Below are 46,466 nucleotides of genomic sequence, written 5' to 3'. Positions count from 1 at the left end.
AGGATTTCATCCACAGAAACTACTCGGTGCTGCCGAGCCCTTGCCAGTGCTTCAGACCGATAAAGATGAAGCGCAGTTGCTGGGTGATTTTCGCCTGGGGCGTCAGATGCTCAGGCAGCGCTTCGGCCGGTGGATCAATGATGTCCGGCAGGGTGGCGAACACGCTTTTGACGATCAGGTCGGCCATGACGTTCAGGCCGGCGATGTCCAGGTGTTGCAGTTTCGGCATCAGCGACAAATCGGCGGCGAGGTCCGAACTGATGTCTTCGCGCAAACGGCCAATCGCCTTGCGCACCGGCAACGAGCCGCCGTACTGCTCACGGGCGAGAAACAGGAACTGCGAACGGTTGGCGCTGACCACGTCGAGAAAGATCCGCACCGAAGCGTCGATGATGCCGCCCATCACGAACTCGTTGTGACGCACCAGGCGAATGGTTTCGCGAAAGGTCTGGCCGACTTCGCTGACCAATACCAGGCCCAGCTCATCCATGTCGGCGAAATGCCGGTAGAAACCGGTGGGTACGATGCCGGCGGTTTTCGCCACTTCGCGCAGGCTCAGGCTGCCGAATCCTCGGCCGCCGTCCATCAAGCGCCGGGCAGCGTCCATCAGGGCGTTACGGGTCTGTTGTTTCTGTTCGGCGCGGGGCAGCATCGCAAGGTGTTTTCTGGACAGGGACAGCGGCGCACTCTAGCAAATCGGCTTTGTCGGCGTCGAACGACTATCGAGGGGATCAAGCGGGGAAGTGCTGCGTCTGTTATCTGGATCGCTATAAAGTCAAAAGCCCAATCCGTTGATTGGGCTTTTTTTCTGAGCGGCCATGGGGCTTAGCTCAGAGCGCTGTTGCGTTCGATCACACGATCACCACCGCCTTCAGCGAGTGTTTGACCTTGTGGAGTGCGGTCCGAGCCATCAGCTGCAAGGGTCTGGCCTTGTGGGGTGCGATCCGAGCCGTCCTGAGTGATCAGGCCTTTTTCTTTCAGGCGATCGTTACCGCCTTCTGCCAGGGTTTGGCCTTGTGGGGTACGGTCCGAACCATCAGCGGCAACGGTTTGGCTGAATACCGAGTGGCTGGCTTTTACTTGCGGGGTCGCCTGGTCAGCGGCCGGAAGAGCGAAAGCGGTGCTGGCCAGCATCGAGAGGGTAAGGCTTAACAGTAATTGGCGTTTCATGATTGTTTTGCTCCAGGGGAGTGCGAGAAAGTGGGTACGAGGGCAATGCTACTCTCGATAAATCGATATAAAAGTTCATAAACGCAATGGTAATAATCAACGGAATTGATTGTTCGCTGGAGGGGCTCTAGACCGGGCGTTTCCGGGGAGCGCTTTTGCACCGGCTTGGGTATTTTCACCCCGCGCTCGCGGTACAAAGGGGCAGGGTCGATAACGCGAATTGACTGATTGGTCATGACTGGACTGGCGGATTTCGGCAAAATCGGTCTTTCGACTAAACCTGCCCGGGTTTTTTCAGTCGTAGATTCCATGGGGGCCGCTTACGGCTCACCGTTTCACCAGGCGTCGCGGTCCGGGCGCTCGGTCGTATCAGGAGCTCTGTGCAATGACGCGCACTCGTAAAATTCTCGCCTGGACCTTCGCCAGCCTCGTTGTCTTGCTGGCGGTGTTGGTGCTGGTCATCGTGTTTTTTGACTGGAACCGGATCAAACCGCCCCTCAATGCCAAAGTCTCGGAAGAGCTGCACCGGGCGTTTGCCATCAACGGCAATCTGTCGGTGGTCTGGCAGCGTGAGCCCGATGAAGGGGGCTGGCGTGCGTGGGTGCCGTGGCCGCATGTGGTGGCGGAGGACTTGAGCCTGGGCAACCCGGACTGGTCCAAGGCGCCGCAGATGGTCACCCTCAAGCGCGTCGAATTGCGCATTTCGCCGTTGGCGCTGTTGGCGCAGCGAGTGGTGATTCCGCGCATCGACCTCACCGAACCGAACGCCAGCCTGCAACGCCTGGCTGACGGGCGCGCCAACTGGACCTTCAAGTTCGATCCCAAGGACCCGAGCGCCGAACCGTCGAATTGGGTGGTCGACATCGGCGCGATCGGTTTCGACAAGGGCCATGTCACCCTCGACGATCAAAACCTCAAGACCCGGCTCGATGTGCTTATCGATCCGCTGGGTAAACCGATTCCCTTCAGCGACATCGTCGGTGTCAAAGCGACGAAGACCGCGCAGGCGCAAGGCGCGGTCCCGCAGGACTATGCGTTCGCCCTCAAGGTCAACGGCCAGTATCACGGCGAGAAACTCGCGGGGCAGGGCAAGATCGGCGGATTGTTGGCCTTGCAGGATTCCACCCGACCGTTTCCGCTTCAGGCGCAGGTGAAGGTGGCGGACTCGAGCATTGAGTTGGCCGGCACCCTGACCGATCCGATGAACCTTGGCGCCCTGGATCTGCGCTTGAAACTCGCCGGTACCAGCCTGGGCAATCTCTATCCGTTGACCGGCATCACCCTGCCGGACACGCCGCCCTACGCCACCGACGGTCACCTGATTGGCAAGCTGCATGAACCCGGCGGCGCGGTGTATCGCTATGAAGACTTCAACGGCAAGATCGGCGACAGCGATATTCACGGCAATCTGACCTACGTTGCCAGCAAACCCCGACCGAAGCTCAGCGGCGCGCTGCTGTCCAATCAAGTGTTGTTTACCGACCTCGCCCCGCTGATCGGTGCCGATTCCAATGCCGAGCAAAAGGCCCGGGGTGGCGACAGCAAGCAACCGACCGATAAAGTGCTGCCGGTCGAAGAATTCAAAACCGATCGCTGGCGCGACATGGACGCCGATGTGGAATTCACCGGCAAGCGCATCGTCCACAGCGAAAAACTGCCGTTCAACGATCTCTACACACACCTGGTACTGACCGACGGCGTGCTCAGCCTTGAGCCGCTGCGCTTTGGTGTCGCTGGCGGGAATCTCGATGCGCAGATTCGCCTGAACGGTCGTACCGACCCGCTGGAAGGCCGGGCAAAACTCACCGCGCGCGGGTTCAAGCTCAAGCAACTGTTCCCGACCTTTGAACCGATGAAAACCAGCTTCGGCGAGCTCAATGGCGATGCCGATATCACCGGGCGTGGCAACTCGGTGGCCAAACTGCTGGGCAGCGCCAATGGCAACCTGAAGATGCTGATCAACGATGGCGCCATCAGTCGCGAACTGATGGAGCTGGCGGGTCTGAACGTCGGCAATTACGTGGTCGGCAAGATCTTTGGTGACAAGGAAGTGAAGATCAACTGCGCGGCGGCCGATTTCGGCATCGAGTCCGGCTTGGCGACTGTCCGTCTGTTCGTCTTCGATACCGAGAACGCCATTGTCTACATCGATGGCACGGCGAACATGGCAACCGAGCAACTGGACCTGACCGTCACCCCGGAATCCAAGGGTTGGCGTTTGATTTCCTTGCGCTCGCCGCTGTATGTGCGAGGCAAGTTCATCAAGCCAGATGCCGGGGTCAAAGCCGTGCCGTTGATGCTGCGCGGCGCGGGGATGGTTGCGCTGGGCGTGATCGCCGCACCGGCGGCGGGTTTGCTCGCACTGGTGGCACCGAGCGGCGGGGAGCCGAGTCAGTGCGCACCGTTGCTGGAGCAGATGAAGGCGGGCAATGTGCCGAAGACGGTTAAACACTGATCCGCGTCCGTTAGCAGTGTTCAAGCGCCGCCGGTTTAAAATCAGGGGCGCTTGAACGGCTTGTGAGGCGGGGTCTTGAAGTCACTGCTGGGGGGGTTGGATGTGCAGTATTTCAGTTTCGATTTTGCGACCCAGTTTCTTCAGGACTTCACTTCGGACATCGTTGTAATGACGAGCATCCAGTGCGCTGCATACCATCCAGACATTGGTCTTGCGGTCGGTGATGGCATTCAGAACAGGCAGGTTGAGGATGTTCGTTGCAAGCGCCTCGGCCGTTTCGAATGTCATTTGTAGGGTAACCACGGTTTTATCGTTGCGAACAATCGTCAGCAGTGCCGCGCTTGAAGCCGTGTTTGCTTTTGCGTTTTTCTGAAGTTTTTCAACGATTTCCTTGTACGCTGTGGAGTCATTGGATAGCGCCGCAATTTGAGAGAAAGCGTTGGCGAGTTCTTTTCGATTGTCTTGTGACAAAGCACTCCCGACGCTTTCATCTATCACATCAAAAAGGCTGCTATTGATAAATTCAATACGCTGCGAGGAACGGCTGTTGAGTATCCAGCCAACTTTTTTAAGTGTGTCTGTGTAAGTTGGCAAGGAAGCGATGCGATCATTGCTCTGTTGTTCGGCTACCAATTCAGCGAGTAGGCTGGACGCTAAAATATCTTTTTTAAAATTGTCGGTATGTGATCCGACAAAAATCGTTATGTTGCCGCTAACAAGATAGCTATCAAATGCGCTAGTTTTCATGATGTGTGCCGTGTGAGGTTGAGTGAGTTGTTTTTAATCGACTGTTTTATTGCCGATTAAAATTAGAAGTCGCCAAAGTCGGGAAGGTCTTCAATGAATTTTTTTCCCGCCTCACTGTACTTGCTGTACAAATTATCCCGCAGACCGGAAAAGACTTTGCTGTCCAGGTAAGTACGCACGGCGCCGGTTTTTATAGTGGTGGACTGACGGGTCGATTTCCAGAACAGGATGCCGCGAGTGCTCTCCCTTGCATCCAGTGAAATACAGTTAAGGATCATGTTCGGATTTCCGCTGTTATCAAGCCAGACCGGGGCGATATCGAATTTTGCCTGAGCACCCAGCTTTGTATTGCGGTCGAAGATTTTAATGGCGCCAGGATTGTTCTGTACCGCATCCACGGCTATTTTCGCGACATTGGCGAGCACCGCGGCAGCGTTAGGGCCAATTAGCCCAGCCGCCACTTCCAGTGCAACCTGATCCATTGTCAGTCCCACCCTTCTGATGGTGACTTCTTGGATGTCTTTACTTTGAATGACCCAGCCCAGTTTGCTCAGACCATTGACGTAATACTTGTACCATTCGAAAAGCTGCGCATCTTCGGGGAATTTTTGGGTGGCCGCGTTTTGCATGATTAATTTGCTGAGATTTACGTCATCGATGATCTGTTGCGGGACGCCGGGCATGAAAGCGTCAATTGTGTCAGGCATGACACTGGCGGTCGGCTTGTTGATGTCGTGTTCGGAGTCGGCCGCGAATACCCGAATTGTAGGCGTCGCGCTCTGCGTCAAGATAGGCAGCGATGGTAGGGAATCAAGAAACTCAAGTCGTTGTTCGAGTAGCATATAAGTAATCCTTTACTTGTTTGTTAAATCGGCCGGTTGGCCGTGTTGGTAGATTAAGTTTATTTAATTTAAAGTCTAGTTTGAGTTTGTAACTGTTGATTTTGTTTTATGTTTTGTCTGCGGTTTTTAATGTAAGTAGTTCAATAAAGTTTAATTCCCGTCAACGCAACGCATGTCCTGACATCATCGCCTCCTCACCCAGCCACGCAAAAAACGCCCGAACCGGCGGATGCCGTTCGCGCCCCGGCACACACAGGGCGCTGTATCCCGCGCCGTCGACCTGCACCTCTCCCCGATAAGCGACCAGCAACCCGCTGGCCACACTTTCCGAAACAAGAATATTGCTCGCCAGCACCAGACCTTGCCCTGCAATCGCTGCTTGCAGGGAGTAATGCTCTTCATCGTATTCGCGCACGGCGGGCTGGCCCGTCAGCCAGGTTTCGCCGGAGCGCGCGCACCAGGCCTCCCAGCCGTGGGCATAGAGTTTCGAATTGTGCCAACGCACGCTGATCAACGTCGGTGTGCGACGGCTCGCCAAGGCGACCTGTTCCGGTGAGCCGTACACGCCGAAGAACTCATCGAACAGGCACAAGCCATACAGGTTCGGATAATCGTCGAGGCTGTAGCGCACAACCAGATCGACGCTGGCGTCCTGATGCAGATCGATGACTTCGCAGTGGGTGTCCAGGCGGATATTGATCGTCGGATGCTGCGCATAAAAGCGGCCCAGCCGTGGCACCAGCCAAAGCGCGGCGAAGGCGGCGGTGGTGGAGATCGTCAGATTCGCGCCATTGCGCTGCGGGCGCAGGGTGTCGATGCTTTGCGCCACGTCGAGAAATGCACCGTGCAGGCTGTGGAACAGTCGTTCGCCGCACTCGGTCAGGCGTACCTGGCGGGGCAAACGTTCGAACAGCGGCACGCCGAGCCAGGTCTCCAGTGAGCGAATCTGGTGGGACACCGCTGTCGGTGTCACTGACAGTTCTTCGGCGGCGGCCTTGAAACTCAGCAGGCGTGAGGCGGACTCGAAGGCGCGCAGGGCCGTCAACGGCAGCGAGGCAAACATTTGAAACTCCATGGGTGAAATGAATTCACCCTGACTGATTTTTGCTCATTTGAAGTGGGGCAGCCGCGAGCTTCAAGCTGCAAGCCACAAGCCGTTCGAGTTTAGACCTGAGGAGATTCAGATGAGTAGAATTCTTGCTGTTCATGCCAGTCCACGAGGTGAACGGTCGCATTCGCGGCGTTTGGCGGAAGTGTTTTTGTCCGCGTGGCAGGCTCGGTACCCAGAGTCGAAACTGACCCGCCGCGAAGTCGGTCGGGTGTTGATACCACCGGTCAATGAAGCGTTTGTGGCCGCCGCGTTCTATCCCGAACCCGAGGCACGACCGTTGACGATGCAGGCGGATCTGGCGCTCAGCGACCAACTCGTCGACGAATTGCTCGGCCACGATTTGCTGGTGATTTCCACGCCGATGCACAACTTCAGCGTGCCCAGTGGCCTCAAGGCCTGGATCGATCAGATTGTTCGCGTAGGGCTGACGTTCAATCACACGCTGGACAATGGCGTGGCGCAGTACGAACCGCTGGTGCAAGGCAAAAAAGCGCTGATCATCACCAGTCGCGGCGGTTTCGGGTTTGGCCCGGGTGGTGAGCTGGAAGCCTTGAATCATGCCGATACGTTGTTGCGCACGGTGCTCGGGTTCATCGGCATCACCGATGTCACCGTGGTGGCTGCCGAGGGCGAGGAGTCCGCCGAGCGCACCTTCGCAATCTCGGCGGCCGAGGCCGAACAGCGCCTGCTGGCGTTGGTCAGGGAGCTCTAGATGGCCTGGCTGTTTTTGCTGGTCGCCGCCGGGTTCGAAGTGACTTTCGCCATGGGCATGAAGTACGCCGAAGGCTTCACCCGGCTCTGGCCGTCGCTGATCACTGTGGCGGCCGCCGTGGGCGGGATTTACTTCCTGACCCTGGCCATGCGCGAGTTACCGGTGAGTATCGCGTACCCGATCTGGACCGCCATCGGTTCGCTGGGCACGGTGTTTCTCGGTTTCGCGCTGCTGGGCGAGAGCTTGACCGCGGTCAAGCTGGTGTCGGTCGGGCTGATCGTGGCAGGCGTGGTGGGGCTGAAGTAGGGCGGATGTCATAGACTGGTCGTCGAGTTGTCATCTTCGCTGGTGATGCTTGGCGGATGTCTTGCATCCTGCCTTGCGTCATCTCACCGATCACAAGGACGTCCGCCCATGTCGCAAGGTTCTGCCCCGCGCTATCCGTTGGTGCTGGTCCCGGGAATGCTCGGGTTTATTCGTCTGGTGTTGTATCCGTACTGGTACGGGATCGTCGAGGCGTTGCGCCGTGGCGGTGCGGTGGTGTTCGCGGTGCAGGTTTCACCGCTCAATTCCAGTGAAGTACGTGGCGAGCAATTGATGGCGCGAATCGAAGAGATTCTGCGGGAAACCGGCGCCGCCAAGGTCAACCTGATCGGCCACAGCCAAGGCTCACTGACCGCTCGCTATGCGGCGGCCAAGCGCCCGGACCTGGTCGCCTCGGTCACTTCGGTGGCGGGGCCGAATCACGGTTCGGAACTTGCCGATTATCTGCACCGACACTATCCCCATGACAGCGTCTGCGGCCGGCTGCTGACCTTTCTATTGCACATGGTCAACGCGTTGATGTGCCTGCTGGAAACCGGCTATCGCGGGCCGAAGCTGCCGGTGGATATCCATGCCTCCCATCATTCCCTCACCACCGAAGGTGTGGCGCTGTTCAATCAACGATATCCACAGGGCCTGCCCGAAACCTGGGGCGGGCACGGGCCGGAGGAGGTGAACGGCGTGCGTTATTACTCCTGGTCCGGCACGTTGCAACCGGGCATTACCGACCGTGGACGCAATCTGCTGGACGGCACCAATCGCAGTTGCCGGTTGTTCGCCAAAACCTTCGTGCGCGAAGCCGGGCATTGCGACGGTATGGTCGGACGCTACAGCTCGCACCTCGGCACGGTGATTGGCGATGAGTATCCGCTGGATCACTTCGACATCGTCAATCAGTCGTTGGGGTTGGTGGGGAAGGGGGCTGAGCCGATTCGGTTGTTTGTCGAGCATGCGGCGCGGCTGAGTGCGGCGGGTCTTTAGACCGCCCTGTGGCGAGGGAGCTTGCTCCCGCTGGGCTGCGCAGCAGCCCCTATTCAATTGATGGCGACCGCTGCGCGGTCGAACGGGAGCAAGCTCCCTCACCACAATTAATCAGCGGCGGCTCAACACCGTCGTCCAGCGCTCGGAAAGAATCACCCCGCCCAACGTCAGCATCCCGCCCACCAAGTGATACATCGCCAACTGCTCATGCAGCACCACCGCCGCAATCAGCGCGGTGATCAACGGCAGCAGATTGAAAAACAGCGTGGTCCGGCTCGGTCCCAAACGCACCACGGCCTGCATCCACGCCCAGGGAGCGACCATCGAAGCCAACAGGCAGGCGTAAAGCACCAGTGGAATGTTATGCAGCGTCGGGCCGACTTTTTCCGAGGCGAGGAACAGCGGGAACAGCACCACTACGGCCACCAGTATCTGCAAGTACAGCAACACCAGCGGCGGCAGTTTCAGCTGCCATTTTTTCAGCAAGGTGCTGTAGATCGCATAAGCGAGTGTGGCAATCAGCATCATTGCGTCGCCCAGGTTCACGCCGTGTTCCAGCAGTGTGCCGAGGCTGCCGGACGACACCACCACCAGTACTCCGGCGAACGACAGTACCGCACCGGCCAAGGCGCCGAGGGTCAGGCGTTGACCGAGGCTGATGATCGCCATGGCCAACGACATCAGCGGCATCAGCGACAGGATGATGCCCATGTTGGTGGCGGAAGTCAGGGCGGCGGCGAAGTACGCCAGGCTTTGGTAGACGGCCATGCCGAGCACACCGAGGACAAAGATCTTGCCCAGGTTCGCGCGGATCTTCGGCCAATGGCTGAGCACTGGTTTAAGCATGAAAGGCGTGAACAGCAACCCGGCCAGCAGCCAGCGGTAGAAACCGATTTCGGCGGGGAAAATCGCCCCGGCCGACATTTTGGTGATCACGGTGTTGCCAGCCCAGATAAAAATGGCCAGCAGGGGATAAGCGTATTGCATCGGGGAAAACCAGAACGTTAATGAGGGGCAATTATCCCTTGTCTGGATACAAGCCTATACTTCAATCCAGACAACCCATCCCTGATTCCGGACAGCATGACCAGTAAACACATCGACTTGCTGGATTTCAGCGAATTGCCGGCCCCGGTGTACTTCCGTTACGCCGACTTCAACACCCACGAATACGCCGCGCCACACCGGCACCCTTGGGGCACGCTCGAGTATTCGGCCAATGGGGTCTTGCACATGCAGATCGGCAGCAGCCGTTTCATGTCGCCCCCGCAATACGCGGTGTGGGTGCCGCCTGAGACCGAGCACAGTTTCTACAGCAACCAGCCGATCAACTACCGCGCCGTCTGTCTCGCGCCGCCGTTGTGCCATGAGTTGCCGCAACAGGCCTGCACGTTGGCCATCAGCGATATTCTCAAGGCCATCCTCAAGGACTTCGCCGCGCGGGACGTGAAAATCCCCGAACAGGCGGCGGATAAACGTCTGGCTCAGGTGCTGGTGGATCAACTACAGCAGGCGCCGGTACATGAGTGCTATTTGCCCTACGCCAGCAGTTCCGGACTGTTCGCCATCCTTGAGGCGCTGCAGGCCGAGCCTGGCGACAACCGGCCCTTGTCGGAGTGGGCGGCGCGCATCCATGTCAGCGAGCGCACACTGGCGCGACAGTTTGTGCGCGAGCTGGGCATGAGTTTTGGCGAGTGGCGCCAGCGCCTGCGGTTTCTCGCGGCCATCGAGACCTTGGACAGCCAGCGCAGTATTCAGGAAATCGCCTTCGACATGGGCTACAGCACCGGTTCGGCATTCATCGCGATGTTCCAGCGGCAGGCCGGATGCACGCCGGAGCAATATCGACGCAGCCACCTGCAGAACAGGAAGGTGTAACAGGTGTTGTCTACACTTCAGTGCAAGGCCGTGTCTGTCGGTGCGGCAACAAGGAGAAATCTCCATGAAGATATTGCGTGCCCCGTTGTTGATCGTCGGTTTGCTGCTGTGCTCCCAGGGCTTCGCCGCCAACACGGCCCAACAGGAGAAGATGACCACCTGCAATGCCGACGCTACGGCCAAAAGCCTCAAGGGCGATGAGCGCAAAGCCTTCATGAGCAACTGTCTGAAAGCGGCCCCGGCGGCCAACGAGGCGGGAACAGCCTTGACGCCTCAGCAAGAGAAAATGAAAAACTGCAACGCGAACGCCACGGCCAAACTCCTCAGGGGCGATGAGCGCAAGGCGTTCATGAGTAATTGCCTGAAGCGGTAAAACGGCTCAAGGACAGTGGCAGCTGTGCTGGCCTCATCGCTAGCCGGCGAGCTCCCACAATGTCCGGTGTTGTAGGAGCAAGCTTGCTCGCGATGAGGCCGGTTGAGGCACTACAAAGCTTTAACCCTCGACCAAGGTCGCCCCACACAATCCCTAGTGCTCACACCGGATCGCTGGCAGACTGCCAATCCTTTTACGCCGTTCGTTTTTGAGGCTGTATGCCAACGTTTTCTCAACGTCAAGTTTTGCTGGTTATCAGCTGGATCATTATTTTTGGTGGTTTGTTGTTGGTGCTGCCGTTGCGCCTGTTACCCAGCCTGCTGGCCGGATTGCTGGTCTTCGAACTGGTCAACATGCTCACCCCGCAACTGCAACGGCTGATCGAAGGCCGACGCGCGCGCTGGCTGGCGGTGGCCTTGCTGGGGACCCTGATTGTCAGCGTGCTGTCGCTGATCTTTGCCGGTGCCTTCAGCTTCCTGCTGCACGAGGCGGAAAACCCCGGCGCCTCCCTCGACAAGTTCATGGGAGTGGTCGACCGCGCGCGCGGGCAACTGCCGCCGTTCATCGACGCCTACCTGCCGGCCAGTGCCGCGGAGTTCCGCGTAGCGATTGGCGAGTGGGTCAGCAAGCACCTCAGCGATTTGCAACTGGTGGGCAAGGACGCGGCGCACATGTTCGTGACCTTGCTGATCGGCATGGTGCTCGGTGCGATCATTGCCTTGCAGCGTGTGCCGGACCTGACCAAGCGCAAACCGCTGGCGGCGGCGCTGTTCGAACGTCTGCACCTGCTGGTCCAGGCGTTTCGCAACATCGTGTTTGCGCAGATCAAGATTTCCCTGCTCAACACCGTATTCACCGGGATTTTCCTGGCGGTGATCCTGCCGATGTTCGGCATCAAGCTGCCACTGACCAAAACCCTGATCGTCCTGACGTTCCTGCTCGGCCTGTTGCCGGTGATCGGCAACCTGATGTCGAACACCCTGATCACCATCGTCGGCCTGTCGCTGTCGATCTGGGTGGCGGTGGCGGCCCTGGGTTACCTGATCGTTATCCACAAGCTCGAATACTTCCTCAACGCGCGCATCGTCGGCGGGCAGATCAGTGCCAAGTCGTGGGAGTTGCTGTTGGCGATGCTGGTGTTCGAGGCCGCGTTCGGCCTGCCGGGGGTGGTGGCGGGGCCGATTTACTACGCGTACCTGAAGAGTGAGTTGAAGCAGGTGGGGATGGTCTGACGGCAGCCACAAGCTTCAAGCTTCAAGCTGCAAGTAAAAGCCAAGAGCAAGCGCCGCCCTGCTTTTACTTGAAGCTTGCAGCTAGAGGCTTGCAGCTGCTCCTCAGCCGTATCGCTTGGCCGCTTCAATCGCCAAGCCACTGCCGATACTGCCAAAAATGTTCCCTTCCACATGCCGCGCCTTCGGCAGCATCGCCGAAACACTGTTGCGCAGCGCCGGAATCCCGCTCGAACCGCCGGTGAAGAACACCGTATCGACCTGATCGACCCGCACGTCGGCGTCCGCCAGCAGTTGGGTGACACTGTTGCGCACGCGCTCGAGCAGGTTGTCGATGGCCGACTCGAACAGTGCACGGCTCAGGTCCACGCTAAGGCCCGCTTCAATGCGGTCCAGTGGCACGTGGCGGCTTTCGGCGTGGGTCAGCTGGATCTTGGTTTCTTCCACTTCCATCGCCAGCCAGTGCCCGGCGCGCTGGTCGATCAGCTTGAACAGGCGATCGATGCCGCCAGTGTCTTCGATGTCGTAGCGCATGCTGCCCAGGGCCAGCTGGGATTTCTGCGAGTACACCGAGTTGATGGTGTGCCAGGTCGCCAGGTTCATGTGATGACTGGTCGGCATGTAGGCGCCGCTCTTCATGCGGCTGCCGTAGCCGAACAGCGGCATCAGGCCTTGCAGGCTGAGCTGTTTGTCGAAGTCGGTTCCGCCGATGTGCACACCACCGGTCGCGAGGATGTCCTCGTGGCGGTTATCCACACCCCGACGCTCCGGCGACAGGCGCACCAGCGAGAAGTCAGAGGTACCCCCGCCGATGTCGACGATCAGCACCAGCTCTTCTTTTTCGATGGTCGACTCATAGTCGAACGCGGCGGCAATCGGTTCGTACTGGAACGAGACTTCCTTGAAGCCGATCTTGCGAGCCACGTCCACCAGAGTGTCTTCGGCTTCTTTGTCGGCCATCGGGTCATCGTCGACAAAGAACACCGGACGGCCCAGCACCACTTCTTCGAACTCCCGACCGGCGGCGGCTTCGGCGCGATTCTTGAGCTGGCCGATGAACAGCCCGAGCAGGTCCTTGAACGGCATCGCCGTGCCGAGGACGCTGGTGTCGTGCTTGATCAGCTTGGAACCCAGCAGGCTCTTGAGCGAGCGCATCAGGCGGCCTTCGTAGCCTTCCAGGTACTCGTGCAGGGCCAGTCGGCCGTATACCGGGCGGCGCTCTTCGATATTGAAGAAGACCACCGACGGCAGGGTGATCTTGTCGTCCTCCAGCGCGATCAGCGTTTCCACGCCGGGGCGCAGCCAGCCGACAGTAGAGTTGGACGTGCCAAAGTCGATACCCAAGGCACGGGCTGGAGATGCGTTGTTCATGTCTTTCAGGTTCCGGTTAAAAAACGGCCGCGCAGTGTATGTCAGTGCGCGACAGATTCGAAGGCCGGTTATCTGCTAAATCTCGCCTGATGATCCTTGAAAGACGACCGTTCACCCCCAAACTACCCTGCATCAACCGGTCAGCCGCTGGGCAGTCGCAAGAAGCCCCGCCTGCTGCCGATAAATTTTTGCTGCGCCGCCCGGTCACTACACTGAGATCGGTCAACCTCAAGGCTGCAAACAAGCGCATGCTGCGACGGTGGCGCGATTTTGATAACGGATGGTGATTCCCGCGATGGACTTCAAAGACTATTACAAGATTCTCGGTGTGGAACCGACCGCAGACGACAAGGCGATCAAGGCCGCCTATCGCAAGCTGGCGCGCAAGTACCACCCCGACGTCAGCAAGGAAAAGGACGCCGAGTCCAAGTTCAAGGACGCATCGGAAGCCTATGAAGCGCTGAAAAGCGCCGACAAGCGCGCCGAATACGACGACCTGCGCCGCTATGGCCAGCATGGCCAACCGTTCCAGGGACCACCGGGCTGGCAGAGCCGTGGCGGTTTCGGTGGCGGTGGCCAGGACACGGGCGATTTCTCGGACTTCTTCAGTTCGATCTTCGGCAACCGTGGGCCTGGTTTTGGTGGCGAACAGCCACGTCGGAGCACCGGACGTCGAGGGCAGGACGTGGAAATGGAACTTGGGGTTTTTCTCGAAGAAACACTGTCGACCGAATCGAAGAAGGTCACGTTCCAGGTGCCGCAATACAATGCGGCCGGCCAGCATGTGAGCAACACCAGCAAAAGCCTGAACGTGAAGATCCCGGCCGGTGTGGCCGATGGCGAGCGTATTCGCCTCAAGGGGCAGGGCGCGCCGGGTGTCGGTGGCGGTGCCAATGGCGACCTGTACCTGACGATCCGTTTTGCGCCGCACCCGAAATTCGACGTCGAAGGCGAGAACCTGATCATCACCTTGCCGCTGGCACCGTGGGAGCTGGCGCTGGGCGCTGAAGTCGCCGTGCCGACCCTGACCGGCAAGATCAACCTCAAGGTCCCGGCCGGCAGCCAGAACGGCCAGCGCATGCGCGCCAAGGGCCATGGCTTGATGAACAAGGCCGGTGAGCGTGGGTTCCTGTTCGTGCAGCTGAAGGCGGTCATGCCGAAGAAATCGGACGATGACATCAAGGCCCTGTGGCAGGAACTGGCGAAAAAAGCCGCGTTCGATCCGCGTGAGAACTTTTGATCCCATAGAACCAAGGAGTCGCTGACAATGAGCAGTCCCCTGATCGTTCAACTGGACCTGGCAGAATTCTGTGAGGCGACCGACCTGACGGACGTCTACGTGATCGAAATCGTCGAACACGGCATCCTCGAACCTCAGGGCGCTCAGCCCAAGGACTGGCGCTTCACCGACTACGAGCTGGCCCTGGCCAAACGCGCCGCCAAGCTGCGGCGCGATCTTGACCTGGAATGGGAAGGCGTCGCCCTGGCGCTGGACCTGCTCGAAGAGGTCCGGCAACTGCGGGCGGAGAACCGGATGTTGAGGCAGCGGTTGGGGCGGTTGTTGGTGTAGGAGCTGCCGAAGGCTGCGATCTTTTGATCTTTGGCCCCCTGGGTGGTCATGAAAAACAAGATCGCAACCTTCGGCAGCTCCTACGTGTGCTGTTGAGTTTGCACTTTGCGTGGCAGCACCACGGTAAACGTCGTCCCATCCGCCTCATTGGAACTGATTTCAATCGTTCCCTGATGCGCATCCACCACTTGCTTGACGATAAACAGCCCCAACCCGAGGCTGGTGGTCGGCTCGCCGAGTTCTTCGCTGGCGCTGCGCACCAACGGGTCGAAGAGGGTCGGGATCGCGTCGACGGGAATCGGCAGGCCGTGGTTGTGCACCGTCAGCCGCACGCTGCGTGCGTCGCCGCTGAGGGTCAGCGTCACTTCGCGTTTGTTCGAACCATGCTGCAGCGCGTTGCCGATCAGGTTTTGCAGCATTTGATCGAGCCGTCGCGGGTCCCACGCACCGTGGGTATCGCCCGTAATCGTCAGGGTCGGATCGCATTCCGGCTGTCCGGCACAGGCGCGGGCAATCGCTTCTTGTGCCACTTCGGCCAGGTCCATGGACGCCGGCTCGATCGGCAGGCTTTTGCCGAGGCGGCTGCGCACCAGTTCCAGTAAATCACTGACCATCATTGCCAGGTGTCCGGTGCCGCGCTTGATGTTGATTGCGCACTTGAGCGCATCCCCTTCCAGCGTTGCTTTGCGCAGCAGGATTTCGGTGGACATGCTCACCGCTTGCAGCGGTGCACGCAGGTCATGGCCGAGGATCGCCAGGAAGATGTCCCGCGAGCGATTGACCTGCTCGGCATAAGTGGCCGTGGATTCCGCCAGGGCTTCGTCGATGGCTTCGTTGAAGCGGATCATGTCTTGGAAGTAAGTCAGGTCCGGGGACTCGAGGCTGTCGACCCACAATCGGATCACACAGGCGCGCAGATGGCGGAATTCGCTGGTCATCTGCACCAAATCAAAACCCACGGTATGCCGAAGTTCGCCATGGCTGGCGCCGGCCTCGTCGAGGCTCGGGGTTTTCTCCGGCCCTTCACCTCTGGCCTTGGCGGCTTGCTCACTGGGCGTCTGCGGTTTGTTCATGTCCCGTGCCGAGGCCAACAGAATCGAACGTGCATGATCGCGCAAGGCAACGCTGTCCATGGTGTCAGCGGCCGGGGTGATGGTTTTGGCGAATTGCTCCCACTCATCGACGATGCGATCAACATTCAAGACGATGAACTCGGAAAGGCGCATGACGGTTACCTGGGCATGAAACAAGGGGACGAGTCGAAATAGTAGACCCTTTGGCGAGAAAAACATGACCGTGCGTTCGACGGCATAAGCAAGGGCCGGGCGGGCGGTACATATGTATTTTCGGCAGCGTGTTTTTCGAACGAAACGAGCCATTTGACGCGGTTGGATCCACGTTTTTTTTGACTTTTATTTGGGCGTACCGTGAATAAGCTGGTGGCTCCCAATTCGTTATAAAAGTGAACCAACAATGGCCGATTTGCATGGAAGCAATTCGATAGAAAACGCCGAGTCCGTTTCGAACGACAACAAGGGAGTTCATTACAACCGCGTACTCGAAGCGATACCGCCGGCAATAAAAACGGCTCCGATTGCGCGTTTGAAAACGCTGGTCGAAACCAAACCGGCGATGCCGGATTGGCATGCAGACGCGTCAGAAGCCGATCGCCGAGAACTCAAAGCGTTGATGGACGAGCGCTGGCGCCTGCAAGGGCAACTGGACAAGACGCTCGGCGACTTGCAGCACGACATCAGCGCGTTTGCCAAGCCTTTGCTGAGCAAGGGGTTGCAGTCGACATTCAATACCTCTTGGAACGTTGATGACCTGACCGTCCAACTTGAAGTGCCGAGCACAATCATCTTCGGCATCGATACCGGCGCCAGTCGTGTGCGCACCTCAACGATTGTGGAAGCCGCGCTGCACAACTTCGAAGCGTCCGAAACCGAACAGAACGCCTATCGAAACAGTTCCGGTGTCTACAGCAAGGATGCGCGCGGCAATCTCGTGCGCGAGGCGGCGATCACGTTGCCAGGTTTCGCGACGTTATGTCGGGAGCTGGATATCGGTGGGCAATATCAGAAACACATCCAATCCATCTTGTTGCCAACTTCTGCCCAGGCCAAACAGAGGTTGCAGCAGGAGTCGGTGGCCAGTGAAAAGTCTGCTTTCCATGTGGCTGCGCGGATTGCGCTATTGAAAGGCGACGTCAGCTCACAGGCGTATGGAAAATTGCTGGAGCTGCATAGCGGCCACACCAATGTCTCGCTGCATGATCGGCCGTTGCTCAGTCATCGCCTGTCGCTGATGGGATTCCGACTGACCGGCATTGTGCTGTTCAGTGCTGTCGCCGAGCCTTTGCAGATCAAGCGGGCGATCGATGCGTTGACCCCAGCGCAATGGAAGTTCTGGACTGACTGGTCTGAACGTATCCCGGGCCTGAGTGGTAACGCCTACGATAAATTCAAGCTTTTGCAAGCGTACTTCGCCAATGGGCCAAAGGGTGTGGTCAATGAGCTCAATCGCAACGATGACCTTCATCAGCAGAGTCGCTTGACCGGTCCGCTGATCGCCTACGTGCCGGATGACCCGGACCATCCGTTGAAGGAATACGCATCGCTGACCGACTTCATGAAGGCGCTCATCAGCCAGTTGCGAGACTCGAACTATCAAGCGTTCTTCAGCCGGTTCATCGCGCACAGGGACAAAGGGCATTTCTTCGCCCGGGTCAACGAACGCCTCAAGACCTTCACATGGGCACAGCGCGAACCCCTCGACATGGGCCCCTGGTGGCGAGAAACGGCGGTCGAGAATCCCGATGCCGAGCCCATCACCAACGTCATTGTCGGGGATTTATGGTTGCGCCTGTTCATCGACCGACGCGACAACGCCATCGCCGATGCGCGCAGCATTGCCGTGCCGACCGGCGATGAAGACGCAACGACGCGGTTCAAACGCCTGACCAGCTATCTCGACATCGGTTGGAACATTTTCAATTTCGGCGCAATGCTCGTCCCCGGTTTAGGCGAGGTCGTGCTGGGCATCATGGTCGCGCAAATGCTGGCAGAGTTGGCCGAGGGGATCGAAGACTGGAGCAAAGGTGATACGGAAGAAGGGGCCGCGTATATCAATGGCGTCTTGATCAACTTCGCTCAACTGGCACTCATGGGTGCCGGGCATGCTGTGCCGGGCGGGGTGGTGAGCCCGGTCAAAGTGTCGCCGTTTGTCGAGGGTCTTAAGCCGGTGGCATTCGGGGAGGGAGAAAAGCTCTGGAACCCTGACTTGAAACCTTACGAGCATCCGGCCGTCGTGCCCGAAAACACGGTGGCCAGTGACGATGGACTGTACCGGCATCAAGGGCAGGATCTGCTGCGGATCGACGATAGGCATTATGCGGTCAAGCAAGAACCGGCGACAGGACAGCAGCGACTTGCGCACCCGACCCGGCCTGATGCTTATCAGCCGTTGCTGGAGCATAACGGGGTCGGCACCTGGAAGACGGAACTCGACAAGCCGCTGGAATGGGACAAGGAGACAGTGCTCCGGCGTTTGGGAGCGTCTGTTGACGGATTCTCCGATGAAACCCTGGAGCAGATTCTGAGCGTCAGTGGCGTGGACGAAAGTGCGTTGCGCCGAATGCATGTCGAACAGGAAACCATACCTGCACTGTTGGGCGACACGATAAAACGCTTCAAGGCATACGCCGACGCCGAGGCGTGTGAAGCATACATTCTGGCCAATCGAGTCAATGCCGACTGGGCGGGATTGCTGCCCCGTTTCATGACTGAGTTATCCGGCTGGCCACAGGGTAAGGCCATTGAAGTGTTCGAAGGGGCCGACTTTTCCGGTGCCTCGACCAAGGAGGGATCTTTCGACGCAGTCCCGGCCGACACATTGAAGATAAGTCGTCAGGAACTCATCGCAGGAAAACTGCCTGAAGGGGTCATCGACTTCCTGAATGAAGAAGGCCAGCGTGAGCTGCTGGGGCAGTGGCTGTCGGGTGATCGGCAGGCGCGCGTCGAAGCGTTGCGCAAGCAACTTTCCGGGCAGGCAGCAAAGCGCAAAAAGTACCTGTTCGACAGCTTGTATGCGCAGCGTGAAGGCTCGACCAATCCGTTGGTCAATCGACTCAAGGGTGACACCTCGGGACTGTCGACCATCCTGTCCGAAGAGCTGCTGCGCAACGCGGACCCTGCCGACGTGCAACACATGAGCGACAAACAGCGGGTGCCTTTGGCGCTGTCTCGAAAGGCTGAACAGGCGCAACAGCAATTGCGTCTGAACCGTGCCTATGAGGGGCTTTACCTCACAGAACTGCATAATCCGGATACAACTCGATTGGCCCTGCACACCCTGGAAACATTGCCGGGTTGGTCAAGGGACCTGCGATTGGAAATTCGTGACTTTTCTGCGCAAGGAGCCTTGTTCGACAGCATTGGGTCAGAAAACGCGCCGACACGAAAAATATTGATCCGGGATGAAGAGGGCCGCTTCGAGGCGCGTGACGAGCGCGATCAGCACCTGCACGGTCAGGACAGTTTTTATGCTGCGGTGCTGCATGCCTTGCCCGACACGCAACGCACGGCGTTGGGTTTTGATACCCATGAAGCGACGAGGCTAGAGGAGGCCGTTCGAGGAAAACCGCTGAGTCACGAACGGCTTGAACCGATCCTGCTGGAGAACCCGATCCGCAAACCGCATTACGATCCCGACATCATGAAGTTGCGGGGCGGCATGCAAGGTTACGCGCGGCAAGCCATCGAGAGGGCAGGGTTTCAGCGGCGCGCCGGTTCGTTGTATCCGGGTTTTGCCCGTGAGCAGGTTGAAACGCTGCTGGCCGGGTTCGGGCAGGATAATGCGGCAGTCGAACTGCGGCACAGGGCATTGGAAACCGAGTTCGATCAGTTGAACCGGACTCTGCAGCAATGGATCAATTCCCAAACGGTGTCGTTTCGGTTCAGCCCGGCGGGTGTGGCCGAGTGGGAGTCCAGAAATCGCCTGTACAAATTGATCAGGCAGTGCTGGCAGCGAGTCGGACCACAAGGGATCGAAGTGCCTGGAGTCATCCGCCCGCAAGCGCTTGTCCTGGATGATCTGCCGATGAGTCGGCATCTTGTGCAACTGCCGGAGTTACCGGGCAATTTTGATCATGTAACGCGATTAAGCCTGCGTAAAACCAACCTGCTGGCCAGTCAGTCTCGATTTCTTGCGTCCTTCGGTCGAGTGCGAAATCTGGACCTTACCGGCAACCTGCTTAATCGCCTGCCCCATGAAGTGGGTGAGATGCGGTTTCTCACGCACCTGTTTCTCAATGACAACCAGATCGAACTGACCCACAGCGCCGTTGCGCGTTTGAAAAACCTGACGAGGCTCCAATGGCTGGAAATGAATGGCAATCCGTTGGGGTTGGTGCCGAATATCAGCCAGATGCCGAATCTGGAGATTCTGGCGTTGGTGGGAACCGAGATTGACCGCTGGCCTGTAGGGTTTTTCTCGAAGCCACGTCCCCGGCGTATCTACCTGGATCTGCGTTTCAATCGACTCCTTCAGATTCCCGAAGTTGCCCCGGGCTCATTTCGTGCTGAACTGCTCACGCGCACCCGGTTGAGTCGCGAACCGGCGTGGATTTCGTCGCAGAGCCTGGACACACTGAGGCTTTATGCCGAATCAGTTGGCCTGGAGCCTGATCGTCCGTATCCGCCGCGTGGGCCGGTAGACAGTGCCTTGTGGGACGAGGGGTTGACCGAAGAGGAATGGAACGCAAGGCAACCCATATGGGACGCGATAGAGGATGAGTACCACTCCGTGAAGTTTTTCGATGGGATCAGGAGGTTGACGCAATCCGCTGACTTCACGGCTGGAGGTGCGTACCAGATCGACCTGACCGGCAAAGTCTGGCGAATGCTCGAAGCGATGGCTGAGAACACTGAGTTGCGTGAAAAACTGTTCAACGAAGCCATTGCCCCCGCCCAGTGTGTAGACGGAGGGACTCAACTGTTCAATGCGATGGGCATCGAAGTGTTGGTCCATGAAGCTTACGCGCTGCTCAGCGAAGACCTGGTCGAAGCCGAACTGTTAAGCCTCGCCCGGGGTAAATCACGACTCGATGAGATTGGTGCCATTGCTCGTCGTCGTGTCGCCGAACGTCTGGCGGCAGGCGAACGCTTCAGGCAGGTGAATGCACACGGTGAAGTCACCGGGACAATCGATGAGGTGGAGGTTCATCTGGCTTACATGACGGATCTGGCGCAGCGACTGGACCTGCCGTGGCAGGCGCGCGGCATGCAGTTTCGCAAGATCGCCGGTGTGACGCCGCAGATGATCGAAGCGGCTGCGCAACGGATTCAGGCGCTGGAGGAAGGGGCGCTGTTACGCGACTCGATAGCGCAACAGCCCTTGTGGAGAACGTATGTGGAAGGATCCAACCGTGAGGCGTTCAGTCGTTTGCGTCGTCGAATCGATGCAACCACCGAATACAAGATAGCGCTGGACGAAAGGGCCGAAGCGGTCACTTTGTCGGTGGAGGAGACCACCCGGCTCAATGCAGACATCAAGGCGTTAGCCGCTGAGTTGGGGAAACCGGAAAGTGACTACGCACCGGGGCGTGTCATGGGTGAAGAGGACTATGTGGCGCAGCTTGCGCTTATTGATGCGGAAACAAACGCACTGGTGCTAAAACTGACGCAGGAAGCAATGGACCGGGCAAAACTGCAAAGGACTGAAATCCCTTTTACCGTCAAGCAAAGCAGCTGATTGCTTGAACCTGGCCCCGATGACAGTGATGTGTCATCGGGGCTTTTTCTGCGCGCAATCCTGCTTAAAACAGGAAATAACGCTGCGCCATCGGCAACGTTTCTGCGGGCTCACACCACAACAACACGCCGTCAGCCTTGACCTGGTAAGTCTGCGGATCAACGTCGATGCTCGGCAGGTAATCGTTGTGAATCAGGTCGGTTTTCTGCACATCGCGACAGCCTTTGACCACGGCGATTTTCTTCTTCAGCCCCAACGCTTCCGGTAATCCCGCCTCCTGTGCCGCCTGGCTGATGAAGGTCATGCTGGTGGCGTGCAGCGAGCCGCCGAAGCTGGCAAACATTGGACGGTAATGCACCGGTTGCGGCGTCGGGATCGAAGCGTTGGCATCGCCCATCAGGCTGGCCGCGATGGCACCACCCTTGAGAATCAGCGTCGGTTTCACGCCAAAAAATGCCGGACGCCAGAGCACCAGATCGGCCCATTTCCCGACTTCGACCGAGCCCACTTCATGGCTGATGCCATGGGTGATCGCCGGGTTGATGGTGTATTTGGCGATGTAGCGCTTGGCGCGGAAGTTGTCATTGCCTTCACCGTCCAGCGGCAGCGGACCGCGCTGTTTTTTCATCTTGTCGGCGGTCTGCCAGGTGCGTGTGATGACCTCGCCGACGCGGCCCATGGCCTGGCTGTCGGAGCTGATCATCGAGAACGCGCCGAGGTCGTGCAGGATGTCTTCGGCGGCAATCGTTTCGCGACGGATACGGCTTTCGGCGAAGGCCACGTCTTCGGCAATGCTCGGGTCCAGGTGATGGCAGACCATGAGCATGTCGAGGTGTTCATCGATGGTGTTGCGGGTGAAGGGTCGGGTCGGGTTGGTCGAACTCGGCAGCACGTTGGCAAAGCCGCAAGCCTTGATGATGTCCGGCGCGTGACCGCCACCGGCACCTTCGGTGTGGTACGTGTGGATGGTGCGGCCCTTGAAGGCGGCAAGGGTGGTTTCGACGAAACCGGACTCGTTAAGGGTGTCGGTGTGGATCGCGACTTGTACGTCGAACTGATCAGCCACCGTCAGGCAGTTGTCGATGCTCGCCGGCGTGGTGCCCCAATCTTCGTGCAGCTTGAGACCGATGGCACCGGCCCTGACCTGCTCGATGAGCGGTTCCGGCAGGCTGGCGTTGCCTTTGCCGGTGAGGCCGATGTTCATCGGGAACGCGTCGGCGGCCTGGAGCATGCGCGCCAGATGCCACGGTCCGGACGTGCAGGTCGTGGCGTTGGTGCCGGTGGCAGGGCCGGTGCCACCGCCGATCATGGTGGTGACGCCGCTCATCAGCGCTTCTTCGATCTGTTGCGGGCAGATGAAGTGAATGTGCGTGTCGATGCCGCCGGCGGTGAGGATCATGCCTTCACCGGCGATCACTTCGGTGCTGGCGCCGATGGCGATGTTGACGTTGGGCTGGATGTCCGGGTTGCCGGCCTTGCCAATCGCAGCGATGCGGCCGTCCTTGAGGCCAACGTCGGCTTTGACGATGCCCCAGTGGTCGATGATCAGTGCGTTGGTAATCACCGTGTCGACGACTTCGGCGGCCAGCAGTTGGCTTTGGCCCTGACCGTCGCGGATCACTTTGCCGCCGCCGAATTTCACTTCTTCGCCGTAGGTGGTGAAGTCCTTTTCGACTTCGATCCACAGCTCGGTGTCGGCCAGGCGCACCTTGTCACCGACGGTGGGACCGAACATGTCGGCGTAGGCTTGTCTTGAGATTTTCATGCGCATGCCTTGGGATTTAATTGAAATTCAAACCGCTCGCGTTGCTCGCTATCGCAGCCTCGCTGCGCTCGGCAGCTCCTACAGGTCATCGCAAAAGCGGTGTTGGAATACGATTCCCTGTAGGAGCCGGCTTGCTGGCGAAGGGGCCGGTACTGGCGCGGCATGGCTTAGAGATCACCCATGATCCTGCCGGCAAAACCGAACACCCGACGATGCCCCGCCAAATCCACCAACTCGACCTCGCGACTCTGCCCCGGCTCAAACCGCACGGCGGTTCCCGCAGGGATGTTCAAGCGCATGCCGCGACTGGCGGCGCGGTCGAACGTCAGCGCATCGTTGGTTTCAAAAAAGTGGTAGTGCGAGCCCACCTGGATCGGCCGGTCGCCGCTGTTGGCCACTTTCAGGCTGAGGGTGCGGCGGCCGACGTTGAGTTCGATCTCGCCGCTCTGGATCTGGTATTCACCGGGAATCATCAATGGGCTCCTTGGAGAATCTTGTAGTAGAGGGCGGTCGGCTTGTAGCAGCCATTCGGGTCGCAGGCGTAGTCGGGAATTGCCCCGGCGCGGGTGTAGCCCAAGGCCTTGTAGAAATCCTCGGCGGGCGAGCCTGCCTCGGTGTCGAGGTAGAGCAAGCCACGTTTGTGTTGCAGGGCCGCTTGTTCCAGAGCTGCCATCAATTGCTGGCCCAGACCGCGACGCCGTGCATGCTCGCGCACCAGCAGTTTCTGCACTTCGGCGCGGTTCAGGCCATTGGCTTTCTGGCACAAACCCAATTGCACGCTGGCCTGCACCTGTTCGTCCTTGACCACCACCCACAGCAGCACATTGCCCTTGTTGAGGTTGTCCTGGACCTCGTCGAAATAGGCGTGGGCCTGCATCGCATCCAGGTCAGCCATAAAGCCGACGCTGGCGCCGTAACCGACGGCATCGAGCAATAAGTCGATCAGGCCCTGACGATAATGCGCAAAGCTTTCAACGTTGACGCGTCGCAGTTGGGCAGCGTTCATCGGGCCTTACTCCTTGTTGATGCTGGGCGGCAGCGCGCCAGGATTGAGGGTCAATTGCATGAAGGTCAGGTCCAGCCAGCGACCGAATTTGGTGCCCACTTGCGGCATTTGTCCGGTGATCACGAAACCGGCACGCTCATGCAAGCGAATGGACGCGGCGTTGCCGCTTTCGATGGCCGCGACCATCACGTGTTTGTCGCAGCCTTTGGCGCGCTCGATCAGCACGTCCATCAGTTTCGGGCCGAGGCCGTTACCGCGCTGGTCGCTGCGCACGTAAACCGAGTGCTCGACGGTGTGACGGAAACCGTCGAACGGGCGCCAGTCGCCGAACGAGGCATAACCGAGCACGTTATTGTCTGCATCGACGACGACCAGAATCGGATAGCCCTGGGTTTGTCGGGCGCTGAACCAGGCCTGACGGTTGTTCAGGTCGACGGCTTGTTCATTCCAGATCGCGGTGGTGTTGAGCACGGCGTCGTTGTAGATGTCGCGGATTGCCGGGAGGTCGGCGTGCTCGGCATCGCGGATGGAGTAAGTCATGGCGCGACCTCAGGCGATGGGTTGGTGGACGGTGACCAGTTTGGTGCCGTCGGGGAAGGTGGCTTCGACCTGAATCTCGGGGATCATTTCCGGGATGCCCTCCATCACTTGTTCGCGGGTCAGCAGGGTGGTGCCGAAATGCATCAGCTCGGCGACGGTACGGCCGTCACGCGCTTCTTCGAGCAGCGCGGCGGAGATGTAGGCCATGGCTTCCGGGTAGTTGAGTTTCACACCGCGCGCCAAACGCCGCTCGGCCACCAGGCCTGCGGTGAAGATCAGCAGCTTGTCTTTTTCGCGTGGGGTCAGGTCCATCGTTGGAGTCCATTTTTGGCAGAATGAATATCGTGCGATCGGTGTTCAGGTGTTCCATATTCTGGGTGGTATGGCTTCGCGACCAAGCAATGCCGGGCGCAGCAACTTCCACAAATCAATCAGCCATCCCCGCGCCAACAACGCTTCACTGGCCAGGCACCGTGCAACCAGTAACCCCGGCAATTGCGTCAGGTCCCCGCGCACGTCGTTGGGCAGTGAACGGCAGGTCTCCAGCAAATCGCCATCGACTTCACCCGTCACCAGCAAGGTCGCGAACACGGGCTGCCCGTCCAGGCCAATCGGCGAATCGAGCAAACCGTCATTCCCGACAATGCGCTGGCGTTCGTGCCAGAGCAACTGGCCGTCACGGCGGATATCGAGTTGCGCCTGGAAGTGCCCAAGGTCGAAGCGCTCGCCACTGGCCGGTCGGCCCAGCGCAACAACGTCCCAGTAGAACAGCCGCGCATCGCCTTCAAGGTCGATGCGGGTGCTCAGTTCTGCCTGGGCGGCGCTGAAGATGATCGTCTCTTGCGGCACCCACTCCAGCGTCGCACCGGCCGCCACCTGCAACGTCAACTGCTGATAAGCGGCACCGGCCGCGCGATACCACTTGGCTGCGCCGGGGCTGGTGATCTGTGCCCAGGCGTCGGTGCCAACGCTGGCCGAGATGTCCAGCCGATCACCTCCGGCAATGCCACCGGGCGGATGGACGATGATGTGCTGGCAGACTTCAGGCCCTTCGGCATACAGATGCTTCTGCACCCGCAGCGGGCCTTGATGACGACGCAGAACCGGGCGGGTGCTGGCACCGAATCGGGCATAACCCAGCTCCAGTTCGGCGTGCCAACTGGGTGTGAACAAAACGCCGGAAGCTGGAAGAGTCATAGTCGGTGCTTACTGTGAGGTAAGCAGGTCTCTGCAAAGGCTGTGCCGGGGGGATTGCAGGCAGGAGGTCGCTAATGATCGTCGTCGCGCACCAACAGGAGGCGTCGCATGGATAAAGACGCAACATATTGGTGCTTCATGCTTCTTTGAACCGGCGAAGATCAGATCGTTACCAGCCCGCGCACACCCTCGGCCTCCATGTTTTCGCCACGGCCTTGTTGCACGATCTCACCCCGGGACATCACCACGTAGTGGTCAGCCAGTTCGGCGGCGAAATCGTAGAATTGCTCCACCAGCAAAATCGCCATGTCGCCCCGGGCCGCGAGTTTTTTGATCACCGCGCCGATTTCCTTTATCACCGACGGCTGAATGCCTTCGGTGGGTTCGTCGAGGATCAGCAGGCGAGGGCGGCTGGCCAAGGCGCGGCCGATAGCCAGTTGCTGTTGTTGGCCGCCGGACAGATCGCCGCCGCGGCGGTCTTTCATTTGCAGCAGAACCGGGAACAGCTCGTAGATGAACGCCGGGACTTCTTTGGCTTCGCTGCCGGGGAAGCGCGACAGGCCCATCAGCAGGTTTTCCTCGACGGTGAGGCGACCGAAGATTTCCCGGCCCTGCGGTACATAGGCGATTCCCGCGTGTACGCGCTGGTGCGGTTTGAACGTGGTGATCGGTTTGCCTTCCCAGTTCACGGAACCTTCCTTGGCCGGTAACAGGCCCATCAGGCATTTGAGCAGGGTGGTCTTGCCCACGCCGTTACGCCCGAGCAGGCAGGTGACTTCGCCGACCTTCACGTCAAACGACAGGCCGCGCAGGATGTGGCTTCCGCCGTAGTACTGGTGCAGTTTTTCGACTTGCAGCATTTCAACGTTCTCCTCAAATCCCCTGTAGGAGCTGGCTTGCCAGCGATGAGGCCATGACATTCAACATCAATGTCGGCAGTTCCATCGCTATCGCTGGCAAGCCAGCTCCTACAGGTTTTGTATTCGAAAACTTCAGCGACCGAGGTAGACCTCGATGACGCGCTCGTTTTCCTGCACCTGCTCCAGCGACCCTTCGGCCAGCACGCTGCCCTGATGCAACACGGTGACGTGATCGGCAATCGAGCCGACGAAGCCCATGTCGTGCTCCACCACCATCAGCGAATGCTTGCCTGCCAGGCGCTTGAACAGCTCGGCGGTGAATTCGGTTTCGGCGTCGGTCATGCCCGCCACCGGCTCGTCGAGCAGCAGCAGTTGCGGGTCTTGCATCAGCAACATGCCAATCTCAAGAAATTGCTTCTGACCGTGGGACAGCAAGCCGGCGGGGCGATTGACCGAGGTGGTCAGGCGAATGGTCTCCAGTACTTCGGCGATGCGGTCTTTTTGTTCGCCATTCAGACGAGCGCGCAAACTGGCCCATACCGATTTGTCGGTTTTCTGCGCCAGCTCAAGATTCTCGAACACGCTCAAGGCTTCGAACACCGTCGGTTTCTGGAACTTGCGACCGATGCCCGCCTGGGCGATCTGCACTTCGCTCATTTGCGTCAGGTCCAGGGTTTCGCCGAACCAGGCCTTACCGTGGCTTGGGCGGGTCTTGCCGGTGATCACGTCCATCAGCGTGGTCTTGCCCGCACCGTTGGGGCCGATGATGCAGCGCAACTCGCCGACGCCGATGTACAGGTTCAGATTGTTCAGCGCACGAAAACCGTCGAAGCTGACGCTGATGTCTTCCAGGGTCAGGATCGTGCCGTGACGGGTGTTCAGTCCGGGACCGACACGTTGACCGAGCCCGAGGGCGTCGCGGCTGGTGCCGGCATCGCGGTTGGGTTCCAGTGGTGGAAAGAACGCCGGTTCGAGCATGAATTCAGCCGTTGCCGTGACTCTCATTGTTCACCTCTTTTCTTCAGCAAACCGATCACGCCTTTGGGCAGGTACAGGGTCACGACGATGAACAGCGCACCGAGAAAGAACAGCCAGTACTCGGGAAATGCCACGGTGAACCAGCTCTTCATGCCGTTGACCACACCGGCGCCGAGCAAAGGGCCGATCAAAGTGCCGCGTCCACCGAGTGCGACCCACACCGCCGCTTCAATCGAGTTGGTCGGCGACATTTCGCTCGGGTTGATGATGCCGACCTGAGGCACGTACAACGCCCCCGCCAGGCCGCACAACACCGCGCTCAACACCCAGACAAACAGCTTGAAACCGCGCGGGTCATAGCCGCAGAACATCAAACGGTTTTCCGCATCGCGCAGCGCGGTCAGGACCCGGCCGAACTTGCTTTGCGCCAGACGCCAACCGATGTACAGGCTCGCCACCAACAGCAGCACCGTGCAAAAAAACAGCACGGCACGAGTGCCCGGTTCAGTGATGCCGAAGCCGAGAATCGTGCGGAAATTGGTGAAGCCGTTGTTGCCGCCGAAACCGGTCTCGTTGCGGAAAAACAACAGCATGCCGGCGAAGGTCAGGGCCTGGGTCATGATCGAGAAATACACGCCCTTGATTCGCGAACGGAAGGCGAAAAAACCGAACACCAGCGCCAGCAATCCCGGCGCCAAGACCACCAGGCACAGGGTCCAGAGAAAGCTGCTGGTGCCGGTCCAGAACCACGGCAATTCAGTCCACGACAGGAACGTCATGAACGCCGGCAAGCCGTCGCCCGAGGCCTGGCGCATCAGGTACATGCCCATCGCATAACCGCCGAGGGCGAAGAACAGACCATGACCGAGGGACAGCAATCCGGCGTAACCCCAGACCAGATCCAGCGCCAGGGCGACGATGGCGTAGCAAAGGATCTTGCCCACCAGGGTCAGGGTGTAAGCCGAGACGTGCAGCGCGTTGTCGGGTGACAGCAACGACAGCAGCGGCAATGCCAACAGCAGAACGAGGATCACCACACCGACGGTAATCGAGACTTTAGGTCCGGCTTTTTGGGTCGCGGTAACGAGCAGGGGCTGGTTCATCAGTCGATCACCCGTCCTTTCAATGCGAAGAGGCCTTGCGGACGTTTCTGGATGAACAGAATGATCAGCGCGAGGATGAGGATCTTGCCGAGCACGGCACCGATCTGCGGTTCGAGAATCTTGTTGGCAATCCCGAGACCGAACGCGGCGAACACGCTACCGGCCAACTGCCCGACACCGCCGAGCACCACCACCAGGAACGAGTCGATGATGTAGCTCTGGCCGAGGTCCGGGCCGACGTTGCCGATCTGGCTCAGCGCCACACCGCCGAGGCCGGCGATGCCCGAGCCGAGGCCGAAGGCGAGCATGTCCACGCGTCCGGTGGGCACGCCGCAGCAGGCCGCCATGTTGCGGTTCTGCGTGACAGCGCGCACGTTCAGGCCCAGGCGTGTCTTGTTCAACAGAAGCCAGGTCAGCACCACCACGGACAAGGCGAAGGCGATGATGACGATGCGGTTGTACGGCAACACCAGGTTCGGCAGCACCTGAATCCCACCCGACAACCACGCCGGGTTGGCCACTTCGACGTTTTGCGCACCGAACACCAGACGCACCAGTTGAATCAGCATCAGGCTGATGCCCCAGGTGGCGAGCAGGGTTTCCAGCGGACGGCCGTAGAGGTGGCGAATCACCGTGCGCTCCAGCGCCATGCCGATGGCGGCGGTGACGAAAAACGCCACCGGCAACGCAATCAATGGATAGAACTCGATGGCCTGCGGTGCGTAGCGCTGGAACATCAACTGCACGACATAGGTAGAGTAGGCGCCGAGCATCAGCATTTCGCCGTGGGCCATGTTGATCACGCCGAGCAGGCCGAAGGTGATCGCCAGTCCCAATGCGGCGAGCAGCAAAATCGAGCCCAGCGACATACCACTGAAGGCCTGACCCAAGAGTTCGCCGATCAGCAGTTTGCGTTTGACTTGAGCGAGGCTGGTTTCGGCGGCGGTATGCACGGTGGCGTCGGTTTCAACGCCGGGTTCGAGCAAGCCTTCGAGGCGGGTGCGGGCCAGCGGGTCGCCGGTTTCACCGAGCAAGCGCACGGCGGCGAGGCGCACGGCGGGATCGCTGTCGACCAATTGCAGATTGGCCAGGGCAAGGCTCAGGGCGCTGTGAACGCCTTCGTCCTGTTCGCCCGCCAGTTGCCGGTCGAGGAATTTCAGTTGCGCCGGTTTGGCGCTTTTCTGCAATTGTTGCGCGGCGCTCAGGCGGATTTTGGCGTCGGCGGCGAGCAACTGGTGACTGGCCAGGGCGGTGTCGATCAGACCGCGCAGGCGGTTGTTCAGGCGCAAGGTTTTTGGCTGGCCGTCGACGGTCAATTCGCCTTGTTGCAGGGCGTTGATCAGTTCGATGCGGGCTGGATCTGGCTGCGCGGCCCAGGCTTCCAGCAGCTTGGCTTGCTGTACGGGATTGGCGGCGATGAAGTCTTCGGCGTCGCCGGCGTGAGTGGCCATTGGCAACAAGAGCGCAATGGCGAGGATCAAGCGATAAAGGGCGGTGGGCATGTCGAACGTCCTGGTCATGCACGGACCCTGTAGGAGCTGGCTTGCCAGCGATGGCATCACCTCGGAGCATCAAATACGACCGAGTCGTCTGCATCGCTGGCAAGCCAGCTCCTACAGGTGTTGTGTCAGACCCGAGCTCAAAGCTCGGGCCCGGCATCCAGTGGCTTTAGTTGCTCTTCATCGCATAGTCCGGCTTCTTGTCGTTGCCCTGAATGAACGGGCTCCACGGCTGGGCGCGGATTGGCCCATCGGTCTGCCACACCACGTTGAACTGACCGTCGGCCTGGATCTCGCCGATCATCACCGGCTTGTGCAGGTGGTGGTTGGTCTTGTCCATGGTCAGGGTGTAGCCGGACGGTGCGGCAAAGGTCTGGCCGGCGAGGGCTTCGCGGACTTTGTCGACGTCGGTGGACTTGGCTTTTTCAGCAGCCTGCGCCCACATATGGATGCCGACATAAGTGGCCTCCATCGGGTCGTTGGTCACCGCTTTGTCAGCACCCGGCAGGTTGTGTTTCTTGGCGTAGGCTTTCCAGTCGGCGACGAATTTCTTGTTCGCCGGGTTCTCCACCGACTCGAAGTAGTTCCACGCTGCGAGGTTGCCCACCAACGGTTTGGTGTCGATGCCGCGCAGTTCTTCTTCACCGACCGAGAACGCCACGACCGGAACGTCGGTGGCTTTCAGGCCCTGGTTGGCCAGTTCTTTGTAGAACGGCACGTTGGAGTCGCCGTTGACCGTCGAGATAACGGCTGTCTTGCCGCCGGCCGAGAATTTCTTGATGTTGGCGACGATGGTTTGATAGTCGCTGTGGCCGAACGGGGTGTAGACCTCTTCGATGTCCTTGTCGGCCACGCCTTTGGAATGCAGGAACGAACGCAGAATCTTGTTGGTGGTGCGCGGGTAGACGTAGTCGGTGCCGAGCAGGAAGTAGCGCTTGGCGCTGCCGCCTTCTTCGCTCATCAGGTATTCAACGGCGGGAATCGCTTGCTGGTTCGGCGCGGCACCGGTGTAGAACACGTTTGGCGACATCTCTTCGCCTTCGTATTGCACCGGGTAGAACAGCAGGCCATTGAGCTCTTCGAACACCGGCAATACCGATTTGCGCGACACGGAGGTCCAGCAGCCGAACACCACGGCGACCTTGTCCTGGGTCAGCAGCTGACGGCCCTTCTCGGCGAACAGTGGCCAGTTCGATGCAGGGTCCACCACCACCGGTTCCAGCATCTTGCCGTTCACGCCGCCCTTGGCGTTGATCTCGTCGATGGTCATCAGCGCCATGTCCTTGAGCGATGTCTCGGAGATCGCCATGGTCCCGGACAGGGAATGCAGAATGCCGACCTTGATGGTCTCTGCGGCCTGGACGGTCCAGGTCATACCCATCGCGGCAATGGATGCCGTGAGTGTGAAAGCCTTGATCAAGCTGCGACGCTTCATTGTGCGATCTCCATGAACTTATGAATTTTCTGGGTGGCAGATGCGGACTACTGAAGGGTCTATAGCAAGGGTTGTGCCCGGTCGGAGAAAGGCATGAAAATGTCGTGCTAGAGGGGTTGCGCGATTTTGCATCGCACCATGAAGGATCGGGTCTGGCGCATTGGTGCGTTGTGCTGCGCCAGATTGGCGCACGGACAAGTTCGCAATGGGTAGGAGCTGTCGAGCGAAGCGAGGCTGTGATCTTTTGACCTTGATCTGCAAAAAGATCGCAGCCTCGCTTCGCTCGACAGCTCCTACAGGGAATGTGGCGGTCGGGTGCCTACAGGCAGCGCACCAGACTTATGAGGATGATGAGGCACTCTCTGACTGCCGGGTGAAGCGCGACAGCAGCACACGATCAAGCACCCAGACGACCACCAGCGAAGCACCCACCAACGGGAAGGCCACCGCCAACGCGAACATGATGACCATCGCGGTTTTCCATTTCGGCAGGTCGTGGCGCAGCGGCGGTACGCCCAATTTGCCTTGCGGGCGACGCTTCCACCAGATCACCACGCCGCTGACGGCGCTGAGCAGGATCATCAGGCAGATGATCAGCACGATGATCTGGTTGACCACCCCGAACATCTTGCCTTCGTGCAGCATCACGCCGATTTCCGTGGCGCGGGCGACAGTGCCGTATTGCTCGAAACGCACATCGGCGAGGACGTCGCCGGTGTACTGGTCGACGTGCAGCGTGGCGTCGTTGCGAGGGTCGTCGGCGAACACGGCGATGGTGAAGACACCCGTGGCGGTGGTCGGGAAGGTGATGCTGTAACCGGGTTCGACCTTGCGCTGCACGGCGATGTTCTGCACATCTTGCAAACTGATGGTCGGCGCGGCCGGACTGGCCTGTGCACCACCGTGGGCCATGTGTTCGGCATGGTCACCGGACATTGGCATCGGCGTGTTTTCCATGGCCCACGGCACGGTCTGGCGGGTGGCGCTGTTGAGGCTGCGCGCTTCGACGTCGGACTTCGGCACGTCATCCCACATCGCTGCGGGGAACACGTTCCACACCGCCGCGTATTGCTTTCCCCAGAACCCGGTCCAGGTCATGCCGCTGAGCAGCATCACCAGCAGCAAGGACGCGCCCCAGAACCCGGTGACCGCGTGCAGATCGCGCCACAAAACGCGGCCTCGACTGTTCAAACGTGGCCACAGAATGCCCGCCGCCTGACCGCGCGGCCACCACAGAAACACCCCGGAAACCACCAGCACCACGCCCCAGCCAGCGGCCAGTTCGATCAGACGGTCGCCGACGGTGCCGATCATCAGCTCACCGTGTATCGCCCGGGCGATGGCTTGCAGGTTCTGCTTGGCATCCTGTTCACCGAGGATGTCGCCGTGGTACGGATCGACGAACACATTCAGCTCGTTGCCGCCATTGAGCACCACAAACTGCGCGCTGCGCTCGGCGCTGACCGGTGGCAGGTATTGCTTGATGGTCGCCTGTGGATAGGCGTCTTTCACGCGCTTGAGCAAGTCGTCGGCCGAGACCGTGTGATGGCCGGCCGGGACGTTGAGCAGGCTGCTGTACATCAACGAATCGAGTTGCGGTTTGAACAGGTAGATCGTGCCGGTCAGGGCCAGCATCACCATGAAGGGCGCAACGAATAATCCGGCATAGAAATGCCAACGCCAGGCCAGGTTGTAGAAATTCACTTTGGGCTGTTTCATCGCGTGTGCTCCGCGTGGCTGGATCTTTTAGTTGTTTGTTTTGCGGTTGCTGCGCAACCGATCGCGAGCAAGCTCGCTCCTACAAAAGAGCGGCTTGCCTGCGCTGTTGTCAGAAGCTCATGTCCACCTTGGTCCAGAGCGTTCGCCCCGGTTCCTTGATGGCTTGCGGGTCGTTGGCGGGGTAGCCGAACCCGGCGTTGCCGGCCAGGTTCAGGTGTTCGGCGTAAGCCTTGCCGAACAGGTTGTCCACGCCGCTGCTGACCTTCCAGTGCTTGTTGATCCGATAGGCGCCGTTGAGGGAGAACACGCCGAAGCCCGGTGTCTTGTCGTAGTCCTTGCCGACCACGTTGCCCTTGTTCTGGTCGATACGGTTTTGCGCGGCGACCACTCGCCACAGTGCGCCGGCGCTCCAGTTGTCTTCGCTGTAGGTCAGACCGAAACGCGCATCCAGCGGCGGCATTTGCGGCAACGCATTGCCATCGCTGCTGTTCTTGCCCCAGGCGTAAGCCAGGGTCGCGTCGGCTTTCCAGTTTTCGGTCAGCTTGTAGGCCGCGCCCAATTCGCCGCCCATGATCCGTGCGTCGATGTTCTCGGCTTGCGAGGTTGTACCCATCATTGTCGGGGTGTAGTTGAACAAAATGTAATCGCGCACCTGGCCGACGTAACCCGAAGCCCAGGCTTCGAGGTCTTCGGTTTTGTATTGCAGGCCGAAGTCGAGCTGAGTGGTTTTTTCAGGCTTGATCGAATCGAACGCGTTCACCGATCCGGCGGGCCCGGATTTTGGCGAAAACAACTCCCAGTAATCCGGGAAACGCTGGGTGTGACCGAGACCGGCATACAAGGTGGTCGGGCTGTCGGCCAAGTCATGCTCGTAGCGAACGAAGCCGCTGGGCAGCGTATCGGCGCGGGTGTCGTCGGCGGTCGGATTCGGGCGGGTCATCATTCCCGAGCCGGTGGTCTGCCGGTAATCCTTGGCCGAAGCACGGTCCAGGCGCGCGCCACTGATCAAGCGATCACGGTCGGCGGCGTACCAGGTCAGTTCGCCGAACACACCGTAGTTATGGAAGTCGGCGTCCTTGGTGTAGGGCACGTCCTTGTAGGTGTCGATGCCCATGGCGCTGCGTTGGCGGTGTTCGTTGGTCTGCGCGTCGATGCCGCTGATCAACTGCACATCGGCCCAGCGCCATGTCGCCTTGACCCGCGCGCCGAGGGTCCGACGGTCGACGTTGGACGCCATGGGGCCGGCCATCATCCCGGTGCCGGACGGCGTGCGCAGGGTGTAGTTGTCCATCACGTGGTCGGCGTAGTTGTAGTAGACCTGCGCTTCGATCTTGTCGAGCACGTCGCCGATGTTGGACTGTTCGAAACGCAGGCCAAGGCTCTCGCGCAAGAACTGCGTACCGTCCATGCCGCGTCCGGCGTATCGGGCCTCGCCATCGCCCTTGCCGGCAGTCAGTTCCAGCAGCGTGTCGGCGTTCGGCGTCCAGCCGACGGCAACGTCGCCGTTCCATTTGTCATAGCGCGACGGCACGGTGTCGTTATTGCCGTCCTGGTAGTCGTCCGCCTGGGCGGTGTTGCCTATGACGCGCACATAACCCAATGGCCCGCCGGCAGCGGCGTCCACGACTTTGTCGAAACGTCCGTTGGAGCCGGCCAGCACACTGGCGTTTACCCGTGTGCCGAGTTCACCAAAGCTTTCCGGCTCACGGTCGAACAGGATCGTGCCGGCCGAAGCCCCCGGGCCCCAGAGCACGGTTTGCGGGCCTTTGATCACGGTCAGTTTGTCGTAGGTTTCCGGTGAGATGTACGAGGTTGGCGCGTCCATGCGACCCGGGCAGGCGCCCAGCAGCATGCTGCCGTTGGTGAGGATGTTCAGCCGCGAACCGAACATGCCACGCAATACCGGATCGCCGTTGGTGCCGCCGTTGCGTACTTGAGCGAAGCCCGGAATGGTTTTCAGATAATCAGAACCGTCGCTGGCCGGCACCGGCTGGCGTGGTTCTTTGGGGTTGGTGACGATGGTCAGCGGTGAACTTGGAGCAATGGCGGTGATGACCGTCGGGCTCAGTTCCTCACTGTGACCGGCGTGTTCATCGGCCAGCGCGCAAGGCGCCAGCAAGGCACCGCACAGAATCGCGGTGGCGTGCCTGAAGCGAATGCTGGATTCGCTCAGGGAGAAGGCGGCTTGAGCAGTGCTCAAGCACGGGACAGCAGAAAACCTGGACATGACAATTTCCATCGAACAGTCGTAAACCACACGACCGACAACCTGCACAATCCCTGTAGGAGCGAGCTTGCGGACCGTGTGAAATCAGAGATGAGTGTTTACGCGACGACAGGCGGGGCGCGGGTGCGGGCGCCGGGGAAGAAGGTTTGCCGGGCATGACCCAGGCGTGGGGAAGGGGTGGTGAAGGTGTTGACGGGTGGGATGTCGAATGTGGCGAATGAACCGCCACCGGTCAGCGCCGGGCAATTGAACAGCAGGCTGCAATAGCCGCACTTTTCCCACAGCGCATGGTGGCCCGCTTCTGGCGGGCAATGTTCGGCAGCAGGTTGCGCGCCGTGCCCGGCGTGCTCCATTGCCGACATGTCCATGCTCATGTCCATCGACATTTCCATGGACATCGGGGTGCGCTGATCCATCGGCATCGACTGAGAAATCAGTGGACCGATAAAGATCATCAGCATGGCGAACAGGCTGATCCAGCTGCCGCGTGTCAGGTTCAATGACCGGCCGTGTGACCTGGATGCCCTGGCGCTAAGCGGGCGCATGGCGAATGCAGCTCAGGTGCTTACTGGGCGTGCACGTGCTGCGGCATGCTGTCTGGCGCTTTTTTCTGCACGGCCACTTCGACGGTTACATCACCGGCTTTCTCGAAGTGCAGGGTCATGGGAAAACGCTTGCCGTCAGTGAGCAGGCTGCGGTCTTTCAGGTTTACCAGCATGACGTGGTAGGCCATGGGGGCGAAGGTGACGTTGCCGCCGGCGGGAATGTCCACGCTCGGTACGGGCTGCATTTTCATCAGGTCGTTTTTCATCACGTGCTCGTGCAATTGCGCTTCGCCCGAAATCGGCGAATCGACGCTGAGCAGTCGATCAGCGGAGTTGCCGCTGTTGTGGATGATGAAATACGCAGCGACGGTCGGCGCATTGGGCGGCAGCTCTTGCGACCAGGGATGTGCGACTTCCAGTGCGCCGACCTTGTATTCGTGGGCATTGGCAAAGCAGGCAGGCAGCAGCAATGCGGCCAGAACGATGAATTTTTTCAGCATGGCAGTTCTCCAGAACGATTCAAAACGCAGGTTGATTGCGAGAAGGAATCACACCAGAGGGGATGCGCGGGGATTGAGGCTTGGCCATTGCTGGCGCGGTGTCGGGGTGTTCAGGGATGGAGGCGGCAGGCTCCGATTGGACTCGAAGTGCGCGAAATACAGTTGCGGCTGAAGGCCTGGCAACGCCACCAACGGCGCGGAGCCGGAGCAACACCAGCAATGCTGCATGTTGGAGTGGTCGTCGTTCTGCGGGGATTTCTGTTCGATATCCCCCAGGGAGATCGCCATCATTTTGGTGCCGCCGGAAGAGCAGAAACTACCCCACAACAATTGTTCGGCAGGCGTTTTCGCCGACTGCGCCATCGCACCGGTCATCGGCATGGCGAGCATGTTGAACAGCACTGCGAAGCAGGCGATCCAGGCAATTGCGAGCCGTTGTCGGGACATGGGACAAATCCGGTGGGTGGGCGATCAGACGCGGCTATTTAGCCTGATCAGGGCCGATAAGTAAAAAAGCGCTGTGCGGTTTGGTGTCGCAGTGCAATCAGACAGCGATTGCATGTAATCGCAGGCCTAAAGCCTTCATCACCTTCATGATAGTCGCGAACTCCGGATTGCCACTACTGCTCAGTGCTTTGTATAGGCTTTCGCGACCAAGTCCTGCATCACGAGCAATTTGCGTCATGCCTTTCGCTCGGGCGATATCGTTGAGTGCTGCGCGTATCAATACGCCGTCACCAGCATCTTCTTCAAAGCACGCATCCAGATAAGCCGCCATTTCTTGCGGTGTTTTAAGAAACTCCGCAGCATCAAAACGGGTAAATTGTTCGGCCATGATTTACTCCTCACTACCGATTTTGTGTGCCATTTGAATTGCTTTGCCGATGGAGTCCTTAAGTGAATTGAGCCATTGAGCAAATACTCGGGATCGTTCGAATTCGACCATATTTATCGTATTCCATGGGATACGAAGGGGCAAGCGACAGGTTTTCTGGGGATTGCCATTTTTTCGAGAATGGCGGCAGCGCTTGATCCATCCTAGGAGGCGGGAACGATAGAGGGTCGGTTGTAGAGTGGACAGCCAGCTTTCTCCGAGTGTGCTGTCAGAAAATTCGCAATCTCTAGCGGATGCCAGGCATTGATAACGCTTCCAGCACATCTGCCACCGACCCAAACTCCCTATCAACCCCCGGCAACACCGGCCGCGTCAACACAATCACCGGTACCCTGCGCTCCCGTGCCACCTCCAGTTTCGGTTCAGTAGCGCTGCTGCCGCTGTTCTTGCTGATCAGCACGTCGATATGGCGCCGTTCGAACAGCGCACGTTCATCGTCGATCAGGAACGGACCACGTGCACCGATCACTTCGCAGCGTTCGTTGCCCGGGTAAACGTCCAGTGCGCGCAGGGTCCAGAATTGCTCCGCAGGGATTTCGTCCAGATGTTGCAACGGCTCGCGGCCGAGGGTGAACAGGGGGCGGCGGAAGGGTTTCAGGGTTTCGATCAGTTCGGCCCAGTCGCTGACTTCCCGCCAGTCATCGCCAGGTTGTGGTTGCCACGCCGGACGTCGCAGCGCCCAACAGGCAATGCCGCTCAAGCGGGCGGCGGTCGCGACGTTCTGGCTGATCTGGGCGGCGTAAGGATGGGTGGCGTCGAGGAGGAGATCGACGCCTTGCTCGCGGATGTATTGCGCCAGGCCTTCCGCGCCGCCAAAACCGCCGACACGAACCTGGCACCGCAGATCTGTCGGCACCCGACCGATACCGGCCAGGCTATAGATGTGTTGTGGCCCCAGTGTGCGGGCGATGGCCAAGGCTTCGGTCACACCGCCGAGCAGCAGGATTCGTTTCATTCAAACGCTCCAGCATGACCGACGATCCCACCCTGACGGTCGATGGCAAACACCTCGACCTGAACCTGTGCCGGCACGACGCTGCGGGCGAAGTTCAGGGCGTGTCGGCACACCTCATCACCGAGGGCGACCCCGGCGGCGCTGGCCATGGCCAAGGCTTGTTGACTGGTATTGGCCTCGCGAATGCTGTGCTGCAAAGCCGTATCGGCACCGATTGCAGCCGCCCATTCGGCCAGTTGCGGCAGATCGATGCTCGAGTGGCGGCTGTGCAAATCCATGTGTCCGGCGGCCAGTTTGCTGATCTTGCCGAAGCCGCCGCAAAGGCTGAGTTTATCCACAGGCACTTTGCGCAGGTGCTTGAGCACGGCGCCGACGAAGTCGCCCATTTCGATCAGGGCGATCTCCGGCAAGTTGTAGACCCTGCGCATGGTGTCTTCGCTGGCGTTGCCGGTGCAGGCGGCGATGTGCAGGTAACCGTTGGTCTTGGCGACATCGATGCCTTGATGGATCGAGGCGATGTAGGCCGCACAGGAGAACGGCCGAACGATGCCACTGGTGCCCAGGATCGACAGACCGCCCAGAATCCCCAGGCGGGGGTTCATGGTTTTCAACGCCAGGACCTCGCCGTCCTCGACGTTGATCGTGACGTCAAAACCGCCGCCATAACTGAATTCGTCAGCCAGCCGCGCCAGATGATCACCGATCATTTTGCGTGGCACCGGGTTGATCGCCGGTTCACCGACACCCAGCACCAGACCCGGCCGGGTAACCGTGCCGACACCGCGACCAGCGATGAAGCGAACGCCCGGCTCGGCGCTCAACCGAACCTCGCAGAAGAGCAGTGCGCCGTGGGTCACGTCCGGATCGTCACCGGCGTCCTTGATGGTTCCCGCCTCCGCGCCGTGTTCGGTCAGGCGGCAGAATTCCAGGCGCATCTGCACCTGTTTGCCCTTGGGCAGAATGATTTCGACCGCGTCGGCAGACAGGCCGCCGAGCAACAGTCGTGCAGCGGCGAGGCTGGTGGCGGTGGCGCAGCTGCCGGTGGTCAGGCCACTGCGCAGGGGCGCCGGTTGTTCGGCGGTTTCATCACGCATCGAAAGGCTTCGTCACGTCCAGCAGGGTAATCGGCAAGGCCTGACGCCAGGTGTCGAAGTCTCCCAGTGGTTGTGCCTGGGCGATATGGATGCGCGTCAGCTCACCGCCATACCGTTCGCGCCAGTTCATCAGGGTCATTTCACTTTGCAGGGTGACGGCGTTGGCGATCAATCGGCCGCCAGGTTTGAGTGCGCTCCAGCACTGTTCGAGCATGCCCTCGCGAGTGACCCCGCCACCGATGAAAATGGCGTCGGGCCGCTCCAGCCCGGTCAGCGCTTGCGGAGCGCTGCCGCGAACCAGCTGCAAACCTGGAACGCCGAGCGCATCGCGGTTGTGCTCGATCAGTGTTTGCCGGCCGTCATCGGCTTCGATCGCAATCGCACGACAACTGGGGTGGGCGCGCATCCATTCGATGCCGATCGAGCCGCAGCCTGCACCGACATCCCACAGCAGTTCACCGGGGACCGGGGCCAGGCGCGCGAGCGTGATCGCACGTACATCGCGCTTGGTCAGTTGGCCGTCGTGCTGGAAGGCCGAGTCCGGCAGCCCAGCCAGTCGCGACAGGCGCGGCGTGTTCGGTTCGGCGATGCAGTCGATGGCGATCAGGTTCAGGTCGGCGATGGCGGGATCGGTCCAGTCGTTGGCGACACCGTCGATGCGTCGTTCGGTTTCACCGCCCAAATGTTCCAACACACTCAGGCGACTCGGCCCGAATCCGCGCTCGCGCAGCAATTCGGCAATCAGAGACGGGGTTTTGCCGTCGTTGCTGAGAACCAGCAGGCGAATGCCGCTGAAGAGCTGCGCATTAAGCGCCGCGATTGGGCGGGCGACCACGGATAGGGTGACCACTTCCTGTAACGGCCAGCCCATTCGTGCGGCGGCCAGAGAGCATGACGAAGGCGCTGGCAGTATCAGCATTTCATCGTTGGGCAGCTGCCGGGCGAGGCTGGCGCCGACACCGAAAAACATCGGATCGCCACTGGCGAGCACGCAGACCGGCTCACCGCGCATGGCCAGCAGCGCATCGAGGGAGAATGGGATCGGCCAGCATTGGCGTTCACCGCGAATGCAGGGCGGTAGCAGGTCCAATTGGCGCTGGCTGCCGAAGACCTTCGACGCGGCCAGCAACGCATGCCGGGCATTTCTGCCCAAACCTTTGAAGCCGTCCTCACCAATGCCTGTCACGGTCAACCAGCGCGTCATGGATATTCTCATTTCATCTGTATAAAGCGGCACATGATACGCGTCGAAGGCAAAGGCGAGTAATGGAATGTTTTAAGTTTGCCACTCCGCACGATGGTTGGGGGTTGTGAAGTTGTATAGGCTGGATGTTCAATCATTAACTTTAAAAGGATTTAAAGATGCATTGTTCGGAAAAGGAACTCCTGGACTTGTTGGCTTATCCCGAAAACTTTGAACGAGATTTCGTGCCTGTCAAAAAACGGTCTGCTCAAGGGTTTTCCTCACTCGATCAGCAAGGGGCTGCCGGGTCGTTGTTGGGCGGCAATTTGATTGCCACGGCGCGAGGCCTGTCACGTCAGGACAAACGCGACGTCAACGCTTCCGTACGCTATGCGCAGTGGTATGCGAGTCAGACCCGTGATCGTGAAACGGATTCCCAAGGCTGGTTTTCAGCTTTTGCAATTACGCTGTGGGGAATGGGCTGGGAATATGAAGATAAAAACGTTGTTGAGGAAAGTTACAGTAGCTTTTCTGGTCGGCTGAGTTCGGCTTATTTGAACATGATTGCGGGTGTTAATAGTCGAATGGCGAAAATCACAAGCGATATGTTTGAGGCTCTTATGGTTAATTCGTCTGCCCTTGTTTCATTGTCTAAAGAAAGTCGCTACGGCAGGGAGTTTGCGATTGCCCCGGCTGAATATGACAGCGGGGGGCGGTTGGTGGTGGGGTTGAATGATTACTCGTTAAGGGCAAAGGTCCAGCGTGAGGAGTTTCTGTTTTGGGATTGGCGCGTGGGCGATGTGACGCTCACGCATCGTGCTGTGCCGTTAACTCTGAACAGAGCCAGGTTTGAAGAGGTCCGTCAGGAGTTGAATCACCGGCTCGACCTGATTGCCGATGCGATTTTCGAGTTTTACGCGGAACGTCGGTGAGAGCGACTGTATGTCGGTTTGAGGGGCGGACCCTTTACGACACGCGGTCTTATGATGACGCGCGCCAATGCAGGCATAATATGGCGCGCTTCCGGTTGGAGGCGCTTTCATTTTTTGATCTGGTAGCCCTTTGAACAACCTTCCTCTTCCCCGCGCATTACGCCCCTCGGCTTGTCCGGGGTTACTGCGAATTGTGCAGGCCAGAGACGGTGGTATCTGCCGCATAAAACTCACCGGAGGTGTGTTGAGCGCGATGCAGGCGAACGCCATTGCCGATGGTGCGCAGCGTTATGCCAGTTCGGTGATCGAGGCCACCAACAGGGCAAATGTGCAGATTCGAGGCATTGGCAAGGACGAAGCTGCATTGATCGAAGGTCTGATCACGGCGGGCCTCGGCCCATCGAAGGCGGCGGGCGACGATGTGCGCAACCTTATGTTGAGTCCGAGTGCGGGCATTGATTCGCAGATGCTGTTCGATACGCGAAACCTGGCTCAGCAAATCCTTGCGACACTCCAGGAACATGAGCGCTTTCACGAGCTCAGCGCTAAATTCGCCGTGCAACTCGACGGCGGCGAAACTTTGGCGATGCTCGAACACGCCCATGATCTGTGGTTGTCGGCTGTCCATTGTGATGGTGAACTGCGGTTGGCATTCGGGCTTGCGGGATGTCCCACCGAATTGCCGGCCGGTACTGTCGGGTTGGATGACGGACACGGCCTGATGGTCGCAGTGCTTGAGCTGTTCCTGGAACTGGCGGGCCCCGACCAAACGCGCATGCGCCACTTGCTGGCCAATGTTTCGACCGCGGTGTTCCTCGGTCGACTGGCCGAGCGCGTGCCCTTCAGCCCTATTGCAGATTGGCAGCGATCATCGAAACCAAACGTCCTGCACATTGGCGCGAATCCGCAGGCGCAATCCGGTTATGTCCATGTTGGCGCTGTGCCGCCGCTGGGGCGGCTCGATGGCACCATGCTGCGTGGCGTAGCTCAATTGGCACAGGATTACGGCGATGCAACATTGCGGTTCACACCCTGGCAAAGCTTGTTGCTGCCGAATATTCGCGATGAGGACGCCGCTGAAGTCATGCGTCGCCTGCGCGCGTTGGGCCTGTTATGTGACGCTGATCAAGCATTGTCACGGTTGATCGCTTGTACCGGTTCGACGGGCTGCGGCAAAGGTCTAGCCGATACCAAGGGTGATGCCTTGCAATTGGCTGCGCTGCTGCAAGGACAGGGGCAGGTACTGAATGTGCACCTGAGCGGTTGCTCGCGATCCTGTGCCGCCGCACACACTGCGCCAGTCACCCTGCTGGCCGTTTCCGCCGGTCATTATGACCTCTATTTTCGCGATGCAGCGCAACCGGGTTTCGGCACGCTGCACGCACACAACCTGACTATTGAAGCGGTCGCAGCCCTGCTCGACGCCCGCTCACGGAGCCCCCTTGATGCTTGATTACATCCGCGACGGTCAGGAGATCTATCGCAACTCCTTCGCGATCATTCGCGCCGAGGCCAACCTCGACCGCATCCCGGCCGATCTGGAGAAACTCGCGGTCCGTGTGATTCACGCGTGCGGCATGGTCGAGGCCATCGACGGTTTGCAGTTTTCCGAAGGCGCGGGTAAGGCCGGGCGTGATGCGCTGGCTGCTGGTGCGCCGATCCTCTGTGATGCGCGGATGGTTTCCGAAGGTGTGACCCGTGCGCGCTTGCCGGCGAACAATCCAGTGATCTGCACCCTGCGCGATGAAAGCGTTCCCGAGCTAGCCCGCGAGCTGGGTAACACTCGCTCCGCCGCCGCGCTGGAACTGTGGCGGCCGCATATGGAAGGCAGTGTGGTGGTGATCGGCAACGCGCCGACCGCGCTGTTCTATCTGTTGGAAATGCTCGATGCCGGCGCACCGAAACCGGCGCTGATCCTCGGCTTCCCGGTAGGTTTCGTCGGTGCCGCCGAATCCAAGGCAGCGCTGGCGGCGGACAGCCGTGGCGTGCCGTTTGTCATCATGCAAGGTCGCCTGGGCGGAAGCGCCATGGCCGCCGCCGCTGTCAATGCCCTCGCCACGGAGATCGAATGATGCAGCAACCTGGACGTTTGATCGGCCTTGGCGTGGGCCCTGGTGATCCGGAACTGATTACCGTCAAGGCCTTGCGCCTGCTGCGCGAATCGCCGGTGGTGGCGTACTTCGTGGCCAAGGGCAAGAAGGGCAACGCTTTCGGCATCATCGAAGCGCATCTGCAAGACGCGCAGAATCTGCTGCCGCTGGTTTATCCGGTGACTACCGAAGTGCTGCCGGCACCGCTGTCCTATGAGCAAGTCATCAGTGATTTCTACGATGAGGCCGCCCAGGCGGTGGCCGCGCATCTGGATGCCGGTCGCGATGTGGCGGTGATCTGCGAAGGTGATCCGTTCTTCTACGGTTCCTACATGTACCTGCACGACCGCCTCGCCGAGCGTTATCAAGCGGAAGTGGTGCCGGGTGTGTGTTCGATGCTGGGTGGCGCATCGGTGCTCGGCGCGCCGCTGGTGTATCGCAATCAGAGTTTGTCGGTGCTTTCCGGTGTGCTGCCGCACGATGAGCTCAAGCGTCGCCTGGCCGATGCCGATGCGGCGGTGATCATGAAGTTGGGACGTAACTTTCCCAAGGTGCGCCAGGTGCTGGAAGAACTCGGCCTTGCCGAACGTGCGTTGTACGTCGAGCGCGCGACCATGGCCAATCAGAAGATCGTGCCGCTGGATCAGGTCGAGCCGATGTCTTCGCCGTACTTCTCGTTGATCATCGTTCCCGGCGAAAGGTGGCAAGGCTGATGACCCGTCCAGTTCCGGCGATTGTCATTCTCGGCAATGGCAGCCTCGCCACCGCGCGCAGGATTCAACAGGTCTACCCCGACGCCCTGATCCACGGATTGGCCGAACGGGTGGACGGTGCTGATCATGTCTATCGTGAATTCGGTTCGACCTTGCGCGAGTTGTATCAACAAGGTACGCCGATCATTGCTCTGTGCGCTGCCGGGATTGTGATCCGCACGCTGGCGCCGCTGTTGCTGGAAAAAGGTGCCGAGCCTCCAGTACTGGCGGTGGCCGAAGATGGCAGCGCCGTAGTTCCGCTGTTGGGCGGTCTCGGCGGGGTGAATGTGATGGCGCGTGAGATTGCCGCCGCACTGGACGTTTCGGCGGCGATCACCACCAGCGGTGAGTTGCGTTTCGGAACGTGTCTGCTCAACCCGCCCAGCGGCTATGTCCTTGGCGATCTGGAATTGGGTAAGCGTTTTGTTTCCGACCTGCTGGCCGGTGAAACGGTGCGCATCGAAGGTTCTGCACCGTGGCTGGCCCAAGCGCAATTGCCTGAGGATGCTCAGGCGCGACTGGCGCTACATGTCGGCCATGCCGAACGGACGCCGCAGGCTAACGAACTGCTGATCTATCCACGTAGCGTCGTGGTGGCGGTCAGTGGTGCGGTTTCAGATCTGTCGAACGCCATTCGCCAGGTTTTGCATCAGGCCGCAATTGCCGTGCAATCGCTGGCTTGCCTGTTGGCCCCCGATACCGAAATGACCCACCCGGCGCTGCGAGAAACTGCGCGTGAACTGGGTGTGCCCTTGCGGTTTGCCAAGGCTGAAACCGATATGGGTGAACTGGCGCGCAACGCTGTCGGCCAGCCTGTTTCCATTCTTGGCGATGACGCGATTGCCATCGCTGTTGCCGATAACCCACTGGATCCGTTGCTGATCGGTCGCCCTCGCGGACGCTTGGCGGTGATTGGTCTGGGGCCGGGCGCCGCCGAACTGATGGTGCCAGCGGTCAAGTCGGAGCTGGCTCGCGCCAATGATGTGCTGGGTTACGAGACTTACGTACGCATGGCCGGGCCGTTTCGCGCGGATCAGGTGCTGCACTGCACTGACAACCGCGAAGAGATGCAGCGCGCCCGTCACGCCTTCGAACTCGCCGCTCAGGGGCGCTCTGTCGTGGTGGTGTCCTCGGGTGACCCGGGCGTTTTCGCCATGGCCGCGGCGGTGCTGGAGGCGTTGCACGAATCCACTGATGTCCATTGGCACAATGTCGATCTCGAGATTCTGCCCGGGGTTTCCGCCTCGCTGGCGACGGCTGCCCAGGCCGGTGCGCCGCTGGGGCATGATTTCTGTGTGCTGTCGCTGTCGGATAACCTCAAACCCTGGGCCATTATCGAGAAGCGCCTGGACCTGGCGGCTCAAGCCGATCTGGCGCTGGCCTTTTACAACCCGATCTCGCGCTCTCGACCATGGCAATTGGGTCGGGCATTGGAAATTGTCGCCGGACATCGCTCCCCTGAAACCCCGATAGTGCTGGGGCGAGATATTGGTCGTCCGGGTCAGACGCTGCGAGTGACAACACTTGGCCAGTTGACTCCAGACCAGGTGGATATGCGCACCATGGTCCTGGTGGGCTCATCCACTACTAGTGCATTTACGCGTGCAGGTGGCGGTAGTTGGGTATACACGCCACGCTGGTACGGAGAAAAACCCGCCTCTTGAAGTCTTGACCT

Annotated in this window: 43 protein-coding genes; 15 read left to right on the top strand and 28 right to left on the bottom strand. The window is 59.6% G+C overall.

Annotated elements, in window-relative coordinates; all coding sequences use genetic code 11:
* Nucleotides 1–19 precede the first annotated feature (19 nt).
* Complete coding sequence (locus QYH43_RS25840) at nt 20–652, bottom strand: TetR family transcriptional regulator (RefSeq protein WP_095056332.1); 633 nt, start codon at nt 650–652, stop codon at nt 20–22.
* Nucleotides 653–825: 173 nt separating this feature from the next.
* Entirely contained in the window at nt 826–1,170 is a 345-nt protein-coding gene (locus QYH43_RS25835; RefSeq protein WP_095152267.1) for a hypothetical protein, read from the bottom strand.
* Between the two features lie 385 nt (nt 1,171–1,555).
* Here QYH43_RS25835 and QYH43_RS25830 point away from each other — a divergent pair, with 385 nt between their 5' ends.
* Nucleotides 1,556–3,625, top strand: coding sequence for an AsmA family protein (locus tag QYH43_RS25830; RefSeq protein ID WP_095152268.1), 2,070 nt, complete (start codon nt 1,556–1,558; stop codon nt 3,623–3,625).
* An 81-nt stretch (nt 3,626–3,706) separates the two neighbouring features.
* Here QYH43_RS25830 and QYH43_RS25825 read toward each other — a convergent pair whose 3' ends face one another.
* The 3 genes from QYH43_RS25825 to QYH43_RS25815 form a co-directional block, all read right to left on the bottom strand.
* Nucleotides 3,707–4,372, bottom strand: a complete 666-nt coding sequence (locus QYH43_RS25825) for a hypothetical protein (RefSeq protein WP_095152269.1) — start codon at nt 4,370–4,372, stop codon at nt 3,707–3,709.
* 62 nt (nt 4,373–4,434) lie between these two features.
* The gene (locus QYH43_RS25820) at nt 4,435–5,214 is read right to left on the bottom strand and encodes a hypothetical protein (protein ID WP_095152270.1); all 780 of its coding nucleotides are present in this window, start codon (nt 5,212–5,214) and stop codon (nt 4,435–4,437) included.
* Nucleotides 5,215–5,374: 160 nt separating this feature from the next.
* Nucleotides 5,375–6,289 (bottom strand): LysR substrate-binding domain-containing protein, encoded by a 915-nt coding sequence (locus QYH43_RS25815; RefSeq protein WP_177450580.1) that lies wholly within the window; start codon nt 6,287–6,289, stop codon nt 5,375–5,377.
* A gap of 109 nt (nt 6,290–6,398) precedes the next feature.
* On the opposite strand from QYH43_RS25815, the gene QYH43_RS25810 reads away from it, so the two are divergent.
* From QYH43_RS25810 to QYH43_RS25800, 3 genes are all read left to right on the top strand, one after another.
* On the top strand, nt 6,399–7,037 hold the full coding sequence (locus QYH43_RS25810) for an FMN-dependent NADH-azoreductase (RefSeq protein WP_095152272.1): 639 nt from the start codon (nt 6,399–6,401) through the stop codon (nt 7,035–7,037).
* Entirely contained in the window at nt 7,038–7,343 is a 306-nt protein-coding gene (locus tag QYH43_RS25805; protein WP_095056325.1) for a multidrug efflux SMR transporter, read from the top strand.
* A 108-nt stretch (nt 7,344–7,451) separates the two neighbouring features.
* Entirely contained in the window at nt 7,452–8,342 is an 891-nt protein-coding gene (locus QYH43_RS25800) for a triacylglycerol lipase (protein ID WP_095152273.1), read from the top strand.
* A gap of 111 nt (nt 8,343–8,453) precedes the next feature.
* On the opposite strand, the gene QYH43_RS25795 is transcribed toward QYH43_RS25800, so the two are convergent.
* On the bottom strand, nt 8,454–9,329 hold the full coding sequence (locus QYH43_RS25795) for a DMT family transporter (protein ID WP_095056323.1): 876 nt from the start codon (nt 9,327–9,329) through the stop codon (nt 8,454–8,456).
* Nucleotides 9,330–9,425: 96 nt separating this feature from the next.
* On the opposite strand from QYH43_RS25795, the gene QYH43_RS25790 reads away from it, so the two are divergent.
* The 3 genes from QYH43_RS25790 to QYH43_RS25780 all read left to right on the top strand — a co-directional run bounded on the left by QYH43_RS25790 (nt 9,426) and on the right by QYH43_RS25780 (nt 11,825).
* A complete protein-coding gene (locus QYH43_RS25790; RefSeq protein WP_301158398.1) occupies nt 9,426–10,220 on the top strand; it encodes a helix-turn-helix transcriptional regulator in 795 nt (264 codons plus the stop codon).
* 64 nt (nt 10,221–10,284) lie between these two features.
* Nucleotides 10,285–10,593 carry a PsiF family protein gene (locus QYH43_RS25785; protein ID WP_301158397.1) on the top strand — a complete coding sequence of 103 codons (309 nt, stop codon included), beginning with the start codon at nt 10,285–10,287 and terminating at the stop codon, nt 10,591–10,593.
* 218 nt (nt 10,594–10,811) lie between these two features.
* A complete protein-coding gene (locus QYH43_RS25780; protein ID WP_095056320.1) occupies nt 10,812–11,825 on the top strand; it encodes an AI-2E family transporter in 1,014 nt (337 codons plus the stop codon).
* A 102-nt stretch (nt 11,826–11,927) separates the two neighbouring features.
* On the opposite strand, the gene QYH43_RS25775 is transcribed toward QYH43_RS25780, so the two are convergent.
* Nucleotides 11,928–13,193, bottom strand: a complete 1,266-nt coding sequence (locus QYH43_RS25775; RefSeq protein ID WP_095152276.1) for an Hsp70 family protein — start codon at nt 13,191–13,193, stop codon at nt 11,928–11,930.
* 295 nt (nt 13,194–13,488) lie between these two features.
* Between QYH43_RS25775 and QYH43_RS25770 the strand changes: the two genes are divergently transcribed.
* Together QYH43_RS25770 and QYH43_RS25765 are read left to right on the top strand one after the other, a co-directional pair.
* On the top strand, nt 13,489–14,433 hold the full coding sequence (locus tag QYH43_RS25770) for a DnaJ C-terminal domain-containing protein (RefSeq protein ID WP_095056318.1): 945 nt from the start codon (nt 13,489–13,491) through the stop codon (nt 14,431–14,433).
* Nucleotides 14,434–14,460: 27 nt separating this feature from the next.
* Nucleotides 14,461–14,763, top strand: coding sequence for a chaperone modulator CbpM (locus tag QYH43_RS25765; RefSeq protein ID WP_095152278.1), 303 nt, complete (start codon nt 14,461–14,463; stop codon nt 14,761–14,763).
* An 80-nt stretch (nt 14,764–14,843) separates the two neighbouring features.
* Here QYH43_RS25765 and QYH43_RS25760 read toward each other — a convergent pair whose 3' ends face one another.
* On the bottom strand, nt 14,844–15,989 hold the full coding sequence (locus tag QYH43_RS25760; RefSeq protein ID WP_301158396.1) for a sensor histidine kinase KdpD: 1,146 nt from the start codon (nt 15,987–15,989) through the stop codon (nt 14,844–14,846).
* Nucleotides 15,990–16,236: 247 nt separating this feature from the next.
* Here QYH43_RS25760 and QYH43_RS25755 point away from each other — a divergent pair, with 247 nt between their 5' ends.
* Nucleotides 16,237–21,516 (top strand): NEL-type E3 ubiquitin ligase domain-containing protein, encoded by a 5,280-nt coding sequence (locus tag QYH43_RS25755; RefSeq protein ID WP_301158395.1) that lies wholly within the window; start codon nt 16,237–16,239, stop codon nt 21,514–21,516.
* Nucleotides 21,517–21,580: 64 nt separating this feature from the next.
* Here the strand turns inward: QYH43_RS25755 and ureC are convergent, their stop codons facing one another.
* The 20 genes from ureC to cbiE form a co-directional block, all read right to left on the bottom strand.
* A complete protein-coding gene (gene ureC / locus QYH43_RS25750; protein WP_095152281.1) occupies nt 21,581–23,281 on the bottom strand; it encodes an urease subunit alpha in 1,701 nt (566 codons plus the stop codon).
* A gap of 167 nt (nt 23,282–23,448) precedes the next feature.
* Complete coding sequence (locus QYH43_RS25745; protein ID WP_095056312.1) at nt 23,449–23,754, bottom strand: urease subunit beta; 306 nt, start codon at nt 23,752–23,754, stop codon at nt 23,449–23,451.
* Nucleotides 23,754–24,287 carry a GNAT family N-acetyltransferase gene (locus tag QYH43_RS25740; RefSeq protein WP_301158394.1) on the bottom strand — a complete coding sequence of 178 codons (534 nt, stop codon included), beginning with the start codon at nt 24,285–24,287 and terminating at the stop codon, nt 23,754–23,756. Before QYH43_RS25740 ends, QYH43_RS25745 begins: the two co-directional genes overlap by 1 nt.
* Nucleotides 24,288–24,293: 6 nt before the next feature.
* The gene (locus tag QYH43_RS25735; protein ID WP_301158393.1) at nt 24,294–24,827 is read right to left on the bottom strand and encodes a GNAT family N-acetyltransferase; all 534 of its coding nucleotides are present in this window, start codon (nt 24,825–24,827) and stop codon (nt 24,294–24,296) included.
* Between the two features lie 9 nt (nt 24,828–24,836).
* Complete coding sequence (ureA, locus tag QYH43_RS25730; protein WP_095152284.1) at nt 24,837–25,139, bottom strand: urease subunit gamma; 303 nt, start codon at nt 25,137–25,139, stop codon at nt 24,837–24,839.
* Nucleotides 25,140–25,184: 45 nt separating this feature from the next.
* The gene (locus tag QYH43_RS25725; protein ID WP_095152285.1) at nt 25,185–26,024 is read right to left on the bottom strand and encodes an urease accessory protein UreD; all 840 of its coding nucleotides are present in this window, start codon (nt 26,022–26,024) and stop codon (nt 25,185–25,187) included.
* A 161-nt stretch (nt 26,025–26,185) separates the two neighbouring features.
* Nucleotides 26,186–26,884 (bottom strand): urea ABC transporter ATP-binding subunit UrtE, encoded by a 699-nt coding sequence (gene urtE / locus QYH43_RS25720; protein WP_095056307.1) that lies wholly within the window; start codon nt 26,882–26,884, stop codon nt 26,186–26,188.
* 132 nt (nt 26,885–27,016) lie between these two features.
* Nucleotides 27,017–27,889 (bottom strand): urea ABC transporter ATP-binding protein UrtD, encoded by an 873-nt coding sequence (urtD, locus tag QYH43_RS25715; protein WP_095056306.1) that lies wholly within the window; start codon nt 27,887–27,889, stop codon nt 27,017–27,019.
* Nucleotides 27,886–28,965, bottom strand: a complete 1,080-nt coding sequence (gene urtC, locus QYH43_RS25710) for an urea ABC transporter permease subunit UrtC (protein WP_095152287.1) — start codon at nt 28,963–28,965, stop codon at nt 27,886–27,888. The genes urtD and urtC overlap by 4 nt, the downstream gene beginning before the upstream one ends.
* Entirely contained in the window at nt 28,965–30,467 is a 1,503-nt protein-coding gene (gene urtB, locus QYH43_RS25705) for an urea ABC transporter permease subunit UrtB (RefSeq protein ID WP_095152288.1), read from the bottom strand. The genes urtC and urtB overlap by 1 nt, the downstream gene beginning before the upstream one ends.
* A 166-nt stretch (nt 30,468–30,633) precedes the next feature.
* Nucleotides 30,634–31,899, bottom strand: a complete 1,266-nt coding sequence (gene urtA, locus QYH43_RS25700) for an urea ABC transporter substrate-binding protein (protein ID WP_095056303.1) — start codon at nt 31,897–31,899, stop codon at nt 30,634–30,636.
* Between the two features lie 339 nt (nt 31,900–32,238).
* The gene (locus tag QYH43_RS25695) at nt 32,239–33,618 is read right to left on the bottom strand and encodes a PepSY domain-containing protein (protein ID WP_095056302.1); all 1,380 of its coding nucleotides are present in this window, start codon (nt 33,616–33,618) and stop codon (nt 32,239–32,241) included.
* A gap of 109 nt (nt 33,619–33,727) precedes the next feature.
* Nucleotides 33,728–35,845, bottom strand: a complete 2,118-nt coding sequence (locus QYH43_RS25690; protein WP_301158392.1) for a TonB-dependent copper receptor — start codon at nt 35,843–35,845, stop codon at nt 33,728–33,730.
* Between the two features lie 98 nt (nt 35,846–35,943).
* Complete coding sequence (locus QYH43_RS25685; protein WP_095056300.1) at nt 35,944–36,390, bottom strand: DUF2946 domain-containing protein; 447 nt, start codon at nt 36,388–36,390, stop codon at nt 35,944–35,946.
* A 20-nt stretch (nt 36,391–36,410) separates the two neighbouring features.
* The gene (locus QYH43_RS25680) at nt 36,411–36,890 is read right to left on the bottom strand and encodes a copper chaperone PCu(A)C (RefSeq protein ID WP_095056299.1); all 480 of its coding nucleotides are present in this window, start codon (nt 36,888–36,890) and stop codon (nt 36,411–36,413) included.
* Between the two features lie 48 nt (nt 36,891–36,938).
* On the bottom strand, nt 36,939–37,337 hold the full coding sequence (locus QYH43_RS25675) for a DUF2946 domain-containing protein (protein ID WP_301158391.1): 399 nt from the start codon (nt 37,335–37,337) through the stop codon (nt 36,939–36,941).
* Nucleotides 37,338–37,434: 97 nt separating this feature from the next.
* Entirely contained in the window at nt 37,435–37,725 is a 291-nt protein-coding gene (locus QYH43_RS25670; protein ID WP_095056297.1) for an addiction module antidote protein, read from the bottom strand.
* Between the two features lie 286 nt (nt 37,726–38,011).
* Nucleotides 38,012–38,740 (bottom strand): cobalt-precorrin-6A reductase, encoded by a 729-nt coding sequence (locus tag QYH43_RS25665; protein WP_095152291.1) that lies wholly within the window; start codon nt 38,738–38,740, stop codon nt 38,012–38,014.
* Nucleotides 38,737–39,834 (bottom strand): cobalt-precorrin-5B (C(1))-methyltransferase, encoded by a 1,098-nt coding sequence (locus QYH43_RS25660; protein ID WP_095152292.1) that lies wholly within the window; start codon nt 39,832–39,834, stop codon nt 38,737–38,739. The genes QYH43_RS25665 and QYH43_RS25660 overlap by 4 nt, the downstream gene beginning before the upstream one ends.
* Complete coding sequence (gene cbiE, locus QYH43_RS25655) at nt 39,827–41,038, bottom strand: precorrin-6y C5,15-methyltransferase (decarboxylating) subunit CbiE (RefSeq protein WP_095152293.1); 1,212 nt, start codon at nt 41,036–41,038, stop codon at nt 39,827–39,829. Before cbiE ends, QYH43_RS25660 begins: the two co-directional genes overlap by 8 nt.
* Before the next feature lie 158 nt (nt 41,039–41,196).
* Between cbiE and QYH43_RS25650 the strand changes: the two genes are divergently transcribed.
* The 5 genes from QYH43_RS25650 to cobJ all read left to right on the top strand — a co-directional run bounded on the left by QYH43_RS25650 (nt 41,197) and on the right by cobJ (nt 46,455).
* Nucleotides 41,197–41,949 carry a hypothetical protein gene (locus QYH43_RS25650; protein WP_095152294.1) on the top strand — a complete coding sequence of 251 codons (753 nt, stop codon included), beginning with the start codon at nt 41,197–41,199 and terminating at the stop codon, nt 41,947–41,949.
* Nucleotides 41,950–42,079: 130 nt separating this feature from the next.
* Nucleotides 42,080–43,402, top strand: coding sequence for a precorrin-3B synthase (gene cobG / locus QYH43_RS25645; RefSeq protein ID WP_095152295.1), 1,323 nt, complete (start codon nt 42,080–42,082; stop codon nt 43,400–43,402).
* Nucleotides 43,395–44,021: a precorrin-8X methylmutase gene (locus QYH43_RS25640; RefSeq protein ID WP_095152296.1), complete on the top strand. Its 627-nt coding sequence runs from the start codon at nt 43,395–43,397 to the stop codon at nt 44,019–44,021. Before cobG ends, QYH43_RS25640 begins: the two co-directional genes overlap by 8 nt.
* On the top strand, nt 44,021–44,752 hold the full coding sequence (locus QYH43_RS25635) for a precorrin-2 C(20)-methyltransferase (protein WP_095056511.1): 732 nt from the start codon (nt 44,021–44,023) through the stop codon (nt 44,750–44,752). Before QYH43_RS25640 ends, QYH43_RS25635 begins: the two co-directional genes overlap by 1 nt.
* Nucleotides 44,752–46,455, top strand: coding sequence for a precorrin-3B C(17)-methyltransferase (cobJ, locus tag QYH43_RS25630; RefSeq protein WP_095152297.1), 1,704 nt, complete (start codon nt 44,752–44,754; stop codon nt 46,453–46,455). Before QYH43_RS25635 ends, cobJ begins: the two co-directional genes overlap by 1 nt.
* The last annotated feature ends 11 nt before the right edge of the window (nt 46,456–46,466 follow it).

It is taken from the genome of Pseudomonas sp. C32 (assembly GCF_030417915.1).
In the GTDB taxonomy this organism is placed as follows: domain Bacteria; phylum Pseudomonadota; class Gammaproteobacteria; order Pseudomonadales; family Pseudomonadaceae; genus Aquipseudomonas.
The sequence above is the reverse complement of the archived record's forward strand: the minus strand, read 5'-3'. Positions and strand labels throughout refer to the sequence as shown.

What these genes read in the sequence shown, in the direction of transcription:
- QYH43_RS25840 (WP_095056332.1), bottom strand. Translation starts at nt 652, where the DNA reads ATGCTGCCCCGCGCCGAACAGAAACAACAGACCCGTAACGCCCTGATG.
- QYH43_RS25835 (WP_095152267.1), bottom strand. Translation starts at nt 1,170, where the DNA reads ATGAAACGCCAATTACTGTTAAGCCTTACCCTCTCGATGCTGGCCAGC.
- QYH43_RS25830 (WP_095152268.1), top strand. Translation starts at nt 1,556, where the DNA reads ATGACGCGCACTCGTAAAATTCTCGCCTGGACCTTCGCCAGCCTCGTT.
- QYH43_RS25825 (WP_095152269.1), bottom strand. Translation starts at nt 4,372, where the DNA reads ATGAAAACTAGCGCATTTGATAGCTATCTTGTTAGCGGCAACATAACG.
- QYH43_RS25820 (WP_095152270.1), bottom strand. Translation starts at nt 5,214, where the DNA reads ATGCTACTCGAACAACGACTTGAGTTTCTTGATTCCCTACCATCGCTG.
- QYH43_RS25815 (WP_177450580.1), bottom strand. Translation starts at nt 6,289, where the DNA reads ATGGAGTTTCAAATGTTTGCCTCGCTGCCGTTGACGGCCCTGCGCGCC.
- QYH43_RS25810 (WP_095152272.1), top strand. Translation starts at nt 6,399, where the DNA reads ATGAGTAGAATTCTTGCTGTTCATGCCAGTCCACGAGGTGAACGGTCG.
- QYH43_RS25805 (WP_095056325.1), top strand. Translation starts at nt 7,038, where the DNA reads ATGGCCTGGCTGTTTTTGCTGGTCGCCGCCGGGTTCGAAGTGACTTTC.
- QYH43_RS25800 (WP_095152273.1), top strand. Translation starts at nt 7,452, where the DNA reads ATGTCGCAAGGTTCTGCCCCGCGCTATCCGTTGGTGCTGGTCCCGGGA.
- QYH43_RS25795 (WP_095056323.1), bottom strand. Translation starts at nt 9,329, where the DNA reads ATGCAATACGCTTATCCCCTGCTGGCCATTTTTATCTGGGCTGGCAAC.
- QYH43_RS25790 (WP_301158398.1), top strand. Translation starts at nt 9,426, where the DNA reads ATGACCAGTAAACACATCGACTTGCTGGATTTCAGCGAATTGCCGGCC.
- QYH43_RS25785 (WP_301158397.1), top strand. Translation starts at nt 10,285, where the DNA reads ATGAAGATATTGCGTGCCCCGTTGTTGATCGTCGGTTTGCTGCTGTGC.
- QYH43_RS25780 (WP_095056320.1), top strand. Translation starts at nt 10,812, where the DNA reads ATGCCAACGTTTTCTCAACGTCAAGTTTTGCTGGTTATCAGCTGGATC.
- QYH43_RS25775 (WP_095152276.1), bottom strand. Translation starts at nt 13,193, where the DNA reads ATGAACAACGCATCTCCAGCCCGTGCCTTGGGTATCGACTTTGGCACG.
- QYH43_RS25770 (WP_095056318.1), top strand. Translation starts at nt 13,489, where the DNA reads ATGGACTTCAAAGACTATTACAAGATTCTCGGTGTGGAACCGACCGCA.
- QYH43_RS25765 (WP_095152278.1), top strand. Translation starts at nt 14,461, where the DNA reads ATGAGCAGTCCCCTGATCGTTCAACTGGACCTGGCAGAATTCTGTGAG.
- QYH43_RS25760 (WP_301158396.1), bottom strand. Translation starts at nt 15,989, where the DNA reads ATGCGCCTTTCCGAGTTCATCGTCTTGAATGTTGATCGCATCGTCGAT.
- QYH43_RS25755 (WP_301158395.1), top strand. Translation starts at nt 16,237, where the DNA reads ATGGCCGATTTGCATGGAAGCAATTCGATAGAAAACGCCGAGTCCGTT.
- ureC (WP_095152281.1), bottom strand. Translation starts at nt 23,281, where the DNA reads ATGAAAATCTCAAGACAAGCCTACGCCGACATGTTCGGTCCCACCGTC.
- QYH43_RS25745 (WP_095056312.1), bottom strand. Translation starts at nt 23,754, where the DNA reads ATGATTCCCGGTGAATACCAGATCCAGAGCGGCGAGATCGAACTCAAC.
- QYH43_RS25740 (WP_301158394.1), bottom strand. Translation starts at nt 24,287, where the DNA reads ATGAACGCTGCCCAACTGCGACGCGTCAACGTTGAAAGCTTTGCGCAT.
- QYH43_RS25735 (WP_301158393.1), bottom strand. Translation starts at nt 24,827, where the DNA reads ATGACTTACTCCATCCGCGATGCCGAGCACGCCGACCTCCCGGCAATC.
- ureA (WP_095152284.1), bottom strand. Translation starts at nt 25,139, where the DNA reads ATGGACCTGACCCCACGCGAAAAAGACAAGCTGCTGATCTTCACCGCA.
- QYH43_RS25725 (WP_095152285.1), bottom strand. Translation starts at nt 26,024, where the DNA reads ATGACTCTTCCAGCTTCCGGCGTTTTGTTCACACCCAGTTGGCACGCC.
- urtE (WP_095056307.1), bottom strand. Translation starts at nt 26,884, where the DNA reads ATGCTGCAAGTCGAAAAACTGCACCAGTACTACGGCGGAAGCCACATC.
- urtD (WP_095056306.1), bottom strand. Translation starts at nt 27,889, where the DNA reads ATGAGAGTCACGGCAACGGCTGAATTCATGCTCGAACCGGCGTTCTTT.
- urtC (WP_095152287.1), bottom strand. Translation starts at nt 28,965, where the DNA reads ATGAACCAGCCCCTGCTCGTTACCGCGACCCAAAAAGCCGGACCTAAA.
- urtB (WP_095152288.1), bottom strand. Translation starts at nt 30,467, where the DNA reads ATGCCCACCGCCCTTTATCGCTTGATCCTCGCCATTGCGCTCTTGTTG.
- urtA (WP_095056303.1), bottom strand. Translation starts at nt 31,899, where the DNA reads ATGAAGCGTCGCAGCTTGATCAAGGCTTTCACACTCACGGCATCCATT.
- QYH43_RS25695 (WP_095056302.1), bottom strand. Translation starts at nt 33,618, where the DNA reads ATGAAACAGCCCAAAGTGAATTTCTACAACCTGGCCTGGCGTTGGCAT.
- QYH43_RS25690 (WP_301158392.1), bottom strand. Translation starts at nt 35,845, where the DNA reads ATGTCCAGGTTTTCTGCTGTCCCGTGCTTGAGCACTGCTCAAGCCGCC.
- QYH43_RS25685 (WP_095056300.1), bottom strand. Translation starts at nt 36,390, where the DNA reads ATGCGCCCGCTTAGCGCCAGGGCATCCAGGTCACACGGCCGGTCATTG.
- QYH43_RS25680 (WP_095056299.1), bottom strand. Translation starts at nt 36,890, where the DNA reads ATGCTGAAAAAATTCATCGTTCTGGCCGCATTGCTGCTGCCTGCCTGC.
- QYH43_RS25675 (WP_301158391.1), bottom strand. Translation starts at nt 37,337, where the DNA reads ATGTCCCGACAACGGCTCGCAATTGCCTGGATCGCCTGCTTCGCAGTG.
- QYH43_RS25670 (WP_095056297.1), bottom strand. Translation starts at nt 37,725, where the DNA reads ATGGCCGAACAATTTACCCGTTTTGATGCTGCGGAGTTTCTTAAAACA.
- QYH43_RS25665 (WP_095152291.1), bottom strand. Translation starts at nt 38,740, where the DNA reads ATGAAACGAATCCTGCTGCTCGGCGGTGTGACCGAAGCCTTGGCCATC.
- QYH43_RS25660 (WP_095152292.1), bottom strand. Translation starts at nt 39,834, where the DNA reads ATGCGTGATGAAACCGCCGAACAACCGGCGCCCCTGCGCAGTGGCCTG.
- cbiE (WP_095152293.1), bottom strand. Translation starts at nt 41,038, where the DNA reads ATGACGCGCTGGTTGACCGTGACAGGCATTGGTGAGGACGGCTTCAAA.
- QYH43_RS25650 (WP_095152294.1), top strand. Translation starts at nt 41,197, where the DNA reads ATGCATTGTTCGGAAAAGGAACTCCTGGACTTGTTGGCTTATCCCGAA.
- QYH43_RS25640 (WP_095152296.1), top strand. Translation starts at nt 43,395, where the DNA reads ATGCTTGATTACATCCGCGACGGTCAGGAGATCTATCGCAACTCCTTC.
- QYH43_RS25635 (WP_095056511.1), top strand. Translation starts at nt 44,021, where the DNA reads ATGCAGCAACCTGGACGTTTGATCGGCCTTGGCGTGGGCCCTGGTGAT.
- cobJ (WP_095152297.1), top strand. Translation starts at nt 44,752, where the DNA reads ATGACCCGTCCAGTTCCGGCGATTGTCATTCTCGGCAATGGCAGCCTC.